Below are 57,671 nucleotides of genomic sequence, written 5' to 3'. Positions count from 1 at the left end.
CAAAAGAGAGATTGATAGATTTTGGTTTCTTTAGTGCTGGATGTTTAAATTCACTTAAAATAATCTTTTTGCCATTGGGCTTGGGAGCTAAAAACTCTAATCCTTTTGACTTTGCAAAATTTAAACGCGCTTGATAAGAATCAAAACGATCAAATTCTTTATTAATAAATTTTAAAAATGCAAGATTCTTAGTAAAAAGCGTTGAAATCTCCTTGCAAATATAAAATAACTGCTCCTCTTTTTTATTTTGCAATTCATTGCTTTTGCTTTTTAAACTCGCGATACTTTGAGGTAAAACATAAAAAAATCCAGCACTTGAGCGATTAATAATTTGTCCAGAGAGAACATGATGGAATCCTGCCTTAAGCAGCAAGCATTCTTCTTCATTTATAAAATGCATCTGCCTATCTACAAGATAAGCTGCAAGCTTATTGTGATTTAGGATTTGGTTTAATTGTTGAGCGATCTCTCTTTTAACTCGCATAAGGCTTTCTATAATAGAATCAAATTCCAAATAAATCCCACTTTTTAGCTCACCATTTTCTAAAAAAGACTTTGCAACCTCCAAAATAGGCTGTGGAATCATAATCCCTTCAAACCAATTCCCTAAAATTCCCTCTAATTTCAAGCTTTTGAGATAATTAAAATAGCGAATTATTTTAATAAACTCAAAAATTTCATCTAACTTTAAATAGCCAAATTTCTTTAAAAGCACTAGTTGCGTATCAAGATTCTTCACTTCTTTTGGCGGAGTAAAAACAACCTGCTCTAGCTCACTAATAAAATTAAAATGGATTTTGCTATCACCCTCTAAAAACAAATCTTTAGGGCGAGATAAAAAACTCTCATAGCTTTTTAAATATTCTTCTAAATCTAACTTTCTAACTAAATTATTCATTCTTTAAGCTCACAAGCTTTTAAAGGAATTGTGGTTCTAAAATGATCACTTTCTTCTTTTCCCATTAGGGTTAATGTGCCACTAATGAAATTAAATGTATTATTATCAACCTCCAAAGTCTTTGTTCCTACTACACACACTAGCTTTTTGCCTTGTAAAAATAGCTTTGCAAGTTCTGTTAATTCCCCATTAGTTTTTTCTTGAAAGAGCGTAAAAATACCGATTCCAAATGCAAGAATCAATAACAAAATACCTACAAAAATTTTACCTTTTTTGCTAATAATCTTATATTGCGCTAAAAGTTGGACTAACAACACCAAAATAACTACAACAGCAATAACAATAAGCCAATAATGCACCACTAAAAACCCCCTCGAAGCTGATAAGTCAAGTCCCCTGCATTAAACCCCACTGCAATTCCACTCTCTATCCTATCAATCTCCACTCCATTACAATAAAGCACTAAAGAATCCCCTTCTCTTTTAACAAAATCCGCAAAAGTAGGTTGATATTTGGCAAAAAGCTTAGAAAAGTTAATCTCCTTTTTTGCTTCTCCAACTGCATAAACTGGCAGGATTACTAGCCTATCTATCCCACTAAAACACTCTACAAATTCCTCTAAATTATCCAATATACGCGAATATTTATGGGGCTGCCAAATTCCACAAATCTGCTGATATTGAGTTAATTCTTGATATTTTTTTAGCGATTTTAAAGTGGCTTTAATTTCTGTTGGATGATGGGCATAATCATCAACAATTAGGCATTTGCCCTTACTTAAAATATCAAATCTCTTTTTGATTCCACAAAAATTTTGAATATTTTGACGAATTTGCTCCACTTCCATACATTCTAATGCCGCTAAAATTGCTAGGGCTGCATCAAGTGCGATATGTTCTCCAAGCCCATAAACTTCAAAAACTCCTAAATCTTTGCCACTATTTTTTAATCTAAAACGCGTTTTTGGTTCTCCATCTTTTAAGAAATATTCAATATTTTCAATATCTTTTGAAGGATAAAGCCTCACACACTCGCATTGAAGTGTTTTTAAAAATTCATCTTCAGCATTAATCACACGATATTTTGCTAACTCCAAAAAATCCCTATAGGCTTGATAAAACACTTCCAAATTATGCCCATAAGTCTCCATATGTTCAGGTTCAGCATTTGTTACAATCGCACAATAAGGATTGCACTCTAAAAAGCTTTTATCTGATTCATCAGCTTCAAACACCACCTTATTAGTCTTTAAAGCACGCGTGTTAGAGCCAAACTCCTTACTCTCTGCCCCAATTAATGCACTGCTCTCTTGCAAAATCGCACTCAAAATCGCTGTCGTAGTGCTTTTACCATGTGCTCCAGCAACCGCATAAACCTGCTTATCTTTTAAAATTAAACTCAAGGCTTCTTTGCGTGAAAGCACTGCAATACCCTTTTTTTTAGCTTCCATTACCTCAATATTATCAGGCTTAATAATTGCAGAGTGAATCACCAAGTCTTGGCAATTAATTGACTCTTTAGCGTGTGGAATGCAAATAGGAATCCCCATAGCTTTTAATTCCTTTGTTACACAGCCCTCGCACATATCTGATCCACTAACCTTCACACCTTGTGCGTGCAAGAATTTAGCTAAAGCTGAGATTCCAATACCGCCAATTCCAATAAAATGTATAGATTTTGGAATCTCTAAAGCCACTTTTTTATCCTCAAAAGCGCATCTTTAATAATCTCTTGATCATAAACCAAAGCCAATCTCACATATCCGCTCCCTGGATTTACACCATTTTCTCTTGACAAAAAACTCCCTGGCAACACTGCAATATTTTCTTTTTGCAATAAATTACGCGTAAATTCCAAATCATCACCCACAAAAAGCCATACATAAAAAGTTGTATTTGGGACTTCTACTCCCAAAATTTCTTTTGCAAGTTGCAAATTCTTTGCATATTGTTCTCTTGAATATAAAGTATGCTCATCATCACTCCACGCAGCTCTAGCGGCTTCTTGCAAAGGTAGCGGAGAAGCACAACCAACATAAGTGCGATATTGTGCATATTGCTTCAAAATTTGACTATCTCCGGCAATAAAGCCACTTCTAAGCCCTGGAGCACTAGAACGCTTAGAAATGGAATTTAAAGCTAAGATATTTTTAAAAGAATAGTTTCCTGCTGCATAACTTGCCTCTAAAATTGAAGCAGGTTTAGAATCCACATAAATCTCGCTATAGCATTCATCATTTAGCAGTAAAAAATCATATTCTAAAGCCCATTCTACCCACTTTTTTAATTCTTCCAAACTTAAAGTGCTACCTGTTGGATTGTTTGGTGAATTAAGAATAACCAAATCACATTCTTGCATTTCTTTAGCACTCAATTTTGGCTTAAAATCATTTTCTTTTGTGAGATTCATATGAATCACTTTTGCCCTTGAAGCAATTGCAGCACCCTCATAAATTTGATAAAAAGGATTAGGATATGCCATAACCTTATTTTTTTTACCAAAAAGATAGAATTGCGGAAAATTAAACAACACTTCTCTAGTTCCAAAAGTCGGTATCAGCGATTCTAAAGGCAAATCAATCCCAAACCTCCTTTGCACAAATCCAAGCAAAGCTTCTTTAAGCGATTCTTCTCCGCTAGTTTTTGGATATTTATTTAGCAAGGCAGCCTTTTGACTTAGGGTTTGACAAATAAACTCTGGAGTTTTAAACTGCGGCTCTCCAATAGTAAGCAAGATTCTACCTTCTTTTTGTGGAATATCCTTAATCAAGGCATTAAGTTTTTCAAATGGATAAGGTTGAAATTCCATAATTTATCTCCTTTTTGAGCGAGTTGGTTTGGAGTTTTTTTTACTTTTTGCAGAGGTTCTTCTGCCTTGATTCTTTGGACTTTCCTTTTCTTTAAAGTTTCTTTTATTAGAAGAATTTCGGGAAAGACGCGATCCTTTTTTCTCAGAGTGCTTTTTCTCATCACTTTGGAGTTGTTTTTGAAAACGATTCAAATCTTCTTTGTCTAATCCAATTTTATTGGGACCAACAATTTTATTTTCTTTTAGCACCATAGAAAGCAACTTGCATACTAATTGTGTTATATCTGCATTAGCACGAATTTGTTCATAAAATTTCAAAGCTTCATCGGTGATCTCGTGCTTCAAAATATTTTCTAAAAGATTAGAATCTTTTTTATTAATTGTGTCTTGTAAATCTGGAATCTCATAAAGCTCAATTTTTGCCTTTGTGTTTTCTTTGATTCTGCGTAACTCTTTAAACTCTAAAGGAGTAGCCAATGTAATAGCAACCCCCTTTTTACCTGCTCTTCCTGTCCTGCCTATGCGATGCACATATGATTCTGGATTGAGTGGAATATGAAAATTAAACACATGGCTTACTCCACTAATATCAAGCCCACGCGCTGCAATATCTGTAGCTACCAAAACATTAATGCTTGAATCTTTAAAAGCTTTAATCGATTTTTGTCTCTCTCTTTGCTCCATATCTCCATGCAAAGCTCCCGCCTTGTAACCACGATTCACAAGCCTTTCACAAAGCAAATCTGCTTCTTTTTTCATACGAGTAAAAATAATAGCTTTGCTTGGCATCTCACTATCAATCAAACGCACAATCGCATCTTCACGCTCTTGCTCATTGATAATGTAATATCGCTGCGAAATGTCTTGATTAGTCGTATCGCTTGGAGTAACCTTAATAAGTTTTGGATTGTGCAAAATTTTTTGAGCTAAATGTTTAATAGGAGTTGGCATTGTTGCTGAAAAAAGTAAAGTTTGGCGATCGCTTGAAAGGTAAGTAAAAATCTCTTCAATATCATCTAAAAAGCCCATATCTAGCATTTCATCTGATTCATCAAGCACCACTACTCTTGGATCAAAATCCTTTAAGCGTCCATTGCGTAAATGATCCAATAATCTCCCAGGAGTAGCAATCACAATTTGAGGTTTCTTTTCTAAAAGCTCAATTTGCCGACGGATAGGCTGCCCACCAAAAAGTGATACCGTGCGAACTTTGTTATATTTTCCAAGCTTAAAAACCTCATCCCCAATTTGCATTACAAGCTCCCTTGTAGGTGCAACAATCAAAACTTCAATACTGCCATCGTGTCTTAATTCATTAATCAAAGGCAAAGCAAAAGCCGCAGTCTTTCCTGTGCCTGTTTGTGCTTGTGCAATCACATCAAGTCCATCTAAAATCACAGGAATAACTTCTTTTTGAATGGGGCTTGGCTCCTTAAAACCCGCCTCATCAATCCCTTTTAAAACTTTACTTTTAAGCCCAAATTCGGCAAATCCACTGCTTATTTTTTTCATTTTTTCCATTTTTTACTTATCCATTTTAAAATAAATTATAACATAAAAGCCCACTCTACTTAGGCGATTTATGAGTTTGATACTGCAAAAAGTTGTGAATAGAGATTTGTATATTCTTTTTGCATTTTTTCTTTTAATTCCACAAACCAATCCTCACCTTCTGGCACAAAAGAAGGTAAATATTTCACCATAAAAGCCTCATTAGAAAAGTGCATCGCTCCTATATCTAAACATTTTCTTGTTCCACAAAAAACCACTGGTTGCACTTTAAGCCCAAAATGCTCTGTTAGCACTTTAGCTCCACTTTTAAAAGGCAAAAGTTTCTCACCCCCTAATGAGCGAGTGCCTTCTGGGAAAATACATAAAGTTCGCCCATTTTGCAATCTATCCTTAGCTTCTTTAAGCAAATGCACCATTTCTTTTTTACTTTCTCGATCAATCAAAATCATCTTAGGAGCTTTTAGGGCATGACCATACAAAAAGGGTTTTCCCAATTCTTTTTTAGCGATCCAACACAAATTATTAGGATGCATCGCTTCTAGATAAATCACATCCATAAAACTCTGATGATTCATCACTAAAATCCTTGCTTCCTTATCTATCTCTCCAAATACTTGTGCTTTTACCCCAAAGATTTGAATAAAAACTTTAGCTGTTATTGCCCGTATTTTCCTGTGAGATTTTTGAAAGCAATACATCAAGGCAATACAAAAAGGTATTACCACTGCAATATAAACTATCGCACTAAAAGCCCTAATTTTGGATACCATCTTTTCTCACCCATCCAATACGATCATCTTCAAGCAATATTTTGTAATAGCCGTGTTTATCTGAAAGAATCTTCACCTCCATAGGATTTTGTGTTGTTAAAATAATTGTTGAATTAAAAGTTGGCTGAATCCTAATTTCCACATTTGACTTTAAAGTCGCAGAAGTTTTAATAGACAACAAATACAATAAAACAACTAATACAATAGCCCCTAAAATTAAGAAAAGTTTTTTTCGGTAATACAAATATAATCCCAAAAAAACAATAATCAAGAAAATTGCAGCTAGGATTTTATAAATCTGCAAAGTATTTTTGGGTCTAATATCACTCTGTGTGCTAACACGATCATCTTGTGAAAAATTATCAATTTGTAATTCCACATATTTGGCACTTTGCACATTAAAATAATCAAAGGAAATTTTATCCAAGCTCTTAGGCACTACCGCATAATAAAAAATCTCTGATTCTTTATAATCCCCCTTTTTACTCTCAATTCCTTGCTGTGCATAAGTCTCCAAATGAAAGTCAAATAAATTTCCCATCGTGCTTTGTAGCTGAAAAACTGCTAAATTGCTTTGTGAATCATAACTTGTAATTTTAGTATCAATAATTTTAAGATCATCGGCAACCACTTGTGAATAATTACCTTTTCGCTCTAAAGCCACAGCTCTACTTGTGATGGATTCTGTGGATTCTCTCACTTTTCCTTCACTGGTTTGAATTGTAACTTCTATTTTGGGAATCGTAAAATTAGCCTGCTCAATCCTAAAATAAAAAGTATTCTTTAAGCTTGAATCTTGATTTAAAATCCAATTTTCCTCCGGATTTAATACGCTCACACTCGAATCTTTAGTGATAAAATCTGTAGTAATTGTGGAATATTCACCAAAAATTAAAAGCTTCACTTCAATAGGAATAATTTGCTTAACATACAAAACATTTTGAAGCGGACTAACAAAGCTTAAATAAACATTTTTAGGCTTTAAGGCACTTTGATAATTTTCTTGAATAGAATTTGGGGCTTGATTAGAATCGCTATTTTGTAAAGTGGCTAAATCTTCTTGTGGCAGTGATTTTTCAAAGGGATCTTTTAAGTCTTTTTCTTGCACTAAGGGGATTTGATTTTTTTCAATTGGGGCTGGAGTAGCAGGCAAAAAATTTTGAGGGGAATTTTGATTTTGCGTGCGTTGATTATAAGTGTTTGAATCTTGTGGAAACATAGAAGTTTCCTGTGCAAAAAGCCCAACAATACAAAAGAAAAAAAGTAAAAATCTCATAGAATCTCTAAAAAACCTTCTAGCATTTTTAGCCCTACATCTCCACCCAAAATTTTCTCTACGCATCGTTCTGGGTGGGGCATTAGTCCAAAAACATTTTTTTGTTCATTACAGATTCCTGCAATATTTCTCACTGAACCATTATGATAGCCAACATATTCTAATAAAATTTGTTCTTTTTGCTCCAATATTCTTAAACCTGCTTCATCAATATAATAATTCCCATCAGCATTAGCAATAGGCACTTGCAATAAATCCTCTTTATTAAAATTCTTCAAGAATGTATTGTTATTATTCACAACCCTTAAACAGACTTCTTTGGAAGCAAAATGTAAATTTTCATTGCGTTTCATTGCCCCAGGCAATAATCCACTCTCAAGGAGTATCTGAAATCCATTGCAGATTCCAAGCACATAGCCACCTTTTTTGGCAAACTCCACCACGGCTTTCATAATAGGCGCAAACCTTGCAATTGCACCACTTCGCAGATAATCACCATAACTAAATCCACCAGGTATCACAACAAGCTTGGTTCCACTAGGCAAATTAGTTTCTTGATGCCAAACTATTTGCGTTGGCACTTTTAATAAAGAAAAGGCATACTGCATATCATATTCGCAATTTGTTCCTAAAAATTGTAAGATAGCAACACTCATTGGATCTCTTTGTTTATATTTTAATTTTGTAGTCTTCTATCACTACATTTGCAAGGAGCGATTCACACATTGCTTCTATTTCTTTGCGAATCTTTTCTTTGTCTTCTCCTTCGATTTCTAAAGTAATCACCTTCCCTACATTTGCATTTTTGACATTGCTATATCCCAATGAAGATAAAGCGTGACAAATCGCCTTGCCTTGAGGATCAAGCACCCCTTCTTTTAATGACACAATCACTTCTGCTTTCATATTTTTACCTTAAGATAAGATTCGCTTTAAAACTTCTTCATATGCCATTTTGACATTCCCTAAATCTTGCCTAAATCGATCTTTGTCTAATTTTTCTTTTGTTTCTTTATCCCAAAAACGGCAAGAATCAGGAGTAATTTCATCAGCCAATAGGATATTCCCTTCATTATCCACGCCAAATTCAAGTTTAAAATCTACTAAAAGTAAATTTTTAGAATCAAAAAACTCACGCAAAATTTCATTAACTTCACGCCCTATTTTTCGCAAAGTCTCTAGCGATTCCACACTCTTAACGCAATTTAAAATCAAAGCGTGTTCATCATTAATAAGTGGATCACCTAATGCATCATCTTTGTAATAAAATTCCACAAGCACGAAAGGCAATTTTTCTCCCTCTTTGATTCCCAATCTTTTACTTAAAGATCCTGTAGCAATATTTCTTACTACCACTTCAATAGGAATAATCTGCACTTTTTTACAAAGCATTAAATTATCACTTAGAGTTTCCACATAGTGCGTTTTGATTCCATTTTTTTGAAGCAATTTAAAAATTTCTGTTGAAATCTTGCAATTCAAGCTTCCTTTCCCTTCTTCACTCCCTTTTTTTTCGGCATTAAAAGCTGTTAAATCATCTTTAAACTCTGCAATCACTAAATTAGCATCATTAGTTTTATAAAGCTTCTTTCCCTTACCTTCATACATCATTTCTTTTTGTTCTACTTGCACCTTTTCTCCTTTTATTTAACTACTTTAAAAACTTTAAGAGCATCGATAGCACTTTTTAACTGAATATCCGAAAGAATCGCCTCTTGCGTAAGGGTATTTTTATCCTCTTTCTTTTTGGCTTTATTTTCTTTGCCATCAACTTTTTGCAATTCACCTTCTAAATGCTTTTGCAAATTAGCTTCTTTAATACTAATACGATCGTTATCCACTGGGACAGCTCCTGGCCCTACTTCAACATCTGGTGTTACACCCACTGCTTGAATCGTTCTTCCACTTGGCAAATAATAGCGTGCAATAGTTAAACGCAAAGCTTCTTTTTCTTCTGTTGGTAAAATCACCTGCACACTCCCTTTTCCAAAAGTTGTTTCCCCTACAAGCACCCCGCGTTTATTGTCTTGAATTGCTCCTGCAACAATTTCACTAGCACTTGCGCTTCCATTATTAACCAACACCACTAAAGGCACTTTTGGATAAGGTGTTCTTTTATTGGCTCTATACACAATATCTTCATCTTCAATGCGTCCTTTTTGAGAAACAATCACACCATCTTCTAAGAATAAATCACTTAATTCCACAGCTTGATTTAAAAGCCCTCCAGGATTATTCCTTAAATCCAATACGATTCCATCAACTTTTTTAAACTTCTTAAGCTCCTCTTCCACTCTTTGGCTTACATTTTTATCAAAAGAAGTTACCCTAACATAAACATAATTGGTATTCTCAATCCCTCTTACATAAACGCTTTCTACTTTAATATTATCCCTTGTAATATCAAAAACCAATGGCTTTGGATTATTTTTTCTTACAATTGTAAGTTGCACTTTTGTATTGGGTTTTCCACGCATACGATTGACTGCCTCATCAATGCTCATATTCAAAGTGCTTTCATTATCAATTTTTAAGATAATATCTCCACTTTTTAAACCTGCTTTATCACCGGGAGTCCCTTCAATAGGGGCAATAATTGTTAAAGCGCCCTCTTTAAGTGCAATAGTAATTCCAATGCCACCAAATTCTCCATTAGTCTGAATCTTAAGTTCCTCAAACTTTTTTTCATTCAAATACGCAGAATGCGCATCAAGATTTGACAATAAGCCATCAATGGCTTTATCAACAATTTGCTCTAAAGTTAATTCATCAACATAGTATTGCTCCACCGTCCCAATCACTTTTCGGAGTTTGTTATAAGAATCTAAACGCGATTCTTCCCCCTTTTTTTCTTGAGCTAAGCTCACAGAAGATGATAAAAAAGATAAGACCATAGCGATCAAAAATGTCTGAAAAAGGCTTTTTGTTGTGATTTTCATATTTTACACCTAAAGATAATTTAAGATGAGATTCTAACGCAATCTCTCTAAAATAAAGTTTAGTTATTTTCCCTTGTTAATTCTAAGGATTTTTTCTTATGATACAAATGAATATAAAGCTGCAAAACTTCTAAACTAGCAGGAGTTACTCCACTTATCTCACTGGCTTCAAAAAGGCTTTTTGGAGTGAATTTTTTAAGCTTTTCTACCACTTCCAAGCTTAATCCTGGAATCGTATCAAAGCTAAAATCAGCTGGAATCTTGATGCTCAACATTTTATCCATATTATCAATAAGACTTTGTTGCTTTTGGATATAGTTTGCATATTTTGCTTCTACCAAAATTTCTTCCAAGGCACGATGTGAAAACTTCTCAAAAGGCGTTGGAATAATCTCTCCAATTTTCAAAAGCTTAGGTAAATCAAAGCTTCTACGCCCCACAATTGTTCTCCAAATTGTCTTATCACTAATTTTTTCTTCTTGAATAGAATCTAAAAATGTCAAAATCTCTTGCGTTGGTGTAAGTGCAGTAGAATCTAACCATTGCAAACCTTTTTGAATATCGCTTTTATCTTGCAATAAAGCCTGATATTCTTCTTCTTGCATTAAGCCTAACTTATAAGCTAATTCTCCAAGCCTAAAAATTGCATTTCCCTCACGCAAAAGCAATCGATATTCTGCCCTTGAACTAAACATTCTATAAGGCTCTTTGGTGCCTTTTGTTACCAAATCATCAATCATCACGCCAATGTAAGCTTCATTACGCTTTAGCGTGATTTCTTCTTTTCCTTGAACACTAAGACTAGCATTAATCCCAGCAAAAATACCTTGTGCCGCTGCCTCTTCATAACCTGTGGTGCCATTAATCTGCCCTGCACAATACAGATTCTTAATTTTTTTAGTCTCTAGCGTGTGCTTTAATTCTGTTGGATTGATATAATCATATTCAATAGCATAGCCATAACGCACAATTTCTGCATTTTCCAAACCTTCAATACTATGTATCATCTCTTCTTGCACATCAAAAGGCAAGGAAGTTGTCAAACCATTAATATAATATTCATTTGCCTCTAGTGTCTGTGGCTCTAAAAAAAGCTGATGGCGTTCTTTATCGCTAAAGCGATTCACCTTATCTTCAATGCTTGGGCAATAACGCGGTCCAATCCCTTCAATTTGTCCTATAAACATTGGTGCTCTATGAAAATTATTGCGGATAATTTCGTGAGTTTTGGCATTAGTATAAGTTACATAGCAAGGAAGTTGAGTGGGAGAAAACTCTTTATTGCCTAATTCTTTTTGAGTTTGTTTGCTAAAAAAGGGGGGTGGCATATCACCATAATGCTTCTCTAAAGCTTCAAAATTAATGCTACTTGCTTTGATTCTAGCACAAGTCCCAGTTTTTAGCCTTCCTACTTCAAGTCCTAATTCTCTCAAGCATTCTCCAAGCTCCATTGCGGGTGGTTCTCCTGCTCTGCCGTTATTAGAGATATTCTCGCCAATATGAATCTTTCCACGCAAAAAAGTCCCTGTGGTTAAAATCACTTTTTTGGCGTGATAGACTTTACCGATATTGGTTTTAACCCCCACTATGCAATTGTTTTCTAACAATAGCGATTCTGCAATTTGCTGTGAAACTTCAAGATTTTTGGTTTGATAACAAATTTCACGCGCAATAATTTTATATCTATCCATATCAATTTGCGCTCTAGTCCCACGCACTGCAGGACCTTTTGAAGCATTAAGAGTGCGGAATTGAATCCCGCTTTTATCGGTGATATAGCCCATTACTCCGCCTAATGCATCCACTTCCTTTACCAAATGCCCTTTTCCAAGCCCACCTACAGCAGGATTACAACTTGCTGCTCCAATTTGTTCTACAAGCATTGTCAAAAGCAAAGTCTTACAACCTCGCTTTGCTGAAACAATAGATGCCTCAATACCAGCGTGCCCACCACCAATTACAATCACATCATAAGTCATTTTACTCCTTAAAGAATCTCCATAATTATAACTAAAAATTAATTTATAAAATACCTTTCAATAACTTTCTCACATATTCAGCTATAAATTCATTTCCTCTAGCATTTGGGTGAATCCAATCCATAAACAAAGTTTCTATAGAATTTTTTGTCGCCTCATTACCATCATAAATCACAAAATCTCTTTGCATAGCTTTAAATTTTTCCAACATTTGTCGTTCTTGATTTGTTTCATCATATCCAATATTTTTAAAATCCCTTAAAGTTGTTCTGTAACATTCCTTCTCTTTTTCACTCCAATGCTGCTTGTAAGCCAATAAAGGAGTGATAATGGGGCAAAATATTCCTTTATTACTTACAACCATATCATAAAATTGCTTCAAACGCGTTTGAAGAGCCACCAAAATATCCTCTTTATTTGGAGAATTTTGATAAAAATCGCTTTTTAACAATTGATGTTTCAGAGGAAATATACTTTGACATTTTTCCTTAAATTCTTGTTCATAAAAAATACTGGAAAATATTGCATGGTTTTTTACAAGTAATTCACACCCAACCCCACCTTGAAAAATGTCTACTCCACCAAAAAATGTTATCACCACTTCAGGTTTCACAGCATAAAACAGAGTGGCATACAATAAAAACTGTTCATACAAAGTAAATCCAGAAAACCCACAATTTAATACCATTATTTTTATACAAGAATTACTAGAATTGTTGAGTTTTTTTTGAATTTTAAATACCAAAGCATCTTCTTGATGTTCCATATAACTTTCCCTCACCGTACTCGGACCAAATACCAAAACCACTTTAACACTTTTATCTCTTTGCTTTAGTGCTTCAAAGTCAATCTCATTCTTTAAGAAAAAATTTTTATCTGGAGAATTTAAATCAATAGGTAATGGAATTCCAAAATAATTAATAGTATTAGAATTCCTAATCCCAAGTTTAAAAATTTTTGCAAAAGTATTCAATCTTGGATATTTTTTATCTATTGCCAAACGATAAGCAACATCACTTTGTATATTTCTTTTCTTTAACTCTAAATAATGCCGTTTAATTGCTCCAAAATCAAAACTTCTATTCAATATTGCTTCTACAAAAGCTTGAGAATCTCTATATTTTTCCATAACAACTTTTAAAAATTTTGGATTATATCCATCAAGTGCGATAGGACAAATTAATCTCTCCTCAATAATTGCCCCCCCCCACGGATTTGATGGATAATAATTTATCTTTAATTTTTTGAATAATTTCTGTTTTCCCACTTATAGCAATCAAATAAGCGTCAAAAGCTTGCGAATCATATTGCAAACTCTCTTTTAATGTTTCATAGCTAATAAAACCTTCTCTTTCTAATAAATTTCCATCATCAATCACCTTACACGCACAACCCATAGTTTCACACAACTCCAAAGTTGCTTTTCCTGTCCAACCAAAGCCATATATTAAAATATTTTTTCTCAAAACCAATCCTCACCCAATAAAAAAGTATTCTATTATATCAAAAATATTAGCATAGTTAAAGAAACAAAAAACACCTTGAAGCTATAATTCTATTTTTAAAAGGAATACAAAATGGAATTTGAAATAAGCACTCTTATATTGCTCTTTTTTGCGGCATTTTTAGCAGGTTTTATTGATTCAATTGCTGGAGGGGGAGGAATGATTACTCTACCTGCACTTCTACTCTCTGGAGCTTCACCCTTAGAATCGCTTGCAACCAATAAACTTCAAAGCTCATTTGGAAGTTTCTCTGCGACAAGACATTTTTATAAAAAGGGCTATTTAAACTTAAAAAAATGCCTTCCCTTTGCCATTTTAGTCTTTATTTTTTCAAGTCTAGGAACTATCTCTGTGCAGTTTATTAACATCGATTTTCTCTCCAAATTCTTGCCTTTTTTGATTATGATTTTTGGCTTTTACTTTCTCTTTTCGCCAAAAATTAGCGAAGATCAAAGAGCCACACATTTTCACAAAGCCTATCTTTTTTTAGCTCTTGCAGGAATAGGATTTTATGATGGATTTTTTGGTCCAGGCACGGGATCGTTTTTAATGTTAGCCCTTATCGCCCTAGGAGGACTTGGGATTACTAATGCCCTAGCTGAAGCAAAACTCTATAATTTCTCAACCAACCTTGCCTCTTTAATCTTTTTTGCCATTGGCGGAAATATGCTCTTTGGAATCGGGCTTGTTATGGCAGTGGGGCAGTTTATCGGAGCGAATCTTGGCTCAAGGGCAGCCATCAAATATGGAATCAAAATCATCAAGCCCCTTATTGTTATTGTATCTTTTTCTATGGCAGCTAAGCTACTTTATGACCAATTCTAAAGCCTTTTATCACCCTTTTAAGCCAATTATTTTCCAAGATTCTAAGGTTTTGATTCTTGGATCTTTTCCTTCTATCACCTCTAGGCAAGAATCTTTTTATTACGCACACAAACAAAATCGTTTTTGGAAAATCCTAGAAAACTTATTTGATTTTCCCCTTCAAAATAAACCCAAAGAAGACAAAGTGGCTTTTCTCAGAATCCACCATATTGCACTCTTTGATATTGCAAAAATCTGCCATATCCGAAACTCTAGCGATAGCACCTTAAAAATGCTCCAGCCAAACCCCATTCATCAACTCATTTTAAATACACAAATACAAGCCATTTTTACCAATGGGCAAAAGGCTTCTCAACTCTATTGCCAATTTTTCTGCCTCCCCCATTCTTGCCATTTTATCCCGCTCCCACACATTGCCTTGCCCTCAAGTAGCCCCACTAATGCAAAATACACCCTCCCCTTACTCCTAAAAGAATGGAGCAAGATTCTCCCCTATCTTACAAACTAAATCTAGCCCAAATTTTAAAGCCTATATGACTTTACAAGCTATGCTTTTATTGCTACAATTTCCAAAATTTTACAAAAAGGCTCTCTTTTGGAATTAATCATTACCGAACTTTTAACCTATCATTTATGGCTTTGTTTGCCTTTATTTTTATTCCCCATTATCAATCTTTACGCTCTTTTTTTCTATCCCTCACACACCAAAAAGCTAAAAATCCTTGCAATCACCGCTCCTGCGTATTACCTATTTTTAAGTGCAAGTCTTTTTAGCGGACTTGTTATTTGGGCGACCCTTGGATTTATCCTAACCCCCAAAATCCTTGTTATGACGGCTTTATGGCTAGTTGTTTTTGTCGCCGAAATCAAACGCCACAAAAAGCAAAAAATAACTAGAGTAGAATCTAACCCCGCTATTAGAGAATCCTTTTTTAAATGGGCAAGGCTAAAATATCTTTTTGATTTTTGTGCTTTTGGATTTATTTTTATTCTTTGGAGTTAAAATGCAATTTATTATCCACAAAGATGCCGGCAATGAATCCTTGATATTAGATGGGGAGGCTTATCATCATCTCTTTCACTCAAGACGCACTAAAAAAACAGAATCATTGCAACTACGAAATCTTAGGGATTATTATTGCTACACTTACAGCATTGCTGATCTGAGCAAAAAATATGCCACCCTAAGGCTAGAATCTAAGCTTGAAACACCGTCTCAAAATCCATCCAAAGGACATCTAATCTGGGCAATGATTGATCCCAAAATTATCGAAAAAACACTGCCTTTTCTTAATGAACTTAATATTTATAAAATTAGCTTTTTTTATGCACAATATTCACAAAAAAATTTCAAGTTAAACTTAGAGCGGATTCAAAAGATTCTAGAAAATTCTTGTATGCAATGCGGTCGAATCACACTCTTAGAAATTGAAATGCTAGAAAACCTACAAGAAGTTTTAGAAAAATATCCTAATACTGGGGTTTTGGACTTTGGCGGAAAGGCACTAGAGAGTAGCCTAGAAATTCCCATTTTGGTTGGTGCTGAAGGTGGCTTTAGCCCACAAGAAAGAGAGCTTCTAAAGAGTAATCCCAAATACACCGCTATCCACTCCAACATTCTACGCAGCGAAACCGCCACCATTTATGCAATGTCAAAGATTCTTTGATATTACTAACACGCTTTTTAGGCAATTGTATTTTATTCATAACATAGAATCAATTATGTTTGGGCATAGAAATTCTTTTTTACCTTGGAGCCTTCAAAATAAAATGCTCTTTGGGTGATGAAATCTACTTTCTCTCCTCCTTCAACCTCCTCACCTCAAACCACAACTTAACATACCCACCCTTATACCAGGTTTTATCAGCTTTTATAAAAGCTTCTCCTAGTTTATAAGTAAAACATTCTTTTTCTTTTAAGGATTCTTTGTAATCAGGATAAGATTCTAAATTAGGGAGTTTAAGATTAGGATTCTTTTTAATAGCTTCTTGGTATTGTTGTTGCTCTTGTTTGTGTTTATCTTTGATATAAGATAAAACATAAGGCATTCTAATATAGCCTAATAAAGATTTAGAATTTTCTATCATAGCTTGTCCTAGTTTATATGATAGATGATTGTGGATTCTAGATTTGGCAGTAGTGAGAGTATTAAGATAAGATAGTTTTCCTTTAAAGTTAGAAGTATTTTGAATAAAATGAGAAGTATTTGGATTAGAAGATAGAATCTTATTTGCAGATTCTAATTGTTTATTTTTTAACTCTAATTCTTTTTTAGTAGAATCTAATTGATTCTTAGTTTGAATTAATTCTTGATTCTTTAATTCTAATTCTTTTAAAACATTAGATTTATATCCTAACTCTTTTTCAAGTTGTTTGGTGTGTAATTGTTTATTGATTAAGTCTTGTTTAGCTTCTTGAATTTGTATTTGTTTTAATAGATTATCTTGCTCTAAATTCTTTATTTCTAAAGTTTGTTTTTTAATAGGGAGAGAGATGAGTTCTTTGGTTTTAGAATCTAATTGCTGTTTAGTGAAATCTAATTCTTTTTTAGTAGAATTGAGTTGAATTTTAGCGGAATCTAATTGATTCTTAGTTTGGGTGAGTTCTTTGGTTTTAGAAGTTAGCTCTTGATTCTTAGTTTGGATGATTTGATCTTTTTCTTGAAGTTGGGTTTGGAGGGGGCCAAGTTTAATCGGATCTTGTCTTTTATTATAATCCTCTATAAATTTTTTACATTCAATTAAAAAATCTAACAAGTAAGAAAAATCATATTTGCTTGATAGTTTAAAATTCTCATCATAGTCAATTTCATGATTTTCTAAACATTTATTATCCTTAATTAGCAAAAGTGCAATCAAGCCCAAATTTGCATCTTCTGCAGCACATTTATTAAAAATAGATTGTGATTTCTCTATTGTTTCATCAAACATCCGCTCTAAAAAAGTTTCATTATCAATAATAAAGTATTTTGAGTTAATTGGGGTAACATAATTATATCTTATTGTATGTACTAAAGCTTTTTTGCTTTTATTTTTTAAAATAAAGGTTGTAAAAAGTTTTCCTTGAACAAAATTATATACAGCTCCATTAAATGTATGAATACCAATCAATGTATAACCTTCATATTTAGAGGGTATTTTTACTTCTTGCCCATTTTGCAATACATAAATACTTTCATAATGAGTATAAGTGTGCACTTTTTTAATCGCATCCTCATTTACAAACTCCACAAAAGAAACAATCTTAAAATCAGCATCATCAATTACATTGCTCAGTTGTTTTGGGTATTGCAATTTTTCATATTCCCTAATAATCCTTTTAGATATTCCACTCATAAAAGAATAAAAAGGATGCCGAAAATCATAATAACCTGCGTAAAAATCAAAAATTCCTTTTTCTTTGCAATATCTTACCGTATCAATCAAATTAAAACCATATGTTTCACATTGCACATGATGAAATTTTTCAAGCTCATTAAGATATGAATGGAGCCAAATACATACAACAATCTTTTTATTAAACTTCCATAATTTTTTGTATAAAATTTTATATAAAGGAATCCAATCTCTATTATTACTTTGACCGCCAATTCCCAAAACTATTAAATCTGAATTATGAAATGTATCTTGATTTTCTACTCTTTCTATATGATATAAAACAGAATGGATAGCATTCCAAGATTCTGAATAAGATACAACCTTTGCTCCACTTTCCCTTAATCCTCCAACAAAACCACGAGTAGGATATAAATCACAATTTCCTATACAAACAACATTAAGATTTTCAGACATTTGCATAACCTTATTGATTTTTAATACTTTCTATCATTGCACTAATACTTTGAAAATTTCTCAAATTTTCTGGAGTAATATAATCAAAATCAATAAATACGCCATAATGAGTTTCTATTTCCTGCATAAGACTCATAATCTCCATACTATCTATGATGCCATCCTCAACTAAATTATCCATCGTTTCATTTATGTCACTTCTTCCTACTTTTTTCAAAAAATTGTTTAATTTCTTTCATTTTTTCTCCTTTTTTAAAATTAAAATTACAATATGTTTTTCTAAAATTAGTTCTATTCTATCATCATTAAAATTAAATTTTAAGATTCTTAAAATATCATCCGATAATTTTACTTTTGCCCTTGCAAAACCACAATCCATAGAACGCATAAATCTAATAATTTTATTATATTCCCATAGCAGGTCTAAAAAACCATCATTTGGAAGTTTTGAAGCAAAATGATATTTGGTTTCTTCCTCTTTTTGTTGCATAACTTTATTCTCTAGTAATTTCATTAAACATTCCTCTAGAGTTTCAATCGCCAACAGATGCTGCTTCTGCAAAAGCTCCATAGCCATCATTTCACCTATCTCTATCTCTTTTTGAACTATGATAGCCCCAGTATCTACGCCACAATCGACTTGATGCCAAGTAACTCCTGTTTTTTTATCACCTTCCCATATAGCCCAAATATGAGCATTGCTACCCCTATGTTTTGGCAATAGTGCATTATGATAATTAATTATAGTATTATTCTTAACACATTCTTCTTTGAAAATATAAAAATTATTAGCACTAATAATAAGAGAGTTTTTCACATTCTTAAACAACAGATCTAAATTGCTTTTTTCAGCACTATTCCCAAACAAAAACAATAATTCCCCTTTTGTCTCAAAAAACTGCTCTGCAATCCTTAAACACTCTCTAGCAACATTACCTCTTCCTATAACTATGAGTTTGCTAAATGGAAATTTCATTCAAAACTTTCCTGTCAATTTTTCCATTTTGATTAAGTTTGAATTTATCAAGTTTTACAATTTTTTTTGGAATCATATAGGCAGGCAATTTATCTTTTAAAAAAACTTTTAAATCAATCTCTTCCTCACTTTCATAAAAGCATACAATCTCTTCTTTAAAGATACAAACACTATTTCTGATCTTTTGATGGGAATTAATCACACTTTCTATCTCTCCAAGCTCAATGCGATGCCCCATGTATTTAATTTGATTATCCACACGCCCATAGCATAAAAGCTCACCAAATTCATTATAAGCGACTACATCTCCTGTTTTGTAAAGCAAGTCCAAATAATGATTGTGCAAAGGATTTTGTATAAAAGCTTTTTGGGTTTTTTCTTTATCGTTATAATAACCCAATGACAAACAAGTCCCCCTTACATAAAGCTCACCTTTTATGCCTATTTGTTTAGGAGTTATCAAATTCATATTTTCATCAAAAACTAAAAGTTGTGTATTGTTACAAGCCTTACCTATAGGCAAAAGCTCTTCATCTTTAAATTCACGATCTACTATGTAAAAAGAACAATCAACAGTAATTTCAGTAGGACCATAGAGATTAGCAAAAAACGCGTTAGATAAATATTTGCGCCAAATATTTAATTGTTTATTAGGCATGATTTCACCGGCAAAAAGAATTCTTTTTAAGCAATTTAATGGATATTTTTGCAATCCCTTTTCATTGGCAAAATAGACCAACACTGAAGGCACCCAAAATATAGTGCTTACTTTTTCTTTTTCTAGGCATTCTAAAATTTTATTTGGAAAAGCAAAAAGATGATTAGGCAAAAGATGCAAGGTTGCACTTGATTTTATGCTTGAAAAAATATCTAAAACACTATTATCAAAATAAAATGGTGCTTGATTGGCCAAAATTTCATTTTCATCAAATTTAAAAGTTTCGCACACCCAAGAAGTGTAATCAATCACACTTTTATGTGCTATACTTACTCCTTTTGGGATTCCTGTGCTTCCGCTAGTAAAAAGAACATAGAGCAAATTTGTATCGATATGCTTTTCTTTGGCGACTTGGATTAGACACTCATCTATATCAAAACCTTCAAAATCTTCTGTGTATAGTGTAGGCAAGGCTAAATCGAATTTCAATTCTTTTGAAGTGATAAAAAGTCTAGGTTTTAGGATTTCTATGACTTTTTCTACTCTTTCTTTTGGGCTTTTTTCATCTAAGAGTGTATAGAAATTCCCACTCAATGCCACCCCAAAAAATGAAATCAAACAATCAATTCCCTTAGGCAATATTATTAAAACTGGACTTTGAATAGGATTCTCATTTCCTAGACTTCTTAAGATTTCACTAGCTACCTTTTTAGAGAAAGTATCAAAATTCCTATAAGTGATTTCCTTTCTTTCCTTAGCAAAAGGCTCAACAAAAGCAGTTTTCTCGCTAAAACAAGTAAGACTTTCTTCTAAAAAATCATAAACATGAGTATTGTAATGACTCTGCCCCCCCCCACCGAGCTTATCTTAGTTTCTATCATATTTCAATCCTTTTATTCCCAAAAATTTTCTCTAATGATACCAAAAAAAACTAAAAACCCTTTACACACACGATAGAAAGTGATAAAATCACTAGAATCTAAATAAGAAGCAATAGCTATAAATTAGGAAATGCAATGGAATCAAAAAGCAAAAAAGCCTTCACAATGCTTGAGCTAGTATTTATTCTAGTTATTTTAGGTATTTTAGCCGCCATTGCTATTCCAAAAATCTCTGCTAGTCGCGATGATGCCAAACTTGTCGCACTAAAAAGCGATATAAGCACCCTAAAAAGCTCTTTTCCTGCCTATTTTCTCTCACAAGGACAAGGCACTTTTAGCGATGCTATCACTTTGAGCGAATCCAATTGGAATCTAGGAGATTATACGATTTCTACAAAACTTGAATCATCTAGAGGAGGATCTTGCATCAGTGCAGAATTACTCAGCGATTCAAATGGCACACAAGCTAACACACCTAATCAAGTGCGTTTTTTGAAAATCTCTACCACTGAAACTCCAGATACAAATGGAGACACTTGCCAAAAACTGCTCTATCAAATCAATCTTACTTCAGCAAACCCACTTACAATACCGCTTCTAAGCAATTCTATTGTATTTTAATAAACCTTTTTCAAATCACAAAGCTTTCACACTTTTAGAAGTTTTGTTAGTTTTACTTTTGCTTGGGATCTTGCTTAGCTTTGGAATCCCAAAGTTTTTTAATTATCAGCAAAGTGCCTGTGATAAAAAACTGCAAATTCAAGTTCTTAATTTCAAAATTGCACTAAGAAATCATATCAAAGCCCAAAACAATTCCGCCCAAAACCTTGACTTATCCAAACTTTATAAAAACTTAGATATGCAACCTAGTCGTTGCTATTTCAAAATACAAAACAATGGTTTTATCGGAATTAACTCTGATAAATCTGTGTCTTTTGTGCTTAAAAATGGAATCTTAGAGTGCGAAAACACTAAAAGCTCCACTTTGCACAATGGAGAATCATATTGTGATATTTTCTAGCTAAAAGGTGCAAAAGTGAGCTTCTTTACTGAAAGCTACTTAACCGACTTGAAAGCTTGCTAGATCCATCAAGAACGCTAATAGAAATGGCATTCACCTCACTTGAAAGGGTTTTAATGTGTTGCGAAATATCGCTAACTGCTCCTAATTTTTTATCCAAAATTGCCATTTTATCTTTTGCTTCAATATTTTTTTCTGCCATATTTTGCGTTGATTCAACACCCATTCTTAAACGCTCCATTGTATCAACCACTTCGCCTTGCAACTCTTGTGCTACTTCATTGGTTTTACTCATTGAGCGATGCACCACATCCATTCCTTCAATATTTTCTTGAATCTGTTGTGTGATCAAAGAAACAGTAGCATTAATCTCTAATAGCGATTTAGTTGTCTTTTCTGCGAGTTTTCTTACCTCATCAGCGACAACTGCAAAACCTCTTCCGTGTTCCCCTGCTCTAGCTGCTTCAATCGCTGCATTTAGCGAGAGAAGATTGGTTTGATCTGCAATTTCTTTAATACTCTCTGTAATCCCTGTAATGCTATCAGCACTCTTTGAGAGATTGTCCATATTTTCTATAATAATGCTTTCTTGTTCATTACTTTGGGTAATTAATTCTGCCAATTCCTTCAATGTCCCTTCAGCCTTTAGCATTACACTTTGCATTTTATTCATATCTTCAATTGTGTTTTCAGCCAAAACACTATTTTGTTGGATATGACTATCTAAAGCCTCTCCTATCTTTCTTAAATCTATAATTTGTTCATTTTGAGCATCAGAATTTTGCTGCAAAACCGCCGCGTTTTCTTGTAGTTTTTGAGAATTATGAAGACTTGATTTGGCATTTTCCATTGCCTCTAAAATCGATTTTTCAACCACAGAAATAAAGGTATTGATATAATTAGCACTTTGAGAGAGCTCACTTTTTTGATCGATTACCAAACGAGATTTCAAATTGGCTTCTTTGGAAGCAAGATTCTTAGTTAATTTTTCTAAAAGCGAAATAGGGATAATCACTTTTTTAAGCGTTAAGAAAATAAAGAATAAAACTAACAACAAAGTTGCACCAAACACACCACAAGCAATATAAAGTCTATTTTGGCTTTCTTTTTTAAGACGCTCTTTTACCATTGCATTCACCAAAGCAATCTCTTTTTGCAAGGCTTGTTCTTGATAGATTGTAGAATTTTGCTGCATTAAAGAAGCTTGAGCTAACATCATTTTGTAATGTTTAATAAAAAGTTGAATATTTTGCTCATTAAGGTTTGAAAAGCTCTCTAATTGCTTAATGATGCTATTTAGATTCTTAAGATTCTCACTTTCTAAAATATTTTCTGTTGCAAGTTTTGCTAGGATGACATTAGTAAGCTTAAGGACTTGAGAATAAGCAGGATTATTTTCTGTAAGCTTAGCAATTTCTTGATGAAGCACATACAAAAAAGTTTTGGAATTAAAAGCAATCGAATTAGCTCGCTTAAATCTATCAAGCTGATTTTGCTTAGCGTTAAAAATCTCTTGTATTTTACTAATTTCAATCCCTTGAGACTTCAAAAACTCTAATTCTTTGGCAAAACTATTGGAATCTCTAACACTTGAATCATAATTAATAAAGTTAAATTGATTTTTGAAAACCGAATCAATTCTTAAATCATAGCTTTCTAGCTTCTTAAGAGAATCTGCAATTTGAGAGTTTTTCTCTTCACTTACATAGTTATTAAAAATAAAAAACAACAAAAGTAGCATAAAAATAAGGACAAATACAGATAATCCGATGAATTGATAAAGAAAAAGAGAGGTTTTTTTATTGGAGTTTGTCATTATATTCTCCTGTAAGGCTTTCTAAAAATGAAACAATGTCCATTACCACTTCATTATCTAAAAATTTTCCAAGTTGGTAAAATGCCATTAACTGCACGGCAACTTCCAATGTTTCTACACTTCCATCATGAAAATAAGGGGCGGTTTTGGCAATATTTCGTAAAGAAGGCACTTTAAAGACTAATTTATCATTTTCATCTTGGGTTACATTATAACGCCCTAAATTGCCATTAGGTCCGCTACCATTATAAGGCTCAAAGATTCCGATTTTTTGATACATATTGCCACCCACATTTTGTCCTTGATGACATGAAATACAACCATTGCTTTTAAAAGCTTCAAAACCTCTCTTGGCAGCTGGAGTGATAGCATTTTCATCTCCCTTTAACCATTTATCAAAAGGCGAATTAGGCGTCAGTAGAGTTTTCTCAAATTCAGCAATAGCATCAGTGATTGTCAAAAATGTAATCCCCTCTTCGTACAATTCTCCAAAACTCTTCACATACTCTGGATTGTCTTTAACAGCAGCAACTACTGCATCTTCTGTCATTCCGTGTTCCACTGGATTAAGCAAAGGACCTGCTGCTTGTTCTTGTAAATCCTTAGCCCTACCATCCCAAAACTGCACAAAATTAAAAACAGAATTAAAACTTGTAGGAGAATTTGTCGCTCCATTAGTAGCACCACCAACTCCTAAAGACAAACGCAAATTATCAACACCATAATTTTCTAAAGGATGACAAGAATTACAAGAAATTGTTTTGTCTTTTGAAAGATTTGCATCTAAATACAATTTTTTACCAAGTCTCGCTTTTTGTTCATCAAAAGGTATAGAATCAGGGATAGGCTCAACACCAACTTCCGCAAATTCGACCGCTTGGAGACTGACAAAAATGAGCAAAAATAACCAAATAGCCCGCATTTGAATTCCTTCAATCAATAATCAAAATGAAGGCTAAATTATATCTTATTTATGATTAATAAAATATTATATGAATTATCTATTTTAGTTATTCGCCATTAAAACTAAGAATCGCTGATCCCCAAGTTAATCCACCACCAAAGGCATCAAGGAGCAACCTAGAACCTTTCTTTAATGCCCCTGCTTCATAATAATCATTCATTGCCATAGGAATCGAAGCAGCCGAAGTGTTGCCATATTTTTGCACACTTTGAGCTACTTTTTCAATCGGAAATCCCAAACTCTCTCCCACTGCTGAAATAATCCGTAAATTAGCTTGATGAGGAATGAAAAAATCAATATCATCTTTTGTTAGATGATTATTTTTCATAATTTCAATCACATCATTAGTGAGTGTTTTCACGGCTATTTTAAAGGTTTCATTGCCTTTCATTTTGATAAACTGCAACCGATCTTCAAGCATTTTAGCATTCGCCGGATTCCTGCTCCCACAACCAGGCGTCATCAAAAACTCCTGATAGCCACCATTAGAAGCCACTCTCACATCTAAAATAGCTTGGCTTGGATCTTCACTACTTCCAATCACAGCAGCTCCCGCACCATCTCCAAAAAGCACACAAGTGCTTCTATCTTCCATATCAATAATGCTTGATAACTTCTCTGCACCAATAATAAGGATATTTTTACAAGCCCTAGATTCAATAAATGATTTTGCAAGATACAAAAGATAAATAAAACCACTACACGCCGCTGAAATATCAAAAGCAGGTTTATTAATAATCCCAAGATTATTAGCCACCACACAAGCCGTTGAAGGCATACAAAGAAAATCTGGAGAGATAGTTGCTACAATCACCATATCAATTTCATTAGGAGTAAGCTTTGCCCTTTTTATAGCAAGTTGTGCTGCTTTAGTTGCTAAATCGCTTGTCGCTTCAGTAGAATCAGCAAACCTTCGCTCTTTGATACCTGTTCTTTTTTGTATCCATTCATCGCTTGTATCAACGATTTTTGAAAGATCATCATTTGTTACAATTTTATTTGGCACATAAGCTCCAATGGAGTTTAAACTTGCATAGATTTTTTTCTCCATAGGATCTCCTAAAAATTATTTTGTTGGCATTTTGTGTAGTTGCAAAGCACTTAGTATCTTATCATTGATGCTATTTTCAATCGTAGAAATTGCTTGAAAAATTGCATTTTTCATTGCTTTGGCATTGCTTTTTCCATGGCAAATAATCACATTTCCATCAATACCAAGGAGCGGTGCTCCACCATACTCTGCATAGTCAATTTGCTTTTTTAGTTTCTTAAACACACCCCTCATAAACAATGCTCCAAAAGTCCCTATAAGAGAGCTTTTAATATATTGCTTCAAGAGATGAATGATTGAATCCGCAACACCTTCACTTGTTTTTAGGACAACATTTCCGACAAAACCATCGCATACAACCACTTCAACAGAAGAATCAAAAATATTATTACCCTCAATATTTCCAATAAAACTTGGATGATTCCTTAGTATTTCCATTGCTGCTTTTGTGTTTTCATTGCCTTTGCATTCTTCTTCGCCATTAGCAAGCAATCCGATTCGCACTTTGGGATATTTTAAAATCCATTTGGCATACTCATAACCCATAATGCCAAATTCAAAGAGATTCTCAGGCTTACAATCTACATTAGCCCCTGCATCGATAATTAAGCTTTTGTTTCCATCTATTCGTGGCATTAAAGTGCAAATTGCAGGGCGAGAAATACCTTTTAAGCGTCCAATCTTCAAAGTCGCCAAACTCATAGTTGCACCACTATGCCCAGCAGAAACCACCGCATCCACTTCTTTATTTTTGAGCATCTCCATAGCCAAATAAATCGAGCTATCTTTACGCTTAAGTGCTGCAGTAGCACCATCATCCATTGCAATAAAATCCTCACAATGAACAATTTGAACCTTATTCGCCATATCCACAGGAATCAAAGGATCAAGAATAGTCTTATTTCCAATAAGCACTAGAGAAAAATCTCTCTCCTTTAATGCCCACAAAGCACCTTCTACAAGTGGTGAAGCTCCAAAATCACCACCCATTGCATCAACAGCAATTTTCACAATACTTACCAAGGCTTGACTTTAGTCTTTATATTTTCCAGTAAATTTATTTACCCTATGAGGCATTTTCCAAGTGCCATCTTTATCTTTTATAGGCATTGCTAAAGCAATTTTATAATGCGTTCTTCTCTTTGCTGCTCTTGTTTTACTTACGCGTCTCTTTGGTACTGCCATTTTTTACTCCTTAAATTTTAGTTTTAATTAGTTTTAATATGATAATCACAGCGAATCATTTCCAATTCGCCCCTCAAAATTTCTTCTAAATCAACACTTCCATTCTCACACTCAACAACTTCTTCAAAATGCTCGTTATCTAAACTAACTTTTCCATTGCTAAGATAGAATGAAACTTCATTATCTAATACTTCTAAATATTCTTCCCCACTCAAATCGCATATCAATTCAATCTCTCCTTGCAATCTTGCATCAAGCTTGATAAAATCTCTATAACTCCTATCATAAGACAAGAAACCCTCAAACTTAACCGAATCTTGCTGTAGACAAAATGGAATCTTCTCTCCATTTTTGCAAACTTGAAATGCTCTTAAAAAAGGAATTTTAGAAGCCAATTAGCAAATTTCCCTTTCTGCAAAGAAAAATTTAATTTCTTTTTCCGCATTCTCTAAACTATCACTTCCATGCACTGCATTGGCATCAATGCTTTCAGCAAAATCTGCTCTTATTGTGCCTGCTGCTGCTTCTTTAGGGTTAGTAGCTCCCATTAATTCACGATTTTTTGCAACCGCATTCAATCCTTCCAATACCATTACAACAACTGGACCGCTCACCATAAAAGTAACTAAATCATTGAAAAAAGGGCGACTTTTGTGAATAGCATAAAATTCTTGTGCATCACTTTGGCTTAATTGGACTTTTTTCATTGCTGCAATTCTTAAGCCATTGCTTTCAAATCTATCAATAATTTTACCAATAACATTCTTTTTCACTGCATCTGGCTTAATAATGGATAATGTTTTCTCCATTTCCTTACTCCTATTTTTTACCAAAAATCTTGGAATTTATAAAATCAAAGTTATTATTATACAATAAAAAATTATATTTAACATTAAATGCATTATTTTAGAATCGTTTTGGAGGTTTGATTCCTAAAATACGCAATTCTCTATAAAATCTCTGCATACCAAAATTAGCCTTCTTATCAATTTTATAAGAAAGAACTTTTAGATATTCCAAAATCTGCTTTTTACTTACCCCTGTATTGCAAGAGGCTTCATCTAAGATATAATAAGGTATCTTAATGTGTTTTTTCTCAAAAGCTTGAATAACTTTCTTAAAAAAAGCTAGATCTTTTCTTACACATAATCTCCCAAAAACAAAAGGTAATCCCTGCTTAGAAACCCAATATTCCCCCATATCAATATAATCTTTTCTACCTTCCTTTTTTTGCTTTAAAACTTCCACTAACGCCCTATCTCCAATCAAAACACGCCCTTTTAAACCTAAAACTTTCAAAAGTGCATTAGAAGTTGCTGATTGATAATCACTCCCTTCTTCTTCTTTAAGACAAATGACGCTTAAGACTTTTTTCCTTGCAACAATCCCAATTCTTGAAGCAAAAAAATTGCTTTTTCGCAAAGCTGTGATAGAAGACACAAATCCTGCATCAATATAGCCAAATAGAAATTCTTTATTGAGTTTAGCTGGATAAGATTTTCGTTTTTTATAGCACAACATAAATTGAGAAGGTGTTGGATAGGCGCGTATAAAAACTTCAAAAGGCAAAAGATTTAAATAATCAATTTTCCCAAACCGCATAAATTCTCCTTACCAAATTAACAAATATTTTATATTCCTTATATTTTACATTATATCGCATTAATCTTCACCCCTCATTGCTACTTAATAAATAAGTAAAATTTTAAAAAAAATAATATAAAATAAATAAAAATATTTGGAATCAAGGATAAAGTATGAACCCCCTATTATTGAAGGCTATTCAAGATCTTCCACCGCTACCAAGCACCGTGACAGAATTACGCAATTATATTGATTCTAATGGTGCAAACTTAGAAGTCAAAAAAATTGCCACTATTATCCAGAAAGATCCACTTTTGGTTGGAGAATTATTGCGTCTTGCAAACTCCCCTTTTTATGGATTCTCACGACAAGTCTCTACCATTCAACAAGTTATTTCTCTATTAGGAATCAATAATATTAAAAATATTGTTTTGGCTAACTCTCTTAAATCTACTTTCACTATTGATGTTTCTCCTTATGGTTTAGACACTACAGATTTTCTTAATAACTGCTCTAAAGAAGTGGATTTTATCTCAAATTGGCTCAAAGAAGAGGATAAAGCCCTTGCAAATACGCTTGTGCCCTGTGCAATGCTATTAAGATTAGGGATGATTTTGCTTTCTAATATGCTTATTAAAGCCGATAAAGACAAAGAATTTTTAGCAGAAAATAAAGCCCATAATTTCCAAGATATTCACGAAGTAGAAAATCATTATTGCGGTGTTGATAGCATATCTTTTTTGGGATTTTTATTTGATTATTGGAAGTTTGATGAAGTCCTAATCCAAAGTATCGCTTATATTGATACTCCTCACGCTGCCACCAATGAAATCAAAAAAAACGCCTATGCTCTAGCTATTACTAACTGCCTTTTTGAACCTTATGCACCACTTAGCCACTTTAATTCTAGAAAGGCTATCGCACTTTTAAATGAAGCAAAGGCACAAAATATTGACTTTGATATGGGAAACTTTTTAGCTAATTTACCTAAAGAAGCCAAAGAAAACTTAGCTCAAGAATTAGGGAGTTAAAATTTAGTAGGATAAAAAAATCCCTAACTTTAATTAAGGTTAGGGATTGTATAAGATTAAAGTTTATCTGCGTTTTGAGAAAGATATTCTGCTACACCTTTAGCATCAGCTTTCATGCCTTTATCACCTTTATTCCAACCTGCTGGACAAACTTCACCATTTTCTTCAAAGAATGTTAGTGCATCGCACATTCTTAGCATTTCATCCATATTTCTACCAAGTGGAAGGTCATTGATTACAGCGTGGCGAACAACTTGATTTTTATCAATTAAGAAAGAACCTCTTAATGCAACTGCTTCATCAATTAAAACTTCATAATCTCTTGAAATTTGTTTTGTAATATCAGAAACCATAGGGAATTGAACATTTCCGATTCCACCTTGATTAACTGGAGTATTTTTCCATGCAAAATGAACAACATCAGAATCAATAGAAACACCAATTACATTAAAACCTTTTTCGGCAAAAGCTTTTACTCTGTGATCCATTGCAATGATTTCTGAAGGACAAACAAAAGTAAAATCTTTTGGCCAAAAGAAAACAACTGCACCATTTCTACCAAGATTTCTAGCAAGTTCGAAATCTTCTACAATTTGATTGTCTGCTAAAACTGCAGGTGCTTTGAAATTTGGAGCTTTTTTTGTTACTAACATTTTAAATCCTTTATAAAAAATAATTTGTTGATAAAAAATATCAATTAGAATAATACCAATACTAATATAAATTGAATATTAAATATTACTTGAATCTTTTTTATGTTTTTTAAGATTAACTTTGATAGAATAAAAAAAATTAAATACAAGGTGAATTTATGAAAAAAGAATTTCTCTTTACTTCTGAATCGGTTACCGAAGGGCATCCAGATAAAATGGCTGATCAAATTAGCGATGCGATTTTAGATTATATTATAGAACGCGATCCAAAGGCTAGAGTAGCTTGTGAAACTTTGCTTTCTAATGGTTATTGCGTGATTGCGGGAGAATTAAAAACTCACGCTTATGCTCCAATGCAAGACATTGCTAGACGCGTGATTCGAGAGATTGGCTATATTGATGCACGCTATGGATTTGACTACCGCAGCGCTGGAGTGCTTAATGGAATCGGAGAGCAAAGTCCGGATATTAATCAAGGCGTAGATAGAGAAGATGGCGAGATTGGAGCAGGGGATCAAGGCTTGATGTTTGGTTATGCTTGTCGCGAAACTGATGTTTTAATGCCACTTCCTATTTATCTTTCCCACAGAATCACAGAAAGACTAGCTGCACTTAGAAAAGATGGAACACTTCCTTTTTTGCGTCCTGATGGTAAATCTCAAGTTACAATCAAATATGTTAATGGAATCCCTGTAGGCATTGATACTATTGTTGTCTCAACTCAACATAGTCCAGAGACTTCTCAAGAAACACTTAGAAGTGCCGTTATTGAAGAAGTTATCAAAAAAGCTTTGCCCGAGCAATTTGCAACCGATAATATTCGCTACTTTATCAATCCAACTGGAAAATTTGTCATCGGTGGTCCTCAAGGTGATGCAGGGCTAACAGGGCGAAAAATCATTGTCGATACTTATGGTGGAAGTTGTCCGCATGGTGGGGGAGCTTTTAGTGGAAAAGATCCAAGCAAAGTCGATAGAAGTGGTGCCTATGCAATGCGATATGTTGCAAAAAATCTTGTAGCAAGTGGAATCTGCGATAAAGCCACCGTTCAAATTGCCTATGCTATTGGGGTAGTAGAGCCTGTATCAATTCTTGTTAATACTCACGGAACAGGAAAAGTAGAAGATTCCAAAATCGAAGAATGCGTCAAAACCCTTTTCCGCCTTACACCAAAAGGTATTATTGAATCTCTAGACTTACTCCGCCCTATCTATCAAAAAACTGCAAGTTATGGACACTTTGGTAGAGAATTACCTGAATTCACTTGGGAAAAAACTGACAAAGCAGAAGCTATTAAAGATTATTTCAATCTCAAATAAAAATTTAGGGAGAATCCAAGATTCTCTCTCATTTTATTCCTTGCATATCAAAATGCACTTCACAACAAATTATCAAATTTTATCCAACGCTCCTAACCCAAGATTCTTGCTTGATTCTTTCTAAAGTTTTTAATCATATGCAACATTCTAAAAGGAAATGAAATTAATTTACCTTTTTTGCGTTTATGATAAGCATTTAAAGCAACCCTTCCTATGTCTCTAGCTAAATTATAATCTTTTAGGGGAATTTCTTCTTGCTCTATTGAATCTTTATTTTTAATGAGAGAGTAAGTATAAAATGGAATTAGTGCAAATAAGCCTTTTTGATAATATCTTAGAAGCTTATATCCAACCAAACATTGAAAAGCTAGGGCACTATCTGCTTGTGGTTTAAGTTGTAATAATTTTTCTTTAAAAATAGGAGTTTGATCCACCATATCCCACCAATATTGATCTAAAAATTTATTGTGATAATCTAAATAAATCTTAGCGTTATTCCAAGGTTTAGTGTGTGTGAAATAGTGCAAGATTTTAGGATTTCGCAATGCACTATTAAAATCTTTTCTATAATAAGGAAGCTTGTCCCTGCCTTTTTCATCTTTACAAATCGCACGATAATAAACACAAACCATAAGATTCCATTCTATTCCAACCTTATGAGTTTTCCCAGATAAAACTATGTTTAATATATCTTGATCGTGGAAAGAGTAATGATAATTTTTTCCAATCTCAAAAGCCCTATCTTCTATATTTTCTTGTCTCCATAAATCCAAATCTACAAGCAACATTCCAGAATTAAAATAGCTTCCTGTAATATTTATGGGCTTATAAGCTTGATTTTTAGGCTTATAAATTTTTTGAGAATGATGCTCCATTACAACCCCGCAAATTTTACCTTGTAGATCCACTTCAAATAGCTCTCTTAAATCCCCCAAAACAATCATATCTACATCCAAATAAACACATCGTTTAATTGATAATGGCAAAGCACTGCCAATCTTTAAGCGATAATAAGCTAAATAATTTCCATTGAGTGTAGGCATAGAATATTCTCTAAAGAGTTGATCATCTAAAATATAAATGGTAAGTGTGCAAGGATAAATTTTGGAAAGCTCCGAGATAAGATTTTCTAGATTCTTTGTATTTTCTTGGCTAATAGAATCCATTAAAAGGTGAAAATTATAGCCCCCCCCCCCACTAGATTGAGTATTTTGAATAATTGAAGTGATTAGCACTGCTGCATAAGGCACATAATTTTCATTTAAATTAAGCACGACATTATACATTATTATCTCCCAAGTATTTTGCAAATATTTTGCAAGATTGTAGCATAAAATCAAATATCGACCAAATACAAATTACGATATTTTATAGTATTTGAATAATTTAATTTTATATTTATAAAAGAATAGATTCGTTTACAAAAGAAATTTTAGAAGTATGGTGCGCTGGGCGAGACTTGAACTCGCACGGGTCGCCCCGCCACCCCCTCAAGATGGTGTGTCTACCATTCCACCACCAGCGCAATAGAAGTTTAAGATTCTAGCCAAGACTAGAATCTTAAAAAAAGTTATTATAAACCTAGTATTCCTGCAAAAGGGTTAGCATAAAGAAGAATTAAAGCTACAACAAGTGTATAAATAACTTGTGCTTCAATCATCGCTAATGCAATAAACATTGTTGTCATAAGCTTACCGCCTACACCAGGATTTCTAGCCATACCAGAAATAGTTGCAGCTGCTGTGCTTCCCATACCGATAGCACCACCAAGCGCAGCAATACCTAATCCAATACCTGCAGCGATTGCAGAATAAGACAACAACATTTCACCAGCACCCTCAGCAGCAAATGCTACGCTAGCTAATGCAAAAAATGCTAAAAATAATTTTTTCATTGATTATCTCCTTGAAATTTCAAAGTCTGTTCGGATCTATCCCCTACTTATCACTTTGTAGGGTGTAATTATTATCATTTTTTGCTAAATTTTAAATAAAAGTAAGCCCACAATTAACAAAATTTTACAAATCTCTTATTTTTCTTAATTAACCACTAAGTGCAAAATACCTTCTCTATCAAGCTTAATCTCTACACCAACAAAGCCTTTAACTCTCTAATAGCATTTTCCAATCCCACAAAAATCGCTCTTGCAATGATACTCTGTCCAATATTTAACTCCACAATCTCTTGAATCTCCAAAATAGGCTTTAAATTCACATAATTTAATCCGTGTCCTGCTGCGACCCCCAAGCCCAATTCATTCGCTTTTTTTGCGCCTTTTTTAAGAGATTCCAAAGACTGCTCCCAAAGACCTAATAACTCTTTTTTAGGCAATTCTAATTCTTTGATACTATTTTTCATCTTAGGCAAATTTGAAAAAAGCATTAAGTGCAAATTCGCATAGCTCCCTGTGTGTAACTCTATCATCTCTGCCCCCACTTCCTTAGAGGCTTCAATTTGACTTGCTTCCGAATCAATAAAAAGCGAAACTTGTGTGCCAACTTCTTGAAAACTTTTTGTAATTTGCAAAATGCGTTCAAAATTCCCCACAACATTCAATCCACCCTCTGTCGTTACTTCCTCTCTATTTTCTGGAACAAGCGTGATTCTATGTGGAGCAATTTTTAAAAGAAATTCAATAATAGTGGGGTTAATTGATGATTCAATATTAATAGGTAAAAACGAAGATTGTGCTATCCGCAAAATGTCTTCATCGTGCATATGACGCCTATCTTCCCTTAAATGCATCGTGATTTGATCTGCCCCTGCTCTCTTTGCGATAAAAATCGCTTCCAAAGGATCTGGATCATTGATTTTTCGTGCTTCCCTTAAAGTAGCAATATGATCAATATTTACTCCAAGTAGCATTTTTACTCCTTTTTATGTCAAATTGATAGGATTTTAACTAAAATAACTTTAAAATTTATCACAAAGGTTTGCTATGGTAATGGTATTTGACTGCGAGACAATTCCTGATGTTACACTTATAAAGCAAGGCTTTAAAAAAGAGTTTGAAGCACTTAACTTTGATTTTTCTGATGAACTAGCCATTAGCAAAAAAGCAATGGAGATTCAAAAGGAAAATAGCGGAAGTGAATTTTTACCCATTTGCTACCACCAAGTCGTTTCTATTGCTGCCATTTTTTGCGATGAATATGGTAATTTTAAAAAAGTAGGAAATTTCAAAGCCATAGGCAACACCAAAGAAGAAAGAGAAAAATCACTCATACAAGCTTTTTTAGATTATTTAAATAAACACCAACCCAAACTAGTAAGCTTTAATGGGAGGGGATTTGATTTGCCAATGCTATTGCTTAGAGCGATGAAATATAAACTCCAAGCTAATGCGTATTTTGAAACAGATAACCTTCAATACAATAAAAACAAATGGGAAAATTATCGTCAAAGATATAGCGAAAAATTTCACACCGATTTGCTTGATGTATTGGGAAATTTTGGGAGTGTGCGTGGATTAAAGCTTGATGTGCTTGCAAACCTTATGGGTTTCCCTGGGAAATATGACATTCACGGCGATATGGTGCTAGAGCTTTATTATCAAGGAGAATATGAAAAAATTGATGAATATTGCCAAAGCGATGTCTTAAACACTTATGGCGTGTATTTGCACTATGAGCTTTTAAAGGGCAATTTAAATGTGGAGCAATATCAAGAAATCTTAAGTAATTGGAGGGAAAATCTCCCAAAAGACAAGTCTTATTCTTCAATCTTTTTTGATACAATCACACAACAAATTCACTCTTAAGCCAAAGGAGCTTTATGCTTTCAAAGGAAATTTTAGAATTTAGCGAAATGCGTTATGAAATAAGAGCCTATTTGTGCTTTTTATTGCAACGCAATATCAAAAACCATTTACCCCATATTGAACTTAATAAAATCATTGATGGTTTGCATAAAATTGGTAGTGAAGTTAGTATTTTTGAACTTTTATATGTCCTTGATTCAAGTGGAAATTTGGCAATAGATGGAATCAGCAATGATTCTTCCATAGAATGCAAAAAGGGTGAAAATCACAATGACAGAGCCTATTTTTATCGTGCCATCAAAGAAAAAAAATGTATCCTAACAGATCCCTACCCTTCCCTAGCAAGTGGGAATCTTGTAATCACTGCTTCTTATCCACTCTATAATGATAAAGGCAAACTAATGTATGTTGTCTGTCTTGATATACCCCTAGAAAAAACCTCTCTACTTTTAAAACCTATGCCACTTTTTGGTTTCTTTTCTCATTTTAAAAAGGGTGTTTATTTTATCATCACTTTAGCCTTATTTCTTGTTTGTGGATTATTGCTTGTAAAAGGTGGCATTAGTATGTGGGAAGCTCTAGAGAGATTTAATAGCCTAGATATTAAAGATATTTTTGAAGCCACGATTCTCATCACTCTTTCTTTGGCTATTTTTGATTTAGTCCGAGCAATCTTTGAAGAAGAAGTGCTTGGCAGGCAAAAATCTCAAGATTCTAAAATGGTGCATAAAACAATGACTCGCTTTTTAGGTTCTATTGTGATTGCTCTAGCCATTGAAGCCTTGATGCTAGTTTTTAAATTTACTATTATTGAGCCTGAAAAGCTTATCTATGCGGTGTATTTGATTGTTGGAGTAACATTGCTACTTGCAGGGCTTTCACTCTATGTAAAATTCACCGCTGGAGTTAAAAGGGATTAAAAATGCTTGGAATCATTAACTACAACAGCGGAAACCTAGCTAGTGTGCAAAATGCTATTTTAAAGCTAGGAGGAGAAGTTAGAATCGAATCTAACCCTGAAAAACTCAAAAGTTATGATAGGTTGATACTGCCTGGTGTTGGAGCCTTTGGTGAAGCTATGGAACATTTAGAAAAAAGTGGTATGAAAGAATCGATTTTAGAATTTGCAAAAAGCGGAAAACCTTTGCTTGGAATCTGCCTTGGGATGCAGCTTTTATTCCAAAAAAGTTATGAGTTTGGGGAGCATTTGGGGCTTGGTTTGATAGAGGGCGAGATTATAAAATTTGACAAAAAGCTACTCAAAGAAGATGAGAAGATTCCCCATATGGGGTGGAATCTTGTCCAAAAAACTAAAAATAGCCCACTCTTAAAAGATTTGGAAGAAACTTTTTATTTGTATTTTGTGCATAGTTATTACTTAGGTGATTTTAAAAATGCCATTGGAATAAGCCATTATGGTGTAGATTTCACAGCTTTAGTGCAAAAAGATAATCTTTTGGGGATTCAACCTCACCCAGAAAAATCTCACAATGTTGGTTTAAAAATTCTAGAAAATTTTCTCAAATTTTCTTGATCCAACCTTGTAAAATTAGAAATCAAAACCTAATCCCCGCCTCTAATTTACCATAAAAATCGCTACGGCTTTTAATATCACTCTGCAAAGAAAGATTAGTAAAAAATCCATTTTGATAAGATAATCCTGTTTTAACCTGCATACGCAAAGAACTCTTATCATTTAAAACATTTTGAGCATAAAAAGCAGAATTAGAATCGCCCTTAAAAGATGCATCACCTTTGAGTTCATCATTAAAAAAATAATAATATCCTCCTAGCAAAGCAAGGTTAAATACAGAATTATAAAAATTTGTATGATACTCTATTTTTGCTCCCACAAAACTTCCCAAAGAATAATAATCTTTGCTTTTTACCCTCAACGCAAGATTGGAATCTTGCTTTTCAGTAATATTTGGAGTATGAAGAATATTATATTCTATATAACCAAAAGGCAAAAAAGATAAAGCATCGCTTACAATAAAATCTTTACCAATTCCAACAAATGTGCTTGTAACTAATGTATTAAAATTAGCAGAAAAATTTTGCGTATAACTACCTACATTTATAGCACGATTTAATTCATTATTTTCATAGCCCACTCTCAAAGAGCCAAACAGATAAAAATTTTCCAAATCATATCGCGTTGTTACCCCTGCATATCCTCCCTTACTTTTCACATTACTCTCTAAGTCATTTTGAAATTCTAAATAACTTGAATTGGCAATAAAATGCAATCCCATATTCCAAGAATCATTAAAATTCTTAATAGCACTCGTATGGATTCCACCTCCATACCCTCTATAAGCACTAAAATCGCCATTTTCTTTTGTATAAGAATAGTTTCCAAATGGAATAACTTGCACTAACCATTCTAAACGATTAGAATCCTTTCTAAAATCATTTAAAAAATCTTGATTCAATCGCTGTTGAAAATCTAAAGAAGCTTTAGCTGTATTCACATAAGCCGTAGCATTCAAATTCTCTAGAGTTCTTGTAATGGCTTGTGTATCTCTAGTGAAATCTATTTCTTCAAACAAAACCGAAGTTGGATTAGTAGCTTCTGTTTTAAATGCCAAAGATTCTAAAGCATTCGCTAGAGTTTTATCTCCCTCGTTAGTTGCAAATTTCATATAATCCCTTGTAATCTCTATTGTATCACTAAGGTTATCAAAATGAAATTCTAAGGTATGAGAAAGATTTGTGGAATCATCATATGCAATTGTTGCAAATTTTCCTGAAATATTTGTCGTATTGCCAGAATTTGTATTAAATAAATTTTCTCTATCAAGCTGTAGCTTATCTCCATAAAACCCTTTTGCCATATAGAATTTTAAATTTCCATCTAAAGTTGCCGAATTTCCAAGCTGAATATTAAGTTTCCCTTGAGGGTTTATAGGTGCATTTAAAGTAGCATTGGCAGCATTTTCAAAATGATTTTTTATCTTTATTGAGGCATTTGAGTTTTCTAATTTCAAAGAAGCATTATTATACAAATCATACACCCAAGCATTATCCTTTAAAACAAGATCTCCATTAACCTTAACCTTAAAGCTATTATATCCATAAATTCCGCCTTCAAGCACAAAGGCATTGACTGGATTACTTTGCCTTGTTTGGAAATTTTCAAAATTCAAGGTTGTAAAGAATTGATTAGCATAACCTTGTAATAATTTAGAATTATTTGGATTCCAAAGCGAAATAATATCGCCCTTAATTGTGGCTCCCATTTGGATATTAATATTTTCTACAAAAGCATTATCTGCAATATAAATAGCTGCTAAATCCCCTTGTGTATAACTTTTATTGCCTAAATTAAGATTACTTACCAATGCACCATTTAACCTATAGGCTTCTAAAAAATCTTGAAATTCAATTTCTTCATAATTAGGATTAGCAAACATATAAGAACCCCTATATTCAGAATTATTTCCTAGTTCATTATCCCCAAAATCAATGTGAATTCCTATACCTTCTTTGCCCTCAGCAATAATTTCTCCATTATGATTTAGAGTGTGATTTTTACCATAAGCCACAAGCACTCCACTAGAGTAATCTCCTAACATATGAATTTTAGTGCCACTAGCAAGATTTAAAGTATTGTCACTACCATCTATTCGAATTCCACTTGCTGCAATTCCTCTAGATAAAATATTATGATTTTGCGTTATAACATTCTCTCTGCCATAAATATGCAATCCTACACCATAAGCACTAGGGTTATAAGAACCTAGCACCCAACCTTGTGCATCTCTATCATTAAATCCGTGGGTGCTATTCCATACAATTCCATTCTCATAAATGGAATCCCCAAAATATAACTTCCTATCAAAACGATAACCTAAATCTTGAAGCAAAGCAAGCTCTGCCTCCATAAAATAAAGATAGTTAGACCAACTTTGGTGACTCATTAATGAATTATCTAATTCAATATGGGAAAATTCTGCACTTCCATTTTCCCAACCGCTAATAGGCAATCCATTAAACGCATCAAAACCAAGCCTTGCATTTTTAATCACTTCACTAACATTATTCCCAACAAAATATGCATGACCACTAGCATTGCTAAGACTGCCTCCAAAATTATCACCCCACATATCATTGCCAACATCCACTAGAAAAATGCCACGATTGCTTTCATAAAATTTATCATCAACAATTTGCATACCCCCTTGCGCATACACTCCTCTATAATCCACAAGATGTCTTGTATAAGCATTGAGATTACTCGCAAAAATAGCATTCAACCCATTAGAAATGGTTGCACCAAGCCCAAAAGCATGAAAAAGTTCGTGAGTAAAAATACTAAAAGTATCGCCTTGATTCTTGTTAATAGGCAAAACGCTTGGATGAGGTGCAATATACCAATCTAATGTCCCTATGTTAATGGTCCCTAAATATTTTAAATCTTCGCTAGAGAGAAAAATGGGATTACCTTGAGAGTCTTGATTGATAACAATATGACTTAAATCCTCTTTTGCCTCCTGTAAAGATAAACTCTCATAAAGCAATTGTGCAAACAAGGCTGAATTCCCATTTGTAAGAATATCATATGAAATAGCACTCGCATTAGCTTCTTGCATTGTGCTTACACTAAGTGCAATAGGTTCATTATTTGTGGCATTAACACTTAAAATATCTGCCAAAAATTGTGCAGCCCTTTTAACTTCATTTTTTTGTTCATCTGTTAGAGTAAAAGGTGAAACCTGAGCCTCACCCATAAAAGTTGAACTTTCTCCCTGATTATAAAAATCTAGTTGAAAAATTGGCTTTTGCTTACTCTCAACCAAAATACTATCATAACCAAATAAATAGCCTCCGCTTAAAGCGAAAATGAATATCTTTGTGTATAATTTCATAGTTTACAACTTTAAATTTTTTTCTAATCATAAAAAATTATAACAAAAAAAATTTATTTTTTAATATAAATTAAAAAGAATCTTTTTTTGAAATTGACAAAAAAAACATAAAAGTATATACTTAAAGCTTTCAAGAATATAAAGCGTGTTGTTTTTTTAAGGATAGAAAATGCAAATTATTCCGGCAATTGACTTAAAAGATGGCTGTGCTGTAAGGCTCATACAAGGCAAAATGGAAAGTGCCAAAATTTATTATAAAAACCCTTTGGAAGTCGCAAAGATTTTTGAAGAAATGGGTGCAGAATATTTACACATTGTTGATTTAGATGGAGCCTTTTGTGGCAAACCACAAAACAAAGCAGTGATTGAAAATATCGCCCAAAATTCCACACTCAAAATTGAAATTGGAGGTGGAATCCGCAATGAAGAAACCATAAAAGAATATTTAAATCTTGGTGCAAATCGTATTATACTAGGCTCTATTGCCCTAAAAGATCCAAATTTTGCTAAACAAATGGCACAAAAATATCCTATTGTCATTGGAATTGATGCTAAAGATGGAAAAGTTGCCACAGAGGGCTGGGATAAAGTAGGAAGAGTCCTTGCAAGTGAATTTGCAAAAGAATTTCAAAATAGCCCTATAGAAGCAATCATTTGCACGGATATTAGCAATGATGGAATGCTCAATGGAATCAATATTGATTTTACCAAAGAAATTGCTCAAAGTAGCGGTAAATTTACTCTTGCAAGCGGTGGATTGTCGTGTTTAGAGGATTTAGAGAAACTCTATCTTTCTAAAATTGATGGAGTCATTGTAGGTAAAGCTTTCTATGAAAAAAAGCTTGACTTAAAAGAAGCCTTTAAAAAATTTAAATAACAAAAATCCTATGAGATAAAAAAATTTAATTGTAGCTTATGGTAAATTTTGCTATGATATTACAATTTTTCAATTAAAATTTTAGCTTTAGCTAGCAATAAGGAGTTCGCTTTGAAGATGGTTGTTGTTGATGATAGTTCTACGATGAGGAGAATCATAAAAAACACACTTGCAAGATTAGGTTATAATGACATTTTAGAAGGAGAAAATGGCGTTGAAGGTTGGGATCAAATGAATGCCAATCCGGATGTAAAAGTCTTAATCACAGATTGGAATATGCCTGAAATGAATGGTTTAGACTTAGTTAAAAAAGTTCGTGCTGATGAAAGATTTAAAGATATTCCTATCATTATGGTTACCACAGAAGGAGGAAAGGCAGAAGTAATTACTGCTCTCAAGGCTGGCGTTAATAACTATATAGTCAAGCCATTTACCCCACAAGTCTTAAAAGAAAAATTAGAAGTTGTATTAGGTGTAAATGATTAACAATGGAATCTTATAATTGCCTCAATATCAAAGTTGATAAATTTTTATGGCTTTTTGAAAATAAGGCACTAGAAATCACCAAGGAAGCGATTGAAGAAATTGAAAATGGTTTTATCATTCGAACCTATCAAGATACCAATGCAATTCAAAAGCAATTAGAGGCTTATAGCAAAGAACTTGAAAATCTTATGCAAGAAAAAATCCATCTAGAATTTGAATCAAATATTTTAAATAATGAAGATTGGATTGCCAAATACCGCGATTCCATACAACCCATTGAATGCGGAAAATATTATATTTATCCCCCTTGGTTTTCCCCCAAAACCGACAAAATTAATCTCATCATCGAGCCAGCATTAGCCTTTGGTAGTGGGCATCATGGTAGCACTTTTGGCTGTCTAGAAGCGCTCAATAATCTCTCTTTAGCAAACAAAACACTTTTGGATGTGGGTTGTGGAAGTGGGATTTTATCTATCGCCGCTAAAAAGAGTGGCGCAGAAGTTTGGTGTTGTGATACTGATGAAATAGCCGTTAATGCTACCAAAGAAAATGCCCAAAAAAATAATCTTAACTTAGATAAAGTTTTTTTAGGATCTATTGATAAAATAACTGACAAAAAAGATTATTTTGATGTGGTAATTGCTAATATTCTCGCAGATATTATTGTAGCATTACCCTTAGATTCTTATGTTAAGAAAGGTGGGATATTAATCTTATCAGGGATTTTAGAAAAATACACAAAAAAAGTTCTTGATAAGTTTAAAAACTTAGAATTACTTACCCAAAATAATCATCAAGAATGGGTAACTTTAACTTTTAAAAAAATATAAGGATAATAATGCAAAGACAAGACAATAACCAAAATCAACCACAAGATAAAAAACCTAATAATTTTTTCAATCAGAATCCTCTTTTAATGTTTGTTATTTTTGCAATCATTGCGATTGTTATTTTTCGCTTTATGTCCCCAAATGGCGAAGTAAGCAAATTAAGCGGTGCAAACACAACCAAAACCATTAACTACTATGAATTAAAAAAACTCATTGAAAACAAACAAGTAGATTTTGTTGCTATTGGACAAACTAATATCAAAGCTACTGCAAACAATGAAAATGGAAAAATTGTCTATAATGCTCAAAGAGTAAGCCCAGATAACACACTAATTCCTTTGCTAGATGAAAAAGGTGTAGAATACACTGGCTATAGCGAAAGCAATTGGCTTAGTGATATGCTCTTTGGTTGGGTATTGCCTATCTTTATTTTCTTTGCAATTTGGATGTTTTTGGCTAATCGTATGCAAAAAAATATGGGAAGTGGAATATTGGGATTTGGAAGTTCAAGAAAACTTGTCAATTCAGAAAAGCCCAATGTTAAATTTGATGATATGGCAGGTAATGCAGAAGCTAAAGATGAGGTAGTAGAGATTGTAGATTTTCTAAAAAATCCCGAGCGTTACGCAGCATTAGGTGCTAAAATACCTAAAGGTGTATTATTAGTAGGACCTCCAGGGACGGGTAAAACACTCCTTGCAAAAGCTGTAGCAGGTGAAGCCAATGTCCCATTTTTTTCTGTTAGCGGAAGTAGCTTTATTGAAATGTTTGTAGGTGTTGGGGCAAGCAGAGTAAGAGATTTATTTGAAAATGCCAAAAAGGAAGCACCGAGTATTATTTTTATTGATGAAATTGATGCAATTGGTAAAAGTCGTGCCAATGGAATGGTGGGTGGCGGCAATGATGAACGCGAACAAACACTCAATCAACTTTTAGCCGAAATGGATGGTTTTAATTCTGATTCTTCTCCTGTTATCGTGCTTGCAGCAACTAACCGCCCAGAAGTTTTAGATCCTGCTCTCTTGCGTCCAGGTAGATTTGATAGACAAGTTTTGGTGGATAAACCTGACTTTGAAGGTAGAGTGGAAATTTTAAAAGTGCATATCAAAAATATCAAATTAGCTCGCAATGTTGATTTATTTGAAGTTTCAAAGCTAACAGCCGGACTTGCAGGTGCCGATTTAGCTAATATTGTTAATGAAGCCGCACTCCTTGCTGGAAGAAATGATAAAAAAGGAGTCGAACAAAGTGATTTTTTAGAGGCTGTTGAGAGAAGTATCGCGGGATTGGAGAAAAAATCTCGCAGAATCTCTCCAAAAGAGAAAAAAATTGTTGCTTACCACGAAAGTGGGCACGCACTTATAGCTGAAATCACTAAAGGAGCCAAAAAAGTAACCAAGGTTTCTATTATTCCACGCGGTTTAGCAGCACTTGGATACACACTCAATACACCCGAAGAAAACAAATATCTTATGCAAAAGCACGAATTGTTAGCCGAAGTTGATGTTTTGCTTGGTGGAAGAGCAGCTGAAGCAGTATTTTTAGGCGAAATTTCCACAGGGGCTAGCAATGACTTAGAAAGAGCCACCGACATTATTAAAGCTATGGTAAGCTACTATGGAATGACCGATGTTGCTGGACTTATGGTGCTAGAGAAACAACGCAATGTTTTCTTAAATGGTGGATTAGGTAGCACAAGGGAATATAGTGAAGAAATGGCACAAAAAATGGATTCTTATATCAAAACCCTTCTTAATGAGCGTTTTGAAGCTGTCAAAGAATCGCTAGAAACCTACAAAGAGGCGATTGAAAATATCGTCAAAGAACTCTTTGAAAAAGAAAATATTGATGGAGAGAAAGTGCGAGAAATCATTGCAGAATACGAAAAAGCTCACAATTTAGAAAGCAGAATCGTTAAAGAAGAAAAAGAGGAAGCCTAAAAGGAGTAATGTTGAAAACCACAACACAAATTATCGCAAAAGAAGGTTGGAAGCCTATTATCATCACTTTAATTGTGTTATTTTTTTGTTGGTTATTAAGTTGGAAATTCATTGGCTTCTTGGCTTTTGTATTCTTGCTTTCTCTTCTTTATTTCTACTATAATCCTGAAAGAATCGCACAAGATATTTCACAAGATGTCATTTTAGCGCCCATTGATGGAATCATTACACACATAGAAAATCAAGAAGACAGCCTATTAATAACAATCAAAAAGCCTATTTGTTTTTGTGGGATGATACGGATGCCTTTAAATGGGATGGCAAAAAAACTCTATCATATCTCTGGTTTAGCCAATGCTCAAGAATCAACGGGCGAGAGAGTGTGTTTAGAGTTTATGGGTTCTAAAACTTGTATTTCACTTATTTTATATCCCAAAATTTGCCTTCGCAATCTTTTTATCTATTTTTGTGATTCCAAATTTAGAGAAGGAGAACGAATTGGCTTTTTCTTAAAAGGGATGGCTAAATTGCAATTACCCAAAAATGTAGAAGTAAAGGTCTCCATAGGCGATAAAATATTAGCAGGTTCTAGCATAATGGGGTATATCCGCTAATGAAAATTGATCCTTTGTATATTTTGCCAAATTTTTTCACAGGAGCAAGTATCTATCTTGGAATCTTAAGTATTTCCTATGCGACAATGGGAAGATTCCAACTAGCTTGTTGGCTTGTGCTATTAAGTTTAATCTTTGATGGACTTGATGGGCGTGTAGCAAGATTAACAGGCACTACAAGCAAATTTGGTGTAGAGTTTGATTCATTAGCAGATATTGTAGCTTTTGGCGTAGCACCCGCTATGATTTTATTTACCTATGTTGGATATATGTATGGGAAACTTGGAATCATTGTCTCTGGGCTTTATGTTGTATTTGGAGCTATTAGACTTGCACGATTTAATGTCACAACTAATCAAAATGAACCCAATGTCTTTATAGGATTGCCTATTCCTGCTGCAGCAGTTTTTGTCATAAGTTGGCTATTGCTTGAAATGGGTTACTTTCAAAAATATTTTGAAAATCCAAAGATGATCTCACCATTTTTATTGATAGGAAGTTTGATAGTAGCTTTGTTAATGGTGAGCAACATTCGCTATCCTAGCTTTAAGAAATTAAATTTTGAAAAAATAAGCTTTAGTAAAATCATTGTCCTTTTAATGATCATTTTAGCAATTCTTTTTGCTTATCCAGTCTTGAGCATTACAATTCTAATCACTTGTTATGTGCTTTTTGGTCCCAGTAGAGCTTTATATTATCTCACCAAGCATTTTATAGAGAGAAGAAAATGAGAATGTCTTACACGCGGCATTACAGCAATGCATATAAAAATCTTTTAACTTTATCGCTATTGCTACCACTGGGAATCTAACATTTAACCCTCACTCAAACAATAAATATATTTTAAAGGATATAACAATGGAAATGATAAAAATTTTTGATACTACTTTAAGAGATGGTGAGCAGAGCCCTGGTGCTTCAATGAATACAGAAGAAAAAATCAAACTTGCTTTGCAGTTAGAAAAATTGGGCGTAGATATTATTGAAGCAGGTTTTGCAGCAGCTAGTCCTGGGGATTTTGAAGCGATTTCAAGAATTTCTGAAACACTCAAAGAAAGCACGATATGCTCCCTTGCAAGAGCTGTGCCAAAAGATATTGAATCAGCTGCAAAAGCACTAGAAAAAGCAAAATATAAGCGAATCCATACTTTCATTGCAACAAGCCCTATACATATGGAATATAAACTCAAAATGCAACCCAATGAAGTCATTAAGCGTGCTGTAGAAGCTGTCAAACTTGCAAGAAGCTTGTGTGAAGACATAGAGTTTAGCTGTGAAGATGCGTGTCGTAGTGATATTGGATTTTTAAAAGAAGTAGCTTTAGCGGTGATTGAAGCAGGAGCAACAACACTTAATCTCCCTGATACAGTGGGTTATCGTTTGCCCAATGAAATTGGCGAAATGATAAAAGAAATGAAAACTTGCGTTGGTGATCGTGCGATTTTATCAGTGCATTGCCATAATGACTTGGGCTTAGCAGTCTCTAACTCTATTGCAGGAATACAAAATGGTGCAAGGCAACTTGAATGCACAATCAATGGACTTGGGGAACGCGCAGGAAACACAGCCTTAGAAGAAGTGGTTATGATTCTAAAAACACGCAAAGATATTTTTGGAAATTTAGATACAAACATCAAAACCAAAGAAATTTATGCCACTAGCAAACTTGTAGCAGACATTACAGGCATTAGACCACAACCTAACAAAGCTATTGTGGGTAAAAATGCATTTGCTCACGAAAGTGGAATCCACCAAGATGGTATGCTAAAGCACCCAGAAACTTATGAGATTATGAAATCTAGCGATATTGGGATTCCACAAGAAAATGGATTGGTGCTTGGCAAACATAGTGGTAGAGCAGCTTTTAAAGATAAATTGGTAAGTTTAGGATTTGATGGAATTTCACAAGAAGAGCTTGATAGTGCCTTTGAAAAATTCAAGATTCTTTGCGATAAGAAAAAAGAAGTTTATGATGAGGATATTCGTTCCATTCTAACTGATCAAACCAGCAAGATTCCACAAATTTTTGAATTAATTAGTTTGCAAATTAGTAGCGATTCTAATGGTGTGCCTTATGCAGCAATCTCTATCCAAAAAGATGGCACCAATCGTATTGATGCAGCCATTGGAAATGGTAGCGTGGATGCTATTTTAAAAACAATTGATAGAATTAGTGGCTATAATGGTGTTTTAAAAGATTATAAAGTAGAAGCAGTGAGTGAAGGTAAAGATGCTTTAGCAAAAGTTGTTGTTAAAGCAGAGTTTGAGCCAAACAAACCCGCATTTATTGGACATGGTTTGCATTTAGATACCTTACAAGCAACAGCTAGGGCATACATTGGTGCATTAAATAGTTATCTCTCGATGCAAAAACTAATGTAAAAGTAAATCTATGCCATTTTTGCTATTTAGATTCTAAATGATAAAATTTTAAAAAGTTTTAACCGGAGCAAACACAATGGAAATTACACCCGAAAAGCTTTTTAATGCTAGAAGGAAATTTTTAAAGCTAGGAGCTGGAAGTCTAGTGAGTGCCTTATTGGCTGATAATCTCTTAGCAGCAGTGCTAAAGGAGCAAGGATTAGACTTCAAAGAAATGAGTGCAGAAGAAGCATACACTCTAAATGGTGAGCATTTAGAACTCACCAAAGAAGAAATTGCAACTAGTTATAATAATTTTTATGAGTTTGGATTCTCCAAAGCAGATCCAAAAAACAAAGCACACACTTTAAAAACTTCTCCTTGGGAGATTCAAATTGAAGGAGAGATTGAAAAGCCTTTTAGCATTTCTTATACTGATTTATTAAAGCAGGTACATTTAGTTGAAAGAGTATATCGTTTTCGCTGTGTTGAAGCTTGGAGTATGGTTATCCCTTGGGTTGGCTTTGAGCTAAGAGAGCTAATAGAGCTTGCAAAACCAAATAGCAATGCTAAATATATGCGTTTTACAACGCTTTATGATCCCAAACAATTTCCTATGCAAGGTGCTATGCAATTGCTTAATTTTCCCTATAAAGAAGTTTTGCGTCTTGATGAAGCAATGCACCCCTTAACACTTCTAGCTGTTGGAATGTATAAAAAGCCTCTACCTCCACAAAATGGAGCACCTCTGCGTTTGGTTGTGCCTTGGAAATATGGATATAAATCCATTAAGAGTATCCATAAAATTGAATTTTTAAAAGAAAAACCCATCTCAACTTGGGAAGAAGAGAATCCTAGAGAATATGGATTTTATGGCAATGTAGATCCTGAAGTCTCACACCCTAGATGGTCTCAAAGCAGTGAGCGTGTCATTGGCAAAAGAGGGCAAGTTAAAACTCTCTACCTCAATGGTTATGCCAAAGAAGTGGAACATTTTTATCAAGGTTTAGATAGGACAAAACTCTATTAATGCGAATCATTATTGAATCCATCGCGCTTTTAGCCTTATTTTGCCTTGGATATTATGGAATCTTATCCATAGAAAATCAGATTCTCTATGGCATTTATTTCTCCTTTGAAGCCCTCTATCTCTATACGGGATATTTTGCCTTTGCATTGCTTTTTGTTGGGCTTTGGCTACCACATCTCTATGGTCGATTGCTTGGCTTATTAGCCTTTGTTGCGATGAGTTGGCATTTTCTCATTTTTGCTTATTTGGATTTTAACTTAGATATTCAACTAATGCTTCAAAAGATTCTTGCAGAAAATTCTTTAATTTTAGGAAGTATTGGCTTTTTAATAAGCTTATTTATCTTTTGTGCTTCTTTGGCAAATCTTTTTAGGCGCTTTAAAATGTATTTTTTAGTTTATCTAGCAATCTTACTTGCGCTTTTGCATATTCTTACTCAGCAAAAGATTCTAAGTACTCTCCATTATGTGCTACTTATTGCTACTTTGTGTGCACTTAGCCTAAAAATCTACAAACACCTAAAAGCACCAAAGGTTAGTTAGGCTTTGTTTTGCAACGCCCTATAGCGCACAAAGCCCAGCAACAACGGCAAAAATCTCACTTGCCGCCACTATAAACTCCGCACTATCTTTTGCACCAGAGAGAATGGGGCAAATCTTTGCAAGTTTGAATTTACTAGTTCCTTTAGATTCTGTGCTATCTTTTTCTTTTTGCGCTTCAACCTGCTTAGAATCTTCTTGAATAATTTTTAAGATTTCATTGACTTCATCAGAGAATCCTTTGCCGCTAAAGTCCAAATAAATATTTTCTCTAGCGCGTGTAAGAAGAACATAAGTCTTGCGATACAAAAGATCAGGCTCGTATTTTTGTGTAATATTTAAAAAATCAACAAACCCATGAACCACGACATTTTGAGCTTCAAGCCCTTTGATTCCTTGAATAGTCATAATTTTTATATCTTTTCTCCCAATAGAATCCAAGACATTTTCTAATCCTTTCACATTTTCTTTGCTAAAGGTTAAGAGAATATTGCTTTCATTACTAGGAAAATTTTTCAATAAATTTTTTAAATTATCATTTTCTTTGTAATTGAAATTTTGCGCCTTTATTTCGCCTGTTTCTAGGACGCAATTAATATCACTTGTAAAATTACTTTTCAAATAAAAAGATTTTTTATAGTATTCATTTAGCTTTTTGTCTTTATTAAGTATTTTAAAGGCACACACAGCAATATTTGATGGTGTCCTATAGACATTTTTAAGATTCTTAACGCGCCCTTGCATAGAGATTTTTTCAAATTTTGGATGATGAAAAACTTGTGCGATATTCTCCATAGAATAAGAATAGAATCTTTGTGCTTCATCAATAAAGAAAATACAATCTTTAATCTCTTCATATAAGATTCGCATAAAGCCCTCTGGCATATCTTGCGTTTCATCACACAGCATATAATCCACAGGATATCTTTTAAGATAATTTTGCAGTTTTAGCTTAAACTCTTCTAGTGCCTCATCACTTTCAAAAATTTCATATTGCTTAGAAATAGGTGTAGCTTCAATCTCTTTTGTGCTTTGCACTCTAATTCCCACTTTACTAAAATCAAAGCTAATCTCCCTTAAAAAAGCCATAATTGAAATAATTTTAATTTGTTTGGAATCATAATTTTCTCCAAAACTTGTTTTAATGGCATTTTCTAAGTTGTTATTGAAACATAAAATCAAAAAGCACTCACTGCTATCTTTTTTCAATCGCTGTGCTACAAAATTAGTCAATATAATCGTTTTGCCAGTTCCTGCAACACCGCGAATGATTCTAAAGCCATCTTTGTAGCCATTCATAATCCCTAGTTGCTTATGATCAAAAAAGACCACTTCATCTTTTGTGATTATTGGGATTATTTGATTGCTTTTGGAATCTTTGGCAGAAACAAACAAAGAGGTGATTTTAAGAAAATCTTTTTTATTGGGCACATTGATACTAGTGGATTTAAAGAAACGACCAAAAGATTCTTTGTTTTGCAAATCTTCTTTAAAAAATGTTAAGGGTTGCATATTTGCATCATAAGAGTGTCGCAAAAAGAATTCTTCTGCATCGCTTTTAGAAATGGATGGAAAGATAACACGCATCTCAACATTAATAGGAATAGGACAATCTCCAAAATTTTCTTTCAAAATAGACAAAATTAGATTTCTATATTTATTTGCCTGATCATAAGGGGAGTGTTTTTTAATCAATTCTAAAGAATCCCAGTTTTTTACTTCAACAACAAAAATCCCCAAAGTCGGATGCAACAAGAGCAAATCTATTTCAAAAATATTTTCAGCAAACCCTAATTTTGCTTTAGGAATAAGATAGTAGTTTTCCCTATCGCTTTTATCCCTTAGAAGTGAAGCAATAGAATCACACACATAACTCTCGCCCTGCTCTCCCTTAAAATATTTTGCCAAAACCTTAGAGAGATTTGAAAAAGCCATTTTAAATCCTTCATTAAAATTCAATACCATATTTTAAAAAACATATTCTATTCTACTTGAAGCAATTATGCAAGACTCTCGCTAAAGTTTTATTTTATTTAAGTATGTTTTGGGTAAAATGTGAATAATTTTTTTATTTTTAGAAGGGAAAGTATGAGTGGAATTTTATTGATTATTCAATTTGTTTTAGCGGTTATTATTACCATTATAGTGCTTTTACAAAAAAGCTCTAGCATCGGACTTGGAGCATATAGCGGAAGTAATGAAAGTCTTTTTGGTGCGAAAGGTCCAGCAGGATTCTTGGCTAAGACTACTTTTGTTCTTGGATTCTTATTTGTGGTAAATACAATCGCATTGGGCTATTTCTATACCAAAGATTCTCAAAGTTCAATTCTTGATAATGTAGAAATTCCAGCCAATCCTACACCCGCTACACCAGCAGTTCCTACTGCTCCTGTTGCACCACAATCAGACACCCAACCTAATCAACAAGGACAATAGATGAGTTTGCAAGAAATTTACAATCACACCCAAGAATCAATGAATAAAAGCATTGAATCAATGAAAAAGGAATTTAGCACTTTAAGAAGTGGAAAAGTTTCTGTAGCAATTCTAGATCATATTCGCATTAGCTATTATGACACGCCCACACCACTCAATCAAATTGGCTCTGTTATCGCACAAGATGCTAGCACGATTGTCATCACGCCTTGGGAAAAAAATTTACTTAAGGAAATAGAAAGAGCAATTCAAGAAGCCAATATTGGAGTAAATCCAAACAACGATGGCGAAACTATCAAACTCTTTTTCCCCCCAATGACAAGTGAGCAAAGAAAAGAAATCGCTAAAGAAGCTAAAAATATCGGAGAAAAAGCCAAAATTGCAATTAGAAATATCCGCAAAGATTCTAATGACAAAGTCAAAAAGCTTGAAAAAGATAAAGTTGTTAGCGAAGATGAATCCAAAAAAGGACAAGAAGAGATTCAAAAATTGACTGACAACGCGGTTAAAAAAATCGATGAACTTGTCAAGCACAAAGAAGAGGAATTGCTAAAAATCTAGCAAGGAGAAGCAATGGATATTACTCAAATTTACAAAAATTCAAACGCACTTTTAGAGGGGCATTTTTTGCTTAGTAGCGGTAAGCATTCGCCCTTTTATCTGCAGTCTGCTAAGGTTTTAGAAAATCCAAAAACCGCAGAAGAATTAGCAAAAGCACTTGCAAAAATCATTCAAGAATCGCAAATTAAAGTCGATTGTGTTTGCTCCCCTGCACTTGGCGGGATTCTCGCTGGATATGAGCTTGCAAGAGCATTGGGAGTGCGATTTATTTTTACAGAACGCGTTAATGGGGTGATGACTCTAAGACGCGGATTTGAAATCAAAAAAAATGAAAAGATTCTTGTGTGTGAAGACATTATCACCACAGGCGGTTCTGCAATGGAATGTGCCAAGGAAGTTGAAAGCCTTGGCGCTGAAGTTGTCGGCTATGCCGCCCTTGCTAATCGTGGAATCTGCAACCGCTACCAAAGTCCAAATACCTTTGATTCTAAAGAATGCAAATTAGATTCTAATCTCCCACTCTTTGCGTTAGAAGATTTTGTCTTTGAAACCTATGAGCCAAGTCAATGCCCTTTGTGCCAACAAGGTAGCAAAGCAATTAAACCCGGAAGTCGTGGCAATTAGATTCTAAGCTCCCCTATGTCAAAACGCTGGAGAAATATAAAGAAACAAAATATCTCCCCAAATATCTCTTTGTCTTTGCAAGAAGATTCTAATTACGCTACTTTTTGGGAAAGAGGCAAAGCCCAAGTGATTGACACTTTTATGATTTATTTACCCCTTTTATACTTCTTAACCTATGTTGTCATAGGAAGTGCAAAAGAGTTTCGAGAATCAAATTGGGGTCCTTTTGTTGCGGTATTAATTTATGGTTTGATTGTGGCTTTATTAATGGCATTCAAAGGTCAAACCCTCGGTAAAAAAGCCTATGATTTATGGGTAAAGCGAGAGAATAATCAACCCATTACTTTCTTTTTTGCACTTTTACGATTCTTTCTTTTTTTAGTTTCTGGAGTTACCATTATTGGCATTTTAATGCCATTGTGGAGAAAAGATAGAAGTGCCTTACACGATTTGCTACTCAAAACTAAAGTTTATAAAAAAGGTTAATTTTTTATTAAAATTATTTTTGGCATAATTATAGACTTTATAAATTCTAAGGGAGACATTTTATGAATTCAATTTTCACATTTGCGGGGCTAATTAATCATAATCACGATTTTATCATTGCGTTTCATGTGGTGCTTGTAGCTATTATCGCGGTTATTTTAGCGAAACTTGCTACTTCAAGGATGCAAGTTGTTCCAGGGACTATCCAAAATGTTTTTGAAACCTTTTTGGGTGGTGTTATCTTTATGGCAAAAGATGTCATTGGTGAAGAAAAAGCACGACAATACTTACCTTTAACTGCTACCCTAGCTTTATTTGTATTTCTAGCCAATGCAATTGGTATTATTCCAGGTTTTGAAGCACCTTCATCAAGCCTTAGCTTCACTCTTACACTTGCATTAGTTGTCTTTGTTTATTACAATTTTGAAGGGATTCGCACTTTTGGAATTGCCAAATACTTTGCACATTTTGCAGGACCAGTAAAAGCCCTTGCACCCCTAATGTTTCCTATTGAAATAATCTCCCATTGCTCAAGAATTGTTTCTCTTTCTTTCCGTCTTTTTGGAAATATCAAAGGAGATGATATGTTCTTACTTGTTATGCTTATGTTGGCTCCTTGGGTTGCACCATTACCTGCTTTCTTGATTTTGACTTTTATGGCATTTTTACAAGCTTTTATTTTTATGATTCTAACCTATGTCTTTTTAGCCGGTGCAGTTTTAGCAAGTGAGGAAGCACATTAAAGCTTACCTCATCACCGATCCTAATCTCTATCCAAATTCTCCCTTAAAATTTTATGATTTCTATAAAAATATCCTCGATTCTCAAGCTATTTCTTTTGCCTGTTATCGTGATAAAGAATCCCCAAACCCAAAACTCTTTGAAGTTTTTTTAAAACTCAATCAAAGCTATCAAATCCCAAGCCTTTTAAATTCTCACTTTGATATGGCATTGCAATATGGCTTTGATGGATTGCATTGCAATAGCAAACAGATGCATCAAATTAGTAATGCCAAACAAAAGCTTCCTTTAGTTTTTTTTAGTGCGCACAATGAGCAAGAGATAAAAGAGGCTGATTCTTATGGGGCAAATGGAATCACCATTAGCCCAATTTTCCAAACACCCAACAAAGGACAACCTCTAGGAGTTGATTTTTTAAAGAGACTTGATCTTAATTGTTACAAGGCAGAAATTTTTGCATTAGGAGGAATTATCAGTCAAAAAGAAATTTTGGAAATCTCCCAAATTCCTTTTTGTAGTTTTGCTTCTATTCGCTATTTTTTAAACAGCTAAATTTTTCCTGCAATAATACTTCCCATTTGTTCTGTAGTGCAAATTTCTTTTGCACCAAATTCTGCAATATCTTTAGTGCGATACCCTTCTTTTAATGCCAAATGAATTGCATTGTCAATAGCATCAGCAGCCTTAATCTCACCCAAAGAATATCGCAAGAGCATGCTAGCACTCGCTATTGTTGCAATTGGATTTGCAATCCCCATTCCTGCAATATCTGGCGCACTTCCGTGAATTGGTTCATAAATTGCCGCTTTTGTGCCAAGAGAAGCAGAAGGCAAAAGCCCGATAGATCCGCTTAGCATACTAGCTTCATCGCTCAAAATATCTCCAAAAAGATTCCCCGTTAAAATCACATCAAATTGCTTAGGATTGCGAATAAGCTGCATCGCTGCATTATCAACATACATATGGCTTAATTCCACACTAGGATATTCTTTTGCCACTTCACTCACCACTTCTCGCCATAATTGGCTAACATCGAGCACATTTGCCTTATCCACAGAGCAGACTTTTTTGTTTCTCTTTTGGGCAGCTTCAAAGGCAATATGAGCGATTCTTTTGACTTCATCAACGCTATAGACCATTGTATTAAATCCACGATCTTTATCGCGTCCTTTTGGAGTGCCAAAGTAGATTCCGCCAATCAATTCTCGCACTACCAAAATATCCACTCCACGCACCACTTCAGGCTTCAGAGTGCTTGCTTCAATTAGCTCATCATAAACTTTTGCAGGACGGAAGTTTGCAAATACTTCCAAGCTTTTGCGTAACCGCAATAAACCACTCTCTGGGCGTAATTCTCTAGGTAAATTATCCCACTTTTCACCACCAATTGCCCCAAAAAGCGTGGCATCTGCCTTAAGACACCCTTCAATAGTCTCATCAGGCAAAGGATTCTTTGTTAAATCATAAGCGATTCCACCCATCAAATAATCTTCAAACTCCAAGCCAAATTCAAATTTCTCTGCAACAACTTTTAAAACCTTAAGGGCTTCATTAATAATTTCAGGACCGATTCCATCTCCCTTAATAACAGCAATTTTGTAATTTTTCAATTTATTTTCCTTTTTGAGATTTTGCATAGGGAATTAATCCTCCAGCTTCTAAAAGCTCAAGCATAAAGGGCGGAATAGGAGTGAAATGATATTGTGTATTTTGAGTAATGTTTTTAATCACACCCCCTTGCAAATCAATTTCTAACACATCCCCTTCACAAATAGAATCAGTTTCTTTAATCTCTAGAATCGGAAGCCCTGTATTAAAGGCATTGCGATAAAAGATTCTCGCATAGCTCTTAGCAATCACTGCGGCAATCCCTGCTGCTTTAATTGCTACAGGTGCATGCTCCCTACTAGAACCACAGCCAAAATTCTCTCCAGCCACAATAATATCTCCCTTACCAATTAGGCTTACAAAATCCGCCCTTGCATCCTCCATTAAATGTGATGCTAAAACTTTTTCATCACTAGTGTTTAAATAACGCGCTGCGATGATTAAATCTGTATCAATATTATCTCCAAACTTCCAAGCTTTGCCTTGCATCTTTTCTCCTTAATCTTCATAAACTTCTAATTTTGTGCCATTCCAATACCAATCTTTGCTATAAAGTTTCTTTTTAAACTCGGGAGGAACTTTCAAAAAGAAAACTCTTTGTGGCTCTACATCTGCACTTAATAATGAGTGTTCAATACCTAAAATTAAATTTTCCGCACTAGCAATTTTACAATGTTCCACCAAAACTTCTTGACTATCTTGTGAAATAATTGTCATCGCTTATCCTTGTGTTTTAGCATTTTAAAAAGCCCATTATTATAGCATAGTTTCCTAAACTCTAAGCTTCTATTCTTTGGAATTCTCTCTTAAATTATTGTCATACCACTAAATTCAAATTTTCTAAAAAAGCACCAAATCACCCTTATTATCTTTAATGAAATCATATTTAAGTAAAAAATAAGGGGGGGGGGGGGGCAAAATAACAAGTTTATTTTAAATTTTTAAGGAGTAAGAATGAAATTATCTCTTATTGCATCAAGAGCAATATTGGGTTTAGGAATTTTAGGGAGTATGAGTGCATTTGGAGCAGATTACACCCTAAATAGCGCTAATGACTTTCAAACTTATTTTGAAGAAAGTAGCGAGGGCAGTGGAAAATGGGCGCTAAAAGAACAATACAAAAACGATAATCTAACTTTTAACTTTGACTCTCTATCTCTAACCAGCCCACAAGATCAAGGGGGTTTAGGGCTAAACATTAAGGATATTACATACAATGGCACTAAATTCATAATCGGTGATGGAATGGGTGAAGATGACAGCTATTTTGGAGAATCAGATGTTGAATTCCAAAGTGCAAACCATTCTTATACAATTAATGCAGATGTAGAGATTAAAACTGATGGAAACTTGCTCGCACAAAGCCCTTCTTATATCAATGGAAATGTAACTATAAGCGGAAGCGATCAAGGTGGTGGTAGCCTAGAAGTATATAAAATTTGGGGTGCAAATGGTTCTTTGAGTATTGATGGTACTCTTAATTCAAATTATGGTTATTTTACAATCGCTGATTCAAATAGAAAAGGCGGACTTTTACATGTAAGTGGCGATGTAAGCCTTATAAACTCTACTTTTAGAGTCATCGCACAAAGCCTTTCTAGTTTAGCTTTTAGTGATTATGAACTGATAAGAAGTGATAGCAAAATCACACTTAGCGGAAATAATAAAGTGAATTTACAATATTTAGTTACCTTAAAAGAACTCTTAGGCACACAAAGTATTGATGGTATTGCCACTTATGAGATTGATAGAGTAGTAAGCGAGAATCTTTATGAAGCGAGTTTGGATTTAAGCGAAGATGAAAAAAGACTATCTACGGATATTACCACCACAGAAGATGCTAGAAACCTTGCAAAGATTCTAGAAGAAGAAGTAAAAACTAGAAATGATATGCTAATAGAGCTAAATAACCAAAAAGCAAACACTATAGATGAAGCTGAAAAAGCAAGGATAGATGAAGCTATCACACTCATCACCGCACAAAAAACTGCCATTGAAAGTGCAATCCCTACAGATCAAAATGGGCAGATTAGCGGTAAAGATTTTATTGATGTAGTAGGCACAGGCATAGCACAAAGCGATAAAGCCCTAGCAGGAGAGCTAGTAGATAAACTAAATGGTATAAAAAATACAGAAATGCACGCAGCTTTACTTTTAGATGTAAATAAAAATATAGGTGGTGCAGTAACTTCCCTAAAATCTTCCGGCAACCTAAACGAAGCACAAGGTATCTTTGATAGTTTGATTAACTCTAATATTAATGCTAGTGTAGGTATAGGTGCAATCACAAATAAAAACTTCTTTAAAGATGTAAGAGAAAGTGCAAAAAGTAGCATAGATACTCTAAATAATAGTAGTTCTGTAAATGGTGCTATAAATATCTCTAATGATATGGCTCTAGGTGGAAGAATAGCTAGAATTAATAATCCCTATAGTGAAATAAAATTTGCAAATACATTAAAGA

General features: G+C 33.9%; 60 protein-coding genes, 1 tRNA gene and 2 pseudogenes (1 of these 63 cut by a window edge). 27 read left to right on the top strand and 36 right to left on the bottom strand.

Features of this window, described 5'->3' with window-relative positions:
- From HCAN_RS00690 to HCAN_RS00625, 14 genes are all read right to left on the bottom strand, one after another.
- A protein-coding gene (locus tag HCAN_RS00690) for an endonuclease MutS2 (protein WP_006656034.1) crosses the window boundary here: on the bottom strand, positions 1-898 show its 5' end (the start). 1,313 nt of this gene lie to the left of the window's left edge; 898 of the gene's 2,211 nt are visible here — the first part of the coding sequence; the start codon lies at positions 896-898; the stop codon falls past the left edge of the window.
- Positions 895-1,260: a hypothetical protein gene (locus HCAN_RS00685; protein ID WP_006656035.1), complete on the bottom strand. Its 366-nt coding sequence runs from the start codon at positions 1,258-1,260 to the stop codon at positions 895-897. The genes HCAN_RS00690 and HCAN_RS00685 overlap by 4 nt, the downstream gene beginning before the upstream one ends.
- On the bottom strand, positions 1,260-2,594 hold the full coding sequence (gene murC / locus HCAN_RS00680; protein ID WP_006656036.1) for a UDP-N-acetylmuramate--L-alanine ligase: 1,335 nt from the start codon (positions 2,592-2,594) through the stop codon (positions 1,260-1,262). The genes HCAN_RS00685 and murC overlap by 1 nt, the downstream gene beginning before the upstream one ends.
- Entirely contained in the window at positions 2,585-3,706 is a 1,122-nt protein-coding gene (locus HCAN_RS00675; RefSeq protein ID WP_006656686.1) for a succinyldiaminopimelate transaminase, read from the bottom strand. The genes murC and HCAN_RS00675 overlap by 10 nt, the downstream gene beginning before the upstream one ends.
- A gap of 3 nt (positions 3,707-3,709) precedes the next feature.
- A complete protein-coding gene (locus HCAN_RS00670; RefSeq protein ID WP_006656037.1) occupies positions 3,710-5,227 on the bottom strand; it encodes a DEAD/DEAH box helicase in 1,518 nt (505 codons plus the stop codon).
- Between the two features lie 59 nt (positions 5,228-5,286).
- The gene (locus tag HCAN_RS00665; protein WP_006656038.1) at positions 5,287-5,988 is read right to left on the bottom strand and encodes a lysophospholipid acyltransferase family protein; all 702 of its coding nucleotides are present in this window, start codon (positions 5,986-5,988) and stop codon (positions 5,287-5,289) included.
- Positions 5,972-7,264 carry an SH3 domain-containing protein gene (locus tag HCAN_RS00660; protein WP_181806868.1) on the bottom strand — a complete coding sequence of 431 codons (1,293 nt, stop codon included), beginning with the start codon at positions 7,262-7,264 and terminating at the stop codon, positions 5,972-5,974. Before HCAN_RS00660 ends, HCAN_RS00665 begins: the two co-directional genes overlap by 17 nt.
- A complete protein-coding gene (gene purQ / locus HCAN_RS00655; RefSeq protein WP_006656040.1) occupies positions 7,261-7,920 on the bottom strand; it encodes a phosphoribosylformylglycinamidine synthase subunit PurQ in 660 nt (219 codons plus the stop codon). The genes HCAN_RS00660 and purQ overlap by 4 nt, the downstream gene beginning before the upstream one ends.
- A gap of 13 nt (positions 7,921-7,933) precedes the next feature.
- Positions 7,934-8,170, bottom strand: coding sequence for a phosphoribosylformylglycinamidine synthase subunit PurS (gene purS, locus HCAN_RS00650; RefSeq protein WP_006656041.1), 237 nt, complete (start codon positions 8,168-8,170; stop codon positions 7,934-7,936).
- A gap of 9 nt (positions 8,171-8,179) precedes the next feature.
- On the bottom strand, positions 8,180-8,875 hold the full coding sequence (purC, locus tag HCAN_RS00645; RefSeq protein ID WP_034556416.1) for a phosphoribosylaminoimidazolesuccinocarboxamide synthase: 696 nt from the start codon (positions 8,873-8,875) through the stop codon (positions 8,180-8,182).
- Between the two features lie 32 nt (positions 8,876-8,907).
- The gene (locus HCAN_RS00640; RefSeq protein ID WP_006656043.1) at positions 8,908-10,203 is read right to left on the bottom strand and encodes a S41 family peptidase; all 1,296 of its coding nucleotides are present in this window, start codon (positions 10,201-10,203) and stop codon (positions 8,908-8,910) included.
- Between the two features lie 59 nt (positions 10,204-10,262).
- Positions 10,263-12,182: a tRNA uridine-5-carboxymethylaminomethyl(34) synthesis enzyme MnmG gene (mnmG, locus tag HCAN_RS00635; RefSeq protein WP_006656044.1), complete on the bottom strand. Its 1,920-nt coding sequence runs from the start codon at positions 12,180-12,182 to the stop codon at positions 10,263-10,265.
- 43 nt (positions 12,183-12,225) lie between these two features.
- Positions 12,226-13,311 carry a hypothetical protein gene (locus HCAN_RS00630; protein WP_006656684.1) on the bottom strand — a complete coding sequence of 362 codons (1,086 nt, stop codon included), beginning with the start codon at positions 13,309-13,311 and terminating at the stop codon, positions 12,226-12,228.
- A 61-nt stretch (positions 13,312-13,372) separates the two neighbouring features.
- Positions 13,373-13,648, bottom strand: a complete 276-nt coding sequence (locus HCAN_RS00625; RefSeq protein ID WP_034556378.1) for a hypothetical protein — start codon at positions 13,646-13,648, stop codon at positions 13,373-13,375.
- A gap of 111 nt (positions 13,649-13,759) precedes the next feature.
- Here HCAN_RS00625 and HCAN_RS00620 point away from each other — a divergent pair, with 111 nt between their 5' ends.
- The 4 genes from HCAN_RS00620 to HCAN_RS00605 all read left to right on the top strand — a co-directional run bounded on the left by HCAN_RS00620 (position 13,760) and on the right by HCAN_RS00605 (position 16,179).
- Positions 13,760-14,512: a TSUP family transporter gene (locus HCAN_RS00620; protein ID WP_006656047.1), complete on the top strand. Its 753-nt coding sequence runs from the start codon at positions 13,760-13,762 to the stop codon at positions 14,510-14,512.
- A complete protein-coding gene (locus HCAN_RS00615; RefSeq protein WP_006656048.1) occupies positions 14,499-15,020 on the top strand; it encodes a DNA-deoxyinosine glycosylase in 522 nt (173 codons plus the stop codon). The genes HCAN_RS00620 and HCAN_RS00615 overlap by 14 nt, the downstream gene beginning before the upstream one ends.
- Positions 15,021-15,107: 87 nt before the next feature.
- On the top strand, positions 15,108-15,515 hold the full coding sequence (locus tag HCAN_RS00610) for a hypothetical protein (RefSeq protein WP_006656049.1): 408 nt from the start codon (positions 15,108-15,110) through the stop codon (positions 15,513-15,515).
- Between the two features lies 1 nt (position 15,516).
- Positions 15,517-16,179: a 16S rRNA (uracil(1498)-N(3))-methyltransferase gene (locus tag HCAN_RS00605; RefSeq protein WP_006656050.1), complete on the top strand. Its 663-nt coding sequence runs from the start codon at positions 15,517-15,519 to the stop codon at positions 16,177-16,179.
- Positions 16,180-16,303: 124 nt separating this feature from the next.
- Here the strand turns inward: HCAN_RS00605 and HCAN_RS08230 are convergent, their stop codons facing one another.
- From HCAN_RS08230 to HCAN_RS00585, 4 genes and pseudogenes are all read right to left on the bottom strand, one after another.
- The gene (locus HCAN_RS08230; RefSeq protein WP_006656683.1) at positions 16,304-18,304 is read right to left on the bottom strand and encodes a coiled-coil domain-containing protein; all 2,001 of its coding nucleotides are present in this window, start codon (positions 18,302-18,304) and stop codon (positions 16,304-16,306) included.
- Positions 18,305-18,314: 10 nt separating this feature from the next.
- Positions 18,315-18,485 (bottom strand): acyl carrier protein, encoded by a 171-nt coding sequence (locus HCAN_RS00595; RefSeq protein ID WP_006656682.1) that lies wholly within the window; start codon positions 18,483-18,485, stop codon positions 18,315-18,317.
- Positions 18,486-18,539: 54 nt separating this feature from the next.
- The gene (locus HCAN_RS00590; protein WP_006656054.1) at positions 18,540-19,280 is read right to left on the bottom strand and encodes a formyltransferase family protein; all 741 of its coding nucleotides are present in this window, start codon (positions 19,278-19,280) and stop codon (positions 18,540-18,542) included.
- Positions 19,264-20,769: pseudogene (locus HCAN_RS00585) on the bottom strand (amino acid adenylation domain-containing protein); the annotation flags it as partial. The pseudogene HCAN_RS00585 and the gene HCAN_RS00590, both read right to left, overlap by 17 nt.
- A gap of 185 nt (positions 20,770-20,954) precedes the next feature.
- Between HCAN_RS00585 and HCAN_RS00580 the strand changes: the two are divergent.
- Together HCAN_RS00580 and HCAN_RS00575 are read left to right on the top strand one after the other, a co-directional pair.
- Complete coding sequence (locus HCAN_RS00580) at positions 20,955-21,440, top strand: type II secretion system protein (RefSeq protein WP_006656056.1); 486 nt, start codon at positions 20,955-20,957, stop codon at positions 21,438-21,440.
- Positions 21,430-21,840 carry a prepilin-type N-terminal cleavage/methylation domain-containing protein gene (locus HCAN_RS00575; protein WP_006656057.1) on the top strand — a complete coding sequence of 137 codons (411 nt, stop codon included), beginning with the start codon at positions 21,430-21,432 and terminating at the stop codon, positions 21,838-21,840. The genes HCAN_RS00580 and HCAN_RS00575 overlap by 11 nt, the downstream gene beginning before the upstream one ends.
- Positions 21,841-21,865: 25 nt before the next feature.
- Here HCAN_RS00575 and HCAN_RS00570 read toward each other — a convergent pair whose 3' ends face one another.
- The 8 genes from HCAN_RS00570 to HCAN_RS00535 all read right to left on the bottom strand — a co-directional run bounded on the left by HCAN_RS00570 (position 21,866) and on the right by HCAN_RS00535 (position 28,458).
- Positions 21,866-23,656: a methyl-accepting chemotaxis protein gene (locus HCAN_RS00570; RefSeq protein WP_006656058.1), complete on the bottom strand. Its 1,791-nt coding sequence runs from the start codon at positions 23,654-23,656 to the stop codon at positions 21,866-21,868.
- A complete protein-coding gene (locus HCAN_RS00565; protein WP_006656059.1) occupies positions 23,640-24,578 on the bottom strand; it encodes a cytochrome-c peroxidase in 939 nt (312 codons plus the stop codon). The genes HCAN_RS00570 and HCAN_RS00565 overlap by 17 nt, the downstream gene beginning before the upstream one ends.
- An 88-nt stretch (positions 24,579-24,666) precedes the next feature.
- On the bottom strand, positions 24,667-25,671 hold the full coding sequence (locus HCAN_RS00560; protein WP_006656060.1) for a beta-ketoacyl-ACP synthase III: 1,005 nt from the start codon (positions 25,669-25,671) through the stop codon (positions 24,667-24,669).
- Positions 25,672-25,686: 15 nt separating this feature from the next.
- The gene (gene plsX, locus HCAN_RS00555; protein WP_034556413.1) at positions 25,687-26,685 is read right to left on the bottom strand and encodes a phosphate acyltransferase PlsX; all 999 of its coding nucleotides are present in this window, start codon (positions 26,683-26,685) and stop codon (positions 25,687-25,689) included.
- Positions 26,686-26,703: 18 nt separating this feature from the next.
- Positions 26,704-26,856, bottom strand: coding sequence for a 50S ribosomal protein L32 (gene rpmF, locus HCAN_RS00550; protein ID WP_006656062.1), 153 nt, complete (start codon positions 26,854-26,856; stop codon positions 26,704-26,706).
- A 23-nt stretch (positions 26,857-26,879) separates the two neighbouring features.
- Positions 26,880-27,251, bottom strand: coding sequence for a DUF177 domain-containing protein (locus HCAN_RS00545; protein ID WP_006656063.1), 372 nt, complete (start codon positions 27,249-27,251; stop codon positions 26,880-26,882).
- Complete coding sequence (gene ndk, locus HCAN_RS00540; protein ID WP_006656064.1) at positions 27,252-27,665, bottom strand: nucleoside-diphosphate kinase; 414 nt, start codon at positions 27,663-27,665, stop codon at positions 27,252-27,254.
- A gap of 97 nt (positions 27,666-27,762) precedes the next feature.
- Positions 27,763-28,458, bottom strand: a complete 696-nt coding sequence (locus tag HCAN_RS00535; RefSeq protein WP_006656065.1) for an MqnA/MqnD/SBP family protein — start codon at positions 28,456-28,458, stop codon at positions 27,763-27,765.
- Between the two features lie 155 nt (positions 28,459-28,613).
- Between HCAN_RS00535 and cheP the strand changes: the two genes are divergently transcribed.
- Positions 28,614-29,471, top strand: a complete 858-nt coding sequence (gene cheP / locus HCAN_RS00530) for a cheVAW transcriptional regulator CheP (RefSeq protein WP_006656066.1) — start codon at positions 28,614-28,616, stop codon at positions 29,469-29,471.
- A gap of 56 nt (positions 29,472-29,527) precedes the next feature.
- Here the strand turns inward: cheP and HCAN_RS00525 are convergent, their stop codons facing one another.
- Positions 29,528-30,124, bottom strand: a complete 597-nt coding sequence (locus HCAN_RS00525; RefSeq protein WP_006656067.1) for a peroxiredoxin — start codon at positions 30,122-30,124, stop codon at positions 29,528-29,530.
- A gap of 158 nt (positions 30,125-30,282) precedes the next feature.
- On the opposite strand from HCAN_RS00525, the gene metK reads away from it, so the two are divergent.
- A complete protein-coding gene (gene metK, locus HCAN_RS00520) occupies positions 30,283-31,443 on the top strand; it encodes a methionine adenosyltransferase (protein WP_006656068.1) in 1,161 nt (386 codons plus the stop codon).
- Positions 31,444-31,535: 92 nt separating this feature from the next.
- On the opposite strand, the gene HCAN_RS00515 is transcribed toward metK, so the two are convergent.
- The 4 genes from HCAN_RS00515 to HCAN_RS00500 form a co-directional block, all read right to left on the bottom strand.
- Positions 31,536-32,729, bottom strand: a complete 1,194-nt coding sequence (locus tag HCAN_RS00515) for a glycosyltransferase family 8 protein (protein WP_006656680.1) — start codon at positions 32,727-32,729, stop codon at positions 31,536-31,538.
- 155 nt (positions 32,730-32,884) lie between these two features.
- Positions 32,885-32,968 (bottom strand) — tRNA-Leu (locus tag HCAN_RS00510).
- A gap of 48 nt (positions 32,969-33,016) precedes the next feature.
- Complete coding sequence (locus HCAN_RS00505) at positions 33,017-33,337, bottom strand: F0F1 ATP synthase subunit C (RefSeq protein WP_006656070.1); 321 nt, start codon at positions 33,335-33,337, stop codon at positions 33,017-33,019.
- Between the two features lie 191 nt (positions 33,338-33,528).
- Positions 33,529-34,308 carry a pyridoxine 5'-phosphate synthase gene (locus HCAN_RS00500; RefSeq protein ID WP_006656679.1) on the bottom strand — a complete coding sequence of 260 codons (780 nt, stop codon included), beginning with the start codon at positions 34,306-34,308 and terminating at the stop codon, positions 33,529-33,531.
- 73 nt (positions 34,309-34,381) lie between these two features.
- On the opposite strand from HCAN_RS00500, the gene HCAN_RS00495 reads away from it, so the two are divergent.
- Genes HCAN_RS00495 through hisH form a run of 3 tightly spaced genes read left to right on the top strand, consistent with a single transcriptional unit; the run spans position 34,382 to position 36,737 of the window.
- Positions 34,382-35,203, top strand: a complete 822-nt coding sequence (locus HCAN_RS00495; protein WP_006656072.1) for a 3'-5' exonuclease — start codon at positions 34,382-34,384, stop codon at positions 35,201-35,203.
- Between the two features lie 14 nt (positions 35,204-35,217).
- The gene (locus HCAN_RS00490; RefSeq protein ID WP_006656073.1) at positions 35,218-36,123 is read left to right on the top strand and encodes a PDC sensor domain-containing protein; all 906 of its coding nucleotides are present in this window, start codon (positions 35,218-35,220) and stop codon (positions 36,121-36,123) included.
- 2 nt (positions 36,124-36,125) lie between these two features.
- Positions 36,126-36,737, top strand: coding sequence for an imidazole glycerol phosphate synthase subunit HisH (hisH, locus tag HCAN_RS00485; protein ID WP_006656678.1), 612 nt, complete (start codon positions 36,126-36,128; stop codon positions 36,735-36,737).
- 22 nt (positions 36,738-36,759) lie between these two features.
- On the opposite strand, the gene HCAN_RS00480 is transcribed toward hisH, so the two are convergent.
- Complete coding sequence (locus HCAN_RS00480) at positions 36,760-40,074, bottom strand: autotransporter family protein (RefSeq protein WP_006656677.1); 3,315 nt, start codon at positions 40,072-40,074, stop codon at positions 36,760-36,762.
- Between the two features lie 169 nt (positions 40,075-40,243).
- On the opposite strand from HCAN_RS00480, the gene hisA reads away from it, so the two are divergent.
- The 9 genes from hisA (at position 40,244) to HCAN_RS00435 (ending at position 48,754) form a co-directional block, all read left to right on the top strand.
- Positions 40,244-40,951, top strand: coding sequence for a 1-(5-phosphoribosyl)-5-[(5-phosphoribosylamino)methylideneamino]imidazole-4-carboxamide isomerase (gene hisA / locus HCAN_RS00475; protein WP_006656076.1), 708 nt, complete (start codon positions 40,244-40,246; stop codon positions 40,949-40,951).
- A gap of 111 nt (positions 40,952-41,062) precedes the next feature.
- On the top strand, positions 41,063-41,437 hold the full coding sequence (locus tag HCAN_RS00470; RefSeq protein ID WP_006656077.1) for a chemotaxis response regulator CheY: 375 nt from the start codon (positions 41,063-41,065) through the stop codon (positions 41,435-41,437).
- A 2-nt stretch (positions 41,438-41,439) separates the two neighbouring features.
- Complete coding sequence (gene prmA, locus HCAN_RS00465; protein ID WP_006656078.1) at positions 41,440-42,267, top strand: 50S ribosomal protein L11 methyltransferase; 828 nt, start codon at positions 41,440-41,442, stop codon at positions 42,265-42,267.
- A gap of 8 nt (positions 42,268-42,275) precedes the next feature.
- Positions 42,276-44,207, top strand: coding sequence for an ATP-dependent zinc metalloprotease FtsH (gene ftsH / locus HCAN_RS00460; RefSeq protein ID WP_006656079.1), 1,932 nt, complete (start codon positions 42,276-42,278; stop codon positions 44,205-44,207).
- An 8-nt stretch (positions 44,208-44,215) separates the two neighbouring features.
- Positions 44,216-44,821: a phosphatidylserine decarboxylase gene (locus HCAN_RS00455; RefSeq protein ID WP_006656080.1), complete on the top strand. Its 606-nt coding sequence runs from the start codon at positions 44,216-44,218 to the stop codon at positions 44,819-44,821.
- Entirely contained in the window at positions 44,821-45,552 is a 732-nt protein-coding gene (pssA, locus tag HCAN_RS00450) for a CDP-diacylglycerol--serine O-phosphatidyltransferase (protein ID WP_006656081.1), read from the top strand. The genes HCAN_RS00455 and pssA overlap by 1 nt, the downstream gene beginning before the upstream one ends.
- Before the next feature lie 127 nt (positions 45,553-45,679).
- Positions 45,680-47,203, top strand: a complete 1,524-nt coding sequence (locus HCAN_RS00445) for a 2-isopropylmalate synthase (protein WP_006656675.1) — start codon at positions 45,680-45,682, stop codon at positions 47,201-47,203.
- A gap of 76 nt (positions 47,204-47,279) precedes the next feature.
- Entirely contained in the window at positions 47,280-48,212 is a 933-nt protein-coding gene (msrP, locus tag HCAN_RS00440) for a protein-methionine-sulfoxide reductase catalytic subunit MsrP (RefSeq protein ID WP_006656674.1), read from the top strand.
- On the top strand, positions 48,212-48,754 hold the full coding sequence (locus HCAN_RS00435; RefSeq protein ID WP_006656673.1) for a cytochrome b family protein: 543 nt from the start codon (positions 48,212-48,214) through the stop codon (positions 48,752-48,754). The genes msrP and HCAN_RS00435 overlap by 1 nt, the downstream gene beginning before the upstream one ends.
- 18 nt (positions 48,755-48,772) lie before the next feature.
- Here HCAN_RS00435 and HCAN_RS00430 read toward each other — a convergent pair whose 3' ends face one another.
- Positions 48,773-50,686 carry an NERD domain-containing protein gene (locus tag HCAN_RS00430; protein WP_006656672.1) on the bottom strand — a complete coding sequence of 638 codons (1,914 nt, stop codon included), beginning with the start codon at positions 50,684-50,686 and terminating at the stop codon, positions 48,773-48,775.
- Between the two features lie 153 nt (positions 50,687-50,839).
- Between HCAN_RS00430 and secG the strand changes: the two genes are divergently transcribed.
- The 6 genes from secG to HCAN_RS00400 all read left to right on the top strand — a co-directional run bounded on the left by secG (position 50,840) and on the right by HCAN_RS00400 (position 54,151).
- Positions 50,840-51,187: a preprotein translocase subunit SecG gene (gene secG, locus HCAN_RS00425; protein WP_006656086.1), complete on the top strand. Its 348-nt coding sequence runs from the start codon at positions 50,840-50,842 to the stop codon at positions 51,185-51,187.
- Positions 51,188-51,748, top strand: coding sequence for a ribosome recycling factor (gene frr, locus HCAN_RS00420; protein WP_006656671.1), 561 nt, complete (start codon positions 51,188-51,190; stop codon positions 51,746-51,748).
- 12 nt (positions 51,749-51,760) lie between these two features.
- The gene (gene pyrE, locus HCAN_RS00415; protein WP_006656088.1) at positions 51,761-52,372 is read left to right on the top strand and encodes an orotate phosphoribosyltransferase; all 612 of its coding nucleotides are present in this window, start codon (positions 51,761-51,763) and stop codon (positions 52,370-52,372) included.
- 15 nt (positions 52,373-52,387) lie between these two features.
- A complete protein-coding gene (locus HCAN_RS00410) occupies positions 52,388-52,858 on the top strand; it encodes an RDD family protein (RefSeq protein WP_006656089.1) in 471 nt (156 codons plus the stop codon).
- A gap of 62 nt (positions 52,859-52,920) precedes the next feature.
- Positions 52,921-53,601 carry a F0F1 ATP synthase subunit A gene (locus HCAN_RS00405; protein WP_006656090.1) on the top strand — a complete coding sequence of 227 codons (681 nt, stop codon included), beginning with the start codon at positions 52,921-52,923 and terminating at the stop codon, positions 53,599-53,601.
- Positions 53,585-54,151 (top strand): thiamine phosphate synthase, encoded by a 567-nt coding sequence (locus tag HCAN_RS00400; RefSeq protein WP_006656091.1) that lies wholly within the window; start codon positions 53,585-53,587, stop codon positions 54,149-54,151. The genes HCAN_RS00405 and HCAN_RS00400 overlap by 17 nt, the downstream gene beginning before the upstream one ends.
- Here the strand turns inward: HCAN_RS00400 and leuB are convergent.
- From leuB to HCAN_RS00385, 3 genes are read right to left on the bottom strand one after another with little or no spacing between them, the layout of a single operon-like run.
- Positions 54,148-55,236 (bottom strand): 3-isopropylmalate dehydrogenase, encoded by a 1,089-nt coding sequence (leuB, locus tag HCAN_RS00395; protein ID WP_006656092.1) that lies wholly within the window; start codon positions 55,234-55,236, stop codon positions 54,148-54,150. The two genes, HCAN_RS00400 and leuB, sit on opposite strands and share 4 nt — an antisense overlap.
- Positions 55,211-55,696 (bottom strand): 3-isopropylmalate dehydratase small subunit, encoded by a 486-nt coding sequence (locus HCAN_RS00390; protein ID WP_006656093.1) that lies wholly within the window; start codon positions 55,694-55,696, stop codon positions 55,211-55,213. Before HCAN_RS00390 ends, leuB begins: the two co-directional genes overlap by 26 nt.
- 9 nt (positions 55,697-55,705) lie before the next feature.
- Entirely contained in the window at positions 55,706-55,924 is a 219-nt protein-coding gene (locus HCAN_RS00385; RefSeq protein WP_006656094.1) for a hypothetical protein, read from the bottom strand.
- A 237-nt stretch (positions 55,925-56,161) separates the two neighbouring features.
- Between HCAN_RS00385 and HCAN_RS00380 the strand changes: the two are divergent.
- Positions 56,162-57,671 (top strand): annotated as a pseudogene (locus HCAN_RS00380) (hypothetical protein); the annotation flags it as partial.

Origin of the sequence: Helicobacter canadensis MIT 98-5491 (assembly GCF_000162575.1) — a bacterium.
GTDB classification, from domain to species: domain Bacteria; phylum Campylobacterota; class Campylobacteria; order Campylobacterales; family Helicobacteraceae; genus Helicobacter_D; species Helicobacter_D canadensis.
The sequence above is the reverse complement of the archived record's forward strand: the minus strand, read 5'-3'. Positions and strand labels throughout refer to the sequence as shown.

Coding starts and splice junctions, on each gene's coding strand:
- HCAN_RS00675 (WP_006656686.1), bottom strand. CDS start 3,706: ATGGAATTTCAACCTTATCCATTTGAAAAACTTAATGCCTTGATTAAG.
- HCAN_RS00670 (WP_006656037.1), bottom strand. CDS start 5,227: ATGGAAAAAATGAAAAAAATAAGCAGTGGATTTGCCGAATTTGGGCTT.
- HCAN_RS00665 (WP_006656038.1), bottom strand. CDS start 5,988: ATGGTATCCAAAATTAGGGCTTTTAGTGCGATAGTTTATATTGCAGTG.
- HCAN_RS00660 (WP_181806868.1), bottom strand. CDS start 7,264: ATGAGATTTTTACTTTTTTTCTTTTGTATTGTTGGGCTTTTTGCACAG.
- purQ (WP_006656040.1), bottom strand. CDS start 7,920: ATGAGTGTTGCTATCTTACAATTTTTAGGAACAAATTGCGAATATGAT.
- purS (WP_006656041.1), bottom strand. CDS start 8,170: ATGAAAGCAGAAGTGATTGTGTCATTAAAAGAAGGGGTGCTTGATCCT.
- purC (WP_034556416.1), bottom strand. CDS start 8,875: ATGATGTATGAAGGTAAGGGAAAGAAGCTTTATAAAACTAATGATGCT.
- HCAN_RS00640 (WP_006656043.1), bottom strand. CDS start 10,203: ATGAAAATCACAACAAAAAGCCTTTTTCAGACATTTTTGATCGCTATG.
- mnmG (WP_006656044.1), bottom strand. CDS start 12,182: ATGACTTATGATGTGATTGTAATTGGTGGTGGGCACGCTGGTATTGAG.
- HCAN_RS00630 (WP_006656684.1), bottom strand. CDS start 13,311: ATGGAAAAATATAGAGATTCTCAAGCTTTTGTAGAAGCAATATTGAAT.
- HCAN_RS00620 (WP_006656047.1), top strand. CDS start 13,760: ATGGAATTTGAAATAAGCACTCTTATATTGCTCTTTTTTGCGGCATTT.
- HCAN_RS00615 (WP_006656048.1), top strand. CDS start 14,499: ATGACCAATTCTAAAGCCTTTTATCACCCTTTTAAGCCAATTATTTTC.
- HCAN_RS00605 (WP_006656050.1), top strand. CDS start 15,517: ATGCAATTTATTATCCACAAAGATGCCGGCAATGAATCCTTGATATTA.
- HCAN_RS08230 (WP_006656683.1), bottom strand. CDS start 18,304: ATGTCTGAAAATCTTAATGTTGTTTGTATAGGAAATTGTGATTTATAT.
- HCAN_RS00595 (WP_006656682.1), bottom strand. CDS start 18,485: ATGGATAATTTAGTTGAGGATGGCATCATAGATAGTATGGAGATTATG.
- HCAN_RS00590 (WP_006656054.1), bottom strand. CDS start 19,280: ATGAAATTTCCATTTAGCAAACTCATAGTTATAGGAAGAGGTAATGTT.
- HCAN_RS00580 (WP_006656056.1), top strand. CDS start 20,955: ATGGAATCAAAAAGCAAAAAAGCCTTCACAATGCTTGAGCTAGTATTT.
- HCAN_RS00570 (WP_006656058.1), bottom strand. CDS start 23,656: ATGACAAACTCCAATAAAAAAACCTCTCTTTTTCTTTATCAATTCATC.
- HCAN_RS00565 (WP_006656059.1), bottom strand. CDS start 24,578: ATGCGGGCTATTTGGTTATTTTTGCTCATTTTTGTCAGTCTCCAAGCG.
- HCAN_RS00560 (WP_006656060.1), bottom strand. CDS start 25,671: ATGGAGAAAAAAATCTATGCAAGTTTAAACTCCATTGGAGCTTATGTG.
- rpmF (WP_006656062.1), bottom strand. CDS start 26,856: ATGGCAGTACCAAAGAGACGCGTAAGTAAAACAAGAGCAGCAAAGAGA.
- ndk (WP_006656064.1), bottom strand. CDS start 27,665: ATGGAGAAAACATTATCCATTATTAAGCCAGATGCAGTGAAAAAGAAT.
- HCAN_RS00535 (WP_006656065.1), bottom strand. CDS start 28,458: ATGCGGTTTGGGAAAATTGATTATTTAAATCTTTTGCCTTTTGAAGTT.
- cheP (WP_006656066.1), top strand. CDS start 28,614: ATGAACCCCCTATTATTGAAGGCTATTCAAGATCTTCCACCGCTACCA.
- HCAN_RS00525 (WP_006656067.1), bottom strand. CDS start 30,124: ATGTTAGTAACAAAAAAAGCTCCAAATTTCAAAGCACCTGCAGTTTTA.
- metK (WP_006656068.1), top strand. CDS start 30,283: ATGAAAAAAGAATTTCTCTTTACTTCTGAATCGGTTACCGAAGGGCAT.
- HCAN_RS00515 (WP_006656680.1), bottom strand. CDS start 32,729: ATGTATAATGTCGTGCTTAATTTAAATGAAAATTATGTGCCTTATGCA.
- HCAN_RS00505 (WP_006656070.1), bottom strand. CDS start 33,337: ATGAAAAAATTATTTTTAGCATTTTTTGCATTAGCTAGCGTAGCATTT.
- HCAN_RS00500 (WP_006656679.1), bottom strand. CDS start 34,308: ATGCTACTTGGAGTAAATATTGATCATATTGCTACTTTAAGGGAAGCA.
- HCAN_RS00495 (WP_006656072.1), top strand. CDS start 34,382: ATGGTAATGGTATTTGACTGCGAGACAATTCCTGATGTTACACTTATA.
- HCAN_RS00490 (WP_006656073.1), top strand. CDS start 35,218: ATGCTTTCAAAGGAAATTTTAGAATTTAGCGAAATGCGTTATGAAATA.
- hisH (WP_006656678.1), top strand. CDS start 36,126: ATGCTTGGAATCATTAACTACAACAGCGGAAACCTAGCTAGTGTGCAA.
- HCAN_RS00480 (WP_006656677.1), bottom strand. CDS start 40,074: ATGAAATTATACACAAAGATATTCATTTTCGCTTTAAGCGGAGGCTAT.
- hisA (WP_006656076.1), top strand. CDS start 40,244: ATGCAAATTATTCCGGCAATTGACTTAAAAGATGGCTGTGCTGTAAGG.
- prmA (WP_006656078.1), top strand. CDS start 41,440: ATGGAATCTTATAATTGCCTCAATATCAAAGTTGATAAATTTTTATGG.
- ftsH (WP_006656079.1), top strand. CDS start 42,276: ATGCAAAGACAAGACAATAACCAAAATCAACCACAAGATAAAAAACCT.
- HCAN_RS00455 (WP_006656080.1), top strand. CDS start 44,216: ATGTTGAAAACCACAACACAAATTATCGCAAAAGAAGGTTGGAAGCCT.
- pssA (WP_006656081.1), top strand. CDS start 44,821: ATGAAAATTGATCCTTTGTATATTTTGCCAAATTTTTTCACAGGAGCA.
- HCAN_RS00445 (WP_006656675.1), top strand. CDS start 45,680: ATGGAAATGATAAAAATTTTTGATACTACTTTAAGAGATGGTGAGCAG.
- msrP (WP_006656674.1), top strand. CDS start 47,280: ATGGAAATTACACCCGAAAAGCTTTTTAATGCTAGAAGGAAATTTTTA.
- HCAN_RS00435 (WP_006656673.1), top strand. CDS start 48,212: ATGCGAATCATTATTGAATCCATCGCGCTTTTAGCCTTATTTTGCCTT.
- HCAN_RS00430 (WP_006656672.1), bottom strand. CDS start 50,686: ATGGCTTTTTCAAATCTCTCTAAGGTTTTGGCAAAATATTTTAAGGGA.
- secG (WP_006656086.1), top strand. CDS start 50,840: ATGAGTGGAATTTTATTGATTATTCAATTTGTTTTAGCGGTTATTATT.
- frr (WP_006656671.1), top strand. CDS start 51,188: ATGAGTTTGCAAGAAATTTACAATCACACCCAAGAATCAATGAATAAA.
- pyrE (WP_006656088.1), top strand. CDS start 51,761: ATGGATATTACTCAAATTTACAAAAATTCAAACGCACTTTTAGAGGGG.
- HCAN_RS00410 (WP_006656089.1), top strand. CDS start 52,388: ATGTCAAAACGCTGGAGAAATATAAAGAAACAAAATATCTCCCCAAAT.
- HCAN_RS00405 (WP_006656090.1), top strand. CDS start 52,921: ATGAATTCAATTTTCACATTTGCGGGGCTAATTAATCATAATCACGAT.
- leuB (WP_006656092.1), bottom strand. CDS start 55,236: ATGCAAAATCTCAAAAAGGAAAATAAATTGAAAAATTACAAAATTGCT.
- HCAN_RS00390 (WP_006656093.1), bottom strand. CDS start 55,696: ATGCAAGGCAAAGCTTGGAAGTTTGGAGATAATATTGATACAGATTTA.
- HCAN_RS00385 (WP_006656094.1), bottom strand. CDS start 55,924: ATGACAATTATTTCACAAGATAGTCAAGAAGTTTTGGTGGAACATTGT.